Source organism: Acidobacteriota bacterium, assembly GCA_003225175.1.
Lineage (GTDB): Bacteria > Acidobacteriota > Terriglobia > Terriglobales > Acidobacteriaceae > Gp1-AA112.
In genome coordinates this window covers 131280-188774 of record QIBA01000034.1, presented here as the reverse complement: position 1 = coordinate 188774, position 57495 = coordinate 131280, and the positions used below count along the sequence as shown (strand labels likewise).

The 57495-nt window shown below is 54.2% G+C and carries 57 protein-coding genes and 1 tRNA gene; 30 read left to right on the top strand and 28 right to left on the bottom strand.

Going from position 1 to position 57495, the window contains the following annotated elements:
• Positions 1-68: 68 nt before the first annotated feature.
• Positions 69-716, top strand: coding sequence for a hypothetical protein (locus tag DMG62_06125; GenBank protein ID PYY24017.1), 648 nt, complete (start codon positions 69-71; stop codon positions 714-716).
• Positions 717-940: 224 nt separating this feature from the next.
• Here DMG62_06125 and DMG62_06120 read toward each other — a convergent pair whose 3' ends face one another.
• A complete protein-coding gene (locus DMG62_06120; GenBank protein ID PYY24016.1) occupies positions 941-1261 on the bottom strand; it encodes a hypothetical protein in 321 nt (106 codons plus the stop codon).
• A gap of 7 nt (positions 1262-1268) precedes the next feature.
• Between DMG62_06120 and DMG62_06115 the strand changes: the two genes are divergently transcribed.
• The 4 genes from DMG62_06115 to DMG62_06100 all read left to right on the top strand — a co-directional run bounded on the left by DMG62_06115 (position 1269) and on the right by DMG62_06100 (position 6553).
• Positions 1269-1991, top strand: coding sequence for a hypothetical protein (locus DMG62_06115; GenBank protein PYY24015.1), 723 nt, complete (start codon positions 1269-1271; stop codon positions 1989-1991).
• Between the two features lie 176 nt (positions 1992-2167).
• A complete protein-coding gene (locus DMG62_06110; protein PYY24014.1) occupies positions 2168-3343 on the top strand; it encodes a hypothetical protein in 1176 nt (391 codons plus the stop codon).
• Between the two features lie 33 nt (positions 3344-3376).
• Entirely contained in the window at positions 3377-4432 is a 1056-nt protein-coding gene (locus DMG62_06105; GenBank protein ID PYY24013.1) for a D-alanine--D-alanine ligase, read from the top strand.
• 207 nt (positions 4433-4639) lie between these two features.
• Positions 4640-6553, top strand: a complete 1914-nt coding sequence (locus tag DMG62_06100; protein PYY24012.1) for a hypothetical protein — start codon at positions 4640-4642, stop codon at positions 6551-6553.
• On the opposite strand, the gene DMG62_06095 is transcribed toward DMG62_06100, so the two are convergent.
• The 10 genes from DMG62_06095 to DMG62_06050 all read right to left on the bottom strand — a co-directional run bounded on the left by DMG62_06095 (position 6550) and on the right by DMG62_06050 (position 18215).
• Positions 6550-6867 (bottom strand): hypothetical protein, encoded by a 318-nt coding sequence (locus DMG62_06095; protein PYY24011.1) that lies wholly within the window; start codon positions 6865-6867, stop codon positions 6550-6552. The genes DMG62_06100 and DMG62_06095 overlap by 4 nt on opposite strands.
• A 70-nt stretch (positions 6868-6937) precedes the next feature.
• On the bottom strand, positions 6938-8143 hold the full coding sequence (locus DMG62_06090; GenBank protein PYY24033.1) for a hypothetical protein: 1206 nt from the start codon (positions 8141-8143) through the stop codon (positions 6938-6940).
• A gap of 99 nt (positions 8144-8242) precedes the next feature.
• A complete protein-coding gene (locus DMG62_06085; GenBank protein PYY24010.1) occupies positions 8243-8521 on the bottom strand; it encodes a hypothetical protein in 279 nt (92 codons plus the stop codon).
• A gap of 12 nt (positions 8522-8533) precedes the next feature.
• On the bottom strand, positions 8534-8893 hold the full coding sequence (locus DMG62_06080; protein PYY24009.1) for a hypothetical protein: 360 nt from the start codon (positions 8891-8893) through the stop codon (positions 8534-8536).
• Complete coding sequence (locus tag DMG62_06075; protein PYY24008.1) at positions 8893-10944, bottom strand: cytochrome C biogenesis protein; 2052 nt, start codon at positions 10942-10944, stop codon at positions 8893-8895. The genes DMG62_06080 and DMG62_06075 overlap by 1 nt, the downstream gene beginning before the upstream one ends.
• A gap of 119 nt (positions 10945-11063) precedes the next feature.
• Positions 11064-11534 carry a response regulator gene (locus DMG62_06070; GenBank protein ID PYY24007.1) on the bottom strand — a complete coding sequence of 157 codons (471 nt, stop codon included), beginning with the start codon at positions 11532-11534 and terminating at the stop codon, positions 11064-11066.
• Positions 11491-11802 (bottom strand): hypothetical protein, encoded by a 312-nt coding sequence (locus DMG62_06065; protein PYY24006.1) that lies wholly within the window; start codon positions 11800-11802, stop codon positions 11491-11493. The genes DMG62_06070 and DMG62_06065 overlap by 44 nt, the downstream gene beginning before the upstream one ends.
• Before the next feature lie 231 nt (positions 11803-12033).
• Positions 12034-15372: an error-prone DNA polymerase gene (locus DMG62_06060; protein ID PYY24005.1), complete on the bottom strand. Its 3339-nt coding sequence runs from the start codon at positions 15370-15372 to the stop codon at positions 12034-12036.
• Between the two features lie 232 nt (positions 15373-15604).
• Positions 15605-17161, bottom strand: coding sequence for a hypothetical protein (locus DMG62_06055; protein ID PYY24004.1), 1557 nt, complete (start codon positions 17159-17161; stop codon positions 15605-15607).
• Between the two features lie 55 nt (positions 17162-17216).
• Complete coding sequence (locus DMG62_06050; GenBank protein PYY24003.1) at positions 17217-18215, bottom strand: hypothetical protein; 999 nt, start codon at positions 18213-18215, stop codon at positions 17217-17219.
• A gap of 274 nt (positions 18216-18489) precedes the next feature.
• On the opposite strand from DMG62_06050, the gene DMG62_06045 reads away from it, so the two are divergent.
• A complete protein-coding gene (locus DMG62_06045) occupies positions 18490-18897 on the top strand; it encodes a hypothetical protein (GenBank protein ID PYY24002.1) in 408 nt (135 codons plus the stop codon).
• A 21-nt stretch (positions 18898-18918) separates the two neighbouring features.
• On the opposite strand, the gene DMG62_06040 is transcribed toward DMG62_06045, so the two are convergent.
• From DMG62_06040 to DMG62_06025, 4 genes are all read right to left on the bottom strand, one after another.
• Positions 18919-19293 carry a hypothetical protein gene (locus DMG62_06040; GenBank protein PYY24001.1) on the bottom strand — a complete coding sequence of 125 codons (375 nt, stop codon included), beginning with the start codon at positions 19291-19293 and terminating at the stop codon, positions 18919-18921.
• A 345-nt stretch (positions 19294-19638) separates the two neighbouring features.
• Positions 19639-20460, bottom strand: coding sequence for a DNA-binding response regulator (locus DMG62_06035; protein ID PYY24000.1), 822 nt, complete (start codon positions 20458-20460; stop codon positions 19639-19641).
• Positions 20403-21599, bottom strand: coding sequence for a hypothetical protein (locus tag DMG62_06030; protein PYY23999.1), 1197 nt, complete (start codon positions 21597-21599; stop codon positions 20403-20405). The genes DMG62_06035 and DMG62_06030 overlap by 58 nt, the downstream gene beginning before the upstream one ends.
• A gap of 90 nt (positions 21600-21689) precedes the next feature.
• Entirely contained in the window at positions 21690-21896 is a 207-nt protein-coding gene (locus DMG62_06025; protein ID PYY23998.1) for a hypothetical protein, read from the bottom strand.
• A 399-nt stretch (positions 21897-22295) separates the two neighbouring features.
• Between DMG62_06025 and DMG62_06020 the strand changes: the two genes are divergently transcribed.
• Both DMG62_06020 and cydB read left to right on the top strand, forming a co-directional pair.
• Positions 22296-23687: a cytochrome ubiquinol oxidase subunit I gene (locus DMG62_06020; protein PYY23997.1), complete on the top strand. Its 1392-nt coding sequence runs from the start codon at positions 22296-22298 to the stop codon at positions 23685-23687.
• Between the two features lie 2 nt (positions 23688-23689).
• The gene (gene cydB, locus DMG62_06015) at positions 23690-24736 is read left to right on the top strand and encodes a cytochrome d ubiquinol oxidase subunit II (protein ID PYY23996.1); all 1047 of its coding nucleotides are present in this window, start codon (positions 23690-23692) and stop codon (positions 24734-24736) included.
• A 12-nt stretch (positions 24737-24748) separates the two neighbouring features.
• Here the strand turns inward: cydB and DMG62_06010 are convergent, their stop codons facing one another.
• Together DMG62_06010 and DMG62_06005 are read right to left on the bottom strand one after the other, a co-directional pair.
• Positions 24749-26755: a peptidase M1 gene (locus DMG62_06010; GenBank protein ID PYY23995.1), complete on the bottom strand. Its 2007-nt coding sequence runs from the start codon at positions 26753-26755 to the stop codon at positions 24749-24751.
• Positions 26756-26932: 177 nt separating this feature from the next.
• Complete coding sequence (locus DMG62_06005) at positions 26933-28111, bottom strand: lipid-A-disaccharide synthase (GenBank protein ID PYY23994.1); 1179 nt, start codon at positions 28109-28111, stop codon at positions 26933-26935.
• Here DMG62_06005 and DMG62_06000 point away from each other — a divergent pair.
• Complete coding sequence (locus DMG62_06000) at positions 28101-28289, top strand: hypothetical protein (protein ID PYY23993.1); 189 nt, start codon at positions 28101-28103, stop codon at positions 28287-28289. The genes DMG62_06005 and DMG62_06000 overlap by 11 nt on opposite strands.
• 34 nt (positions 28290-28323) lie before the next feature.
• On the opposite strand, the gene DMG62_05995 is transcribed toward DMG62_06000, so the two are convergent.
• On the bottom strand, positions 28324-29835 hold the full coding sequence (locus DMG62_05995; GenBank protein PYY23992.1) for an alpha-galactosidase: 1512 nt from the start codon (positions 29833-29835) through the stop codon (positions 28324-28326).
• A gap of 86 nt (positions 29836-29921) precedes the next feature.
• On the opposite strand from DMG62_05995, the gene DMG62_05990 reads away from it, so the two are divergent.
• Entirely contained in the window at positions 29922-30113 is a 192-nt protein-coding gene (locus tag DMG62_05990; protein ID PYY23991.1) for a hypothetical protein, read from the top strand.
• Positions 30114-30129: 16 nt separating this feature from the next.
• Here the strand turns inward: DMG62_05990 and DMG62_05985 are convergent, their stop codons facing one another.
• Entirely contained in the window at positions 30130-31647 is a 1518-nt protein-coding gene (locus tag DMG62_05985; GenBank protein PYY23990.1) for a hypothetical protein, read from the bottom strand.
• A 380-nt stretch (positions 31648-32027) separates the two neighbouring features.
• On the opposite strand from DMG62_05985, the gene DMG62_05980 reads away from it, so the two are divergent.
• Together DMG62_05980 and DMG62_05975 are read left to right on the top strand one after the other, a co-directional pair.
• Entirely contained in the window at positions 32028-32471 is a 444-nt protein-coding gene (locus tag DMG62_05980) for a hypothetical protein (protein PYY23989.1), read from the top strand.
• Positions 32472-32745: 274 nt separating this feature from the next.
• On the top strand, positions 32746-33510 hold the full coding sequence (locus tag DMG62_05975; protein PYY23988.1) for a hypothetical protein: 765 nt from the start codon (positions 32746-32748) through the stop codon (positions 33508-33510).
• A gap of 177 nt (positions 33511-33687) precedes the next feature.
• On the opposite strand, the gene DMG62_05970 is transcribed toward DMG62_05975, so the two are convergent.
• Complete coding sequence (locus DMG62_05970; protein ID PYY23987.1) at positions 33688-34647, bottom strand: hypothetical protein; 960 nt, start codon at positions 34645-34647, stop codon at positions 33688-33690.
• A gap of 10 nt (positions 34648-34657) precedes the next feature.
• Between DMG62_05970 and DMG62_05965 the strand changes: the two genes are divergently transcribed.
• From DMG62_05965 to DMG62_05935, 7 genes are all read left to right on the top strand, one after another.
• Positions 34658-34942: a hypothetical protein gene (locus DMG62_05965; protein PYY23986.1), complete on the top strand. Its 285-nt coding sequence runs from the start codon at positions 34658-34660 to the stop codon at positions 34940-34942.
• A gap of 323 nt (positions 34943-35265) precedes the next feature.
• Positions 35266-35592 (top strand): hypothetical protein, encoded by a 327-nt coding sequence (locus tag DMG62_05960; protein PYY23985.1) that lies wholly within the window; start codon positions 35266-35268, stop codon positions 35590-35592.
• Positions 35593-35685: 93 nt separating this feature from the next.
• Positions 35686-36195: a hypothetical protein gene (locus DMG62_05955; protein PYY23984.1), complete on the top strand. Its 510-nt coding sequence runs from the start codon at positions 35686-35688 to the stop codon at positions 36193-36195.
• Positions 36196-36330: 135 nt separating this feature from the next.
• Positions 36331-36600, top strand: coding sequence for a hypothetical protein (locus tag DMG62_05950; GenBank protein PYY23983.1), 270 nt, complete (start codon positions 36331-36333; stop codon positions 36598-36600).
• Complete coding sequence (locus tag DMG62_05945) at positions 36584-36895, top strand: hypothetical protein (GenBank protein ID PYY23982.1); 312 nt, start codon at positions 36584-36586, stop codon at positions 36893-36895. Before DMG62_05950 ends, DMG62_05945 begins: the two co-directional genes overlap by 17 nt.
• A 60-nt stretch (positions 36896-36955) precedes the next feature.
• Entirely contained in the window at positions 36956-37252 is a 297-nt protein-coding gene (locus DMG62_05940; GenBank protein ID PYY23981.1) for a hypothetical protein, read from the top strand.
• A 136-nt stretch (positions 37253-37388) separates the two neighbouring features.
• Positions 37389-37970, top strand: a complete 582-nt coding sequence (locus DMG62_05935; protein ID PYY23980.1) for a hypothetical protein — start codon at positions 37389-37391, stop codon at positions 37968-37970.
• A gap of 65 nt (positions 37971-38035) precedes the next feature.
• On the opposite strand, the gene DMG62_05930 is transcribed toward DMG62_05935, so the two are convergent.
• From DMG62_05930 to DMG62_05920, 3 genes are all read right to left on the bottom strand, one after another.
• Positions 38036-38377 carry a hypothetical protein gene (locus tag DMG62_05930; GenBank protein PYY23979.1) on the bottom strand — a complete coding sequence of 114 codons (342 nt, stop codon included), beginning with the start codon at positions 38375-38377 and terminating at the stop codon, positions 38036-38038.
• A gap of 18 nt (positions 38378-38395) precedes the next feature.
• On the bottom strand, positions 38396-38851 hold the full coding sequence (locus DMG62_05925) for a hypothetical protein (GenBank protein ID PYY23978.1): 456 nt from the start codon (positions 38849-38851) through the stop codon (positions 38396-38398).
• A gap of 437 nt (positions 38852-39288) precedes the next feature.
• Positions 39289-40707: a hypothetical protein gene (locus DMG62_05920; GenBank protein ID PYY23977.1), complete on the bottom strand. Its 1419-nt coding sequence runs from the start codon at positions 40705-40707 to the stop codon at positions 39289-39291.
• Between the two features lie 74 nt (positions 40708-40781).
• On the opposite strand from DMG62_05920, the gene DMG62_05915 reads away from it, so the two are divergent.
• Positions 40782-42272, top strand: a complete 1491-nt coding sequence (locus tag DMG62_05915) for a hypothetical protein (protein ID PYY23976.1) — start codon at positions 40782-40784, stop codon at positions 42270-42272.
• A 60-nt stretch (positions 42273-42332) separates the two neighbouring features.
• Here the strand turns inward: DMG62_05915 and DMG62_05910 are convergent, their stop codons facing one another.
• Positions 42333-42533: a hypothetical protein gene (locus DMG62_05910; GenBank protein PYY23975.1), complete on the bottom strand. Its 201-nt coding sequence runs from the start codon at positions 42531-42533 to the stop codon at positions 42333-42335.
• 42 nt (positions 42534-42575) lie between these two features.
• On the opposite strand from DMG62_05910, the gene DMG62_05905 reads away from it, so the two are divergent.
• From DMG62_05905 to DMG62_05895, 3 genes are all read left to right on the top strand, one after another.
• A complete protein-coding gene (locus tag DMG62_05905; protein PYY23974.1) occupies positions 42576-43025 on the top strand; it encodes an NIPSNAP family protein in 450 nt (149 codons plus the stop codon).
• A gap of 151 nt (positions 43026-43176) precedes the next feature.
• On the top strand, positions 43177-43926 hold the full coding sequence (locus tag DMG62_05900; GenBank protein PYY23973.1) for a hypothetical protein: 750 nt from the start codon (positions 43177-43179) through the stop codon (positions 43924-43926).
• Positions 43926-44792 carry a hypothetical protein gene (locus DMG62_05895; GenBank protein ID PYY23972.1) on the top strand — a complete coding sequence of 289 codons (867 nt, stop codon included), beginning with the start codon at positions 43926-43928 and terminating at the stop codon, positions 44790-44792. The genes DMG62_05900 and DMG62_05895 overlap by 1 nt, the downstream gene beginning before the upstream one ends.
• Positions 44793-44993: 201 nt before the next feature.
• Here DMG62_05895 and DMG62_05890 read toward each other — a convergent pair whose 3' ends face one another.
• A complete protein-coding gene (locus DMG62_05890) occupies positions 44994-45746 on the bottom strand; it encodes a hypothetical protein (protein ID PYY23971.1) in 753 nt (250 codons plus the stop codon).
• Between the two features lie 157 nt (positions 45747-45903).
• On the opposite strand from DMG62_05890, the gene DMG62_05885 reads away from it, so the two are divergent.
• Both DMG62_05885 and DMG62_05880 read left to right on the top strand, forming a co-directional pair.
• Positions 45904-48477 carry an alpha-glucosidase gene (locus tag DMG62_05885; GenBank protein ID PYY23970.1) on the top strand — a complete coding sequence of 858 codons (2574 nt, stop codon included), beginning with the start codon at positions 45904-45906 and terminating at the stop codon, positions 48475-48477.
• A gap of 165 nt (positions 48478-48642) precedes the next feature.
• Positions 48643-49431, top strand: coding sequence for a hypothetical protein (locus DMG62_05880; protein ID PYY23969.1), 789 nt, complete (start codon positions 48643-48645; stop codon positions 49429-49431).
• 763 nt (positions 49432-50194) lie between these two features.
• On the opposite strand, the gene DMG62_05875 is transcribed toward DMG62_05880, so the two are convergent.
• Positions 50195-50269, bottom strand: a tRNA-Val gene (locus DMG62_05875).
• Positions 50270-50534: 265 nt separating this feature from the next.
• Between DMG62_05875 and DMG62_05870 the strand changes: the two genes are divergently transcribed.
• The 4 genes from DMG62_05870 (at position 50535) to DMG62_05855 (ending at position 53241) form a co-directional block, all read left to right on the top strand.
• Positions 50535-51095 (top strand): DNA-3-methyladenine glycosylase I, encoded by a 561-nt coding sequence (locus tag DMG62_05870; protein PYY24032.1) that lies wholly within the window; start codon positions 50535-50537, stop codon positions 51093-51095.
• A gap of 197 nt (positions 51096-51292) precedes the next feature.
• Positions 51293-52081 carry an RNA polymerase subunit sigma-24 gene (locus DMG62_05865; protein PYY23968.1) on the top strand — a complete coding sequence of 263 codons (789 nt, stop codon included), beginning with the start codon at positions 51293-51295 and terminating at the stop codon, positions 52079-52081.
• A gap of 29 nt (positions 52082-52110) precedes the next feature.
• The gene (locus DMG62_05860; GenBank protein ID PYY23967.1) at positions 52111-52605 is read left to right on the top strand and encodes a hypothetical protein; all 495 of its coding nucleotides are present in this window, start codon (positions 52111-52113) and stop codon (positions 52603-52605) included.
• 36 nt (positions 52606-52641) lie between these two features.
• Entirely contained in the window at positions 52642-53241 is a 600-nt protein-coding gene (locus DMG62_05855; GenBank protein PYY23966.1) for a hypothetical protein, read from the top strand.
• Between the two features lie 154 nt (positions 53242-53395).
• Here the strand turns inward: DMG62_05855 and DMG62_05850 are convergent, their stop codons facing one another.
• Together DMG62_05850 and DMG62_05845 are read right to left on the bottom strand one after the other, a co-directional pair.
• Entirely contained in the window at positions 53396-54313 is a 918-nt protein-coding gene (locus DMG62_05850) for a proline dehydrogenase (GenBank protein ID PYY23965.1), read from the bottom strand.
• 149 nt (positions 54314-54462) lie between these two features.
• On the bottom strand, positions 54463-55482 hold the full coding sequence (locus DMG62_05845; GenBank protein ID PYY23964.1) for a YVTN family beta-propeller domain-containing protein: 1020 nt from the start codon (positions 55480-55482) through the stop codon (positions 54463-54465).
• Positions 55483-56012: 530 nt separating this feature from the next.
• Between DMG62_05845 and DMG62_05840 the strand changes: the two genes are divergently transcribed.
• On the top strand, positions 56013-57416 hold the full coding sequence (locus tag DMG62_05840; GenBank protein ID PYY23963.1) for a TolC family protein: 1404 nt from the start codon (positions 56013-56015) through the stop codon (positions 57414-57416).
• The last annotated feature ends 79 nt before the right edge of the window (positions 57417-57495 follow it).

The following is a 57495-nucleotide window of genomic DNA, read 5'->3' as shown; positions in this document are numbered from 1 at the left end:
GTTGCACAGGTTGGATAATATGGTCGAGAGCAACGGCTTGGTGGTCCGCCGGGTCAGGCGAGCGCTCGATGTTTAGTAAGTCGCAAACCCGCGAGGTCGGAGCCGGGATCCCGTCTCGGGCTTTGACCTTTTCCCTCGCGGTGCACGTTGCAGTTCTGGCCTGGCTCTGCTGGCAGCCGGAACCTATGCTGATCCAGCGGGTTTCGATTATGGCTGGTGACAACGGCAGCTCCCTCGGCGTGGTTTATTTGCCAACCGATTCATCTCTTCGTCTTCCAGTTAATGAGGAATCGAACAGCCTGAAGTACGCAGTGGCGCGCAAGCGGTCGTTCAAGCGCCGGCCTGCGGCTCCGCATCAGAGCGACGAACATCCTACCGACGCCAAGGTGCAGGCTCCCTCCATGGGATCTCCCAACGGAGAGGCAATCAGGGGATCGTTGCTAGGCTGGAGTGCGCGTCCTGCTTTCCCGTTAAGCTTCCCAGATCCGCATGTGCAGGCTTCGGAACTTCCTCCCGGTGTGAGTGGCGACGTGATCGTGGAAGTTACGATTGACGATGCGGGAAATATCACCAGCAAGAAAATTCTGCAGTCGATCGGTTATGGGATCGACGAGAAAGTGCTCGCTGTTCTCGAGAATTGGCGGTTCACGCCGGCAACGATCCTCGGCCGACCCGTTGCTTCGCGCCAGGATGTTCATTTCCACTTTCCCGGCTGAGGATTTGTCAATTTGCTCCTCCACAGCCTGAACAAAACAGCTTCTGACGCAATTTGCTGCCGACGTGTCTAAGGGCGAAGCCTGCTCCCTTACGACGAATCCTAAGAACGACCTAAGTCTCACGCTCTATACATCCAGAGTAGATGCCTCCCTAGATTGCCTTCTAGTCCGGTAATCCCGGCAGGAGTCATCATGCGTTGTTCCTTCTTGGCAGGCAAGAAATCCTATAGTCGCGGCGCGTCCTTGTTTGCGTTGTCCGCACTGATCGTGACGTTAATCGCCGGCTGCGGAGGGACTGGAGCCCAAACGCCTGCCACCTCCACCTCTGCCACTCCCAGCCAGACATCGACGCCGGGATCGCCTGCCCCAACGCCGACGCCCACTCCTATCCCAATACCGACGCCAACGCCAACACCCACACCGACGCCAACGCCAACACCTACTCCCACGCCTACGCCAACACCGACGCCGACGCCCGCACCAGTGCACGGCCCAGTGGTTTTGGTGCTTGAGGAGAACCATGGTTTCTCAAGCGTGATCGGCAATTCCGCGATGCCCTATCTCAATGGCTTGGCGCAGCAATATGGATTGGCGACGCAGTATTACGCCGTAGTTCATCCGTCCATCGGCAACTACTTCATGCTGACCACGGGACAAGAGCTTAGGAATCTCACCAACAACGATGATGGCTTCACCGGTACCGTTAGCGATGACAACTTGGTGCGGCACTTGATAGCTGCGGGCAAGACGTGGAAGTCGTATGCCGAGGATCTACCCTACGCCGGCTACACCGGATCAGATTCGGGTGCGTACTCCGAGCACCACAATCCTTTCTCTTATTTCTCTGATGTGCGCTGCAACTGCCCACAGCAGCAGAACCTGGTTGCCTTCTCCCAGTTCCAAGCAGACTTGGGTACAGGAAAGCTGCCTGACTTCTCGTTCGTGATTCCTAACATGAACGACGATGCGCATAACGGCAGCCTCGCGACAGCGGATGGTTGGCTGCAGCAGAACATCGGTCCCTTGCTTTCGAGCTCTCAGTTCCAAAGTGGAGGACTGCTGATCGTAGTATTCGATGAAGCGGAAGAATCAGATGGAACATATGGCGGTGGTCGAGTAGCTATGGTGATGGTCGGTCCCAACGTAAAAAATGTTCAGAGCTCCACGTTCTATCAACACGAAAACCTTCTGAAGGCAATTGCCAATTATCTCGGAATCGACGGCAACGTCGGAGCTGCGTCGACTGCGAGTCCAATGAGCGAATTCTTAAAATAGGAACAAAGGCCCTGAGTCAGTCGTTCAGTTACACTCGGCTAGTCCATCCATAAGATCAAATCCAAACAAGTAAAACGGCAGGTTGCGGCCAGCGCGAGATCTATCGCGAATCAAGGTTCTTACACTCGATCGAGCATCGAGTTGAATTGACGTGCTAACCTGCACGCTAGACCACCGTGCCAGTATTTGAAAAAGCGCCGCCGGAAGTGCAGGAGATTCTGGGCAAGCCCATCCGTGAGCTTGGGCTGAAGCTGGAGGGATCTCCATTGGAGCGTTTCGTGAACCAGCTCTATCAAGAGCTGGAGGCTAAAGGGCTCAAGAAATTCCGGCCGCTCTGCTATCTGACGGACGAGTGGGGATGTCCGTCGGGAGAGCCGGTCATCGGCATTCCCTTTTACCTGGCCGATCCCAAGCTGTCGCGTCTCGAAAAGGAGATGAACGATCTGGAAGACTCGCGGCAGATCATGATGTACCTGCGCCATGAGGCTGGGCACGCGATCAATTACGCCTATGCGTTATACAAAACGCCGGAGTGGAAAGAGCTGTTTGGCCCGTTTCGGCGTCCTTACCGTGAGCAGTATCGTCCCGTGCCTTTCTCGCGAAATTTTGTTCGACACATGGAGGGTTGGTACGCACAGAAGCATCCTGACGAAGACTTTGCTGAGACATTTGCTGTCTGGCTGACGCCGCGTTCGCGATGGCGTGAACGCTATAAGAATTGGCCGGCGATGCAGAAGTTGCGCTACGTCGATCGTATGGCTCACCGGGTCGCGGACATGGATCCCGTGCGTAAGCAAGGCGACACCGACATCACCGTCGAAGAGATGGAGACGACAGTCGCTGAGTTCTATGAAAGGGCGATGAGCGAACAGCCTTCTTCCGGAGATTTGGCCCTCGATACTGATTTGGAAGACATCTTTAATGTCTCTCCACGAAAGCGCAAAGGTGTACGGCCGGCCGAAGATTTGCTTCGTGAGAATCGTCAATCGCTGGTTCAGAAGCTCACGTATTGGAGCGGCGTGCAACGTCCATTAGTGAAAAAACTAGTCGAATCGATAGAAAATCGTGTTGCTGAGCTGCAGTTGAAGGCAGAAATACAAAGAGAAAAAGAATACCTAACCGAGATCACAGTTTACGCCACGGCATTGGCGATGAATTATGTAGCGCGCGGGAAATTTGTCCCAACTGCGGAAAAAACTAAAAGAGGAAACAGGGAACCGGGAACTGTGGACAGAAGGCGAGGGGAAAGGAGACAGGGAACTGCGATCAGCGATCCGCAAACGGGCCGAGCCTACGCGGACGAAAATCGCGACGGCGATAAGCAAAGATCGAAAGACGCTACCATCCCGTAACGATCCCATCACTCGCTGCGTCCAAATCGTTCTATGGCTGAAAAACTCAAAATAGCGATCCTGTACGACACTTGGGGCGAGGAAGAAACAGAAGTACAGCCCGAGCCGAAACGCAAATCGCGCAAGCGGACTCGCCGTCGTCGCGAGAAGCACGATCGTGAGGAGATTTTCGAGGCGCTGGAGAAACTGGGCCACGAGCCCAGTTACATTGCCCTCGATGGTACGGATAAAACACTTTCCGCTCTGGGCAAGAGTGATGCCGATTTATTCTTTAATCTCACAGAGTCTTACGCCGGAGATGACACGAAAGAGATGCACGTCGCTGCGTATCTCGATCTGCTCGGGCGCATGTACACCGGAGCAGGTCCGCAGGCGCTATATCTGGCTCAGGACAAATCGCTGGCAAAGAAGCTCTTCAAGTTTCACGAAATCCGGAGTCCGTATTTCGCTACTTGCTATCGCGGGCGCCTTGATCATGCAGAAGATGTCAACTTTCCCCTAATAGTGAAGCCAACATCGGAAGACGGATCAATTGGTATCGACCAGAACTCGGTGGTTAATTCCGTAAAGGAGTTGATGGAGCGGATTCACTACATACAAGAAGAGTTCGACTCACCTGCGTTGATCGAGGAGTACATCGAAGGTCGCGAAATCTACGCTGCCGTGATCGGAAACGAGAATGCCGAAGCGCTCCCATTGATCGAGCTTGATCTCTCCAAGCTTCCAGAAGGCATGCCGAAGGTTGCCGGAACGGAAGTGAAGTGGGAGAAGGACAGCGAGGCGTACAAGGTCACAAAGTCGGCTCCGGCAGAAGATCTCGAGGAAGATGTAATAGAACGACTTTCCAAAACTGCCCTCGCTACCTATCACACACTCCAACTCCGTGATTACGGCCGCATTGACATGCGGCTCACGTCCAAAGGAGAGGTGTACGTTATTGAGGCCAATCCGAATCCATGGCTTTCCAGCAACTCTGAATTCTTTATGGCAGCCAAGAAATCCGGCAGATCATACACGGAAATGGTCGCGGAAATCGTGGAGTTCGCTCGCGCGGATCGACGGCGACGTGACCGTGTCCGGATTGGTTAAAGTCCCACTCAAGTTCCCTGTCAAATGCAACGCCCCGATGCGGCTAATCCCGTCCAGGTTGCCGTTAATCGATACTCATGCCGTACCAAGCCCTTTGCCTTAATCGGCAACCTCTAACAGAGCTGCTGCTTCCAAGGCTCTGAAAGGGAGTTGCTCTTGTTGAAACGGTTGATCCTCGCTCGCACACTTTGTCTATTGTTGGCAACAATGTCTGCTGTGCTCATGTCTGGCTGCATGGGCATGAAGGATTCCGGAGGATCTCAGTCGCCCTCCCCATTGCCCAGTCCCGGAACAGGAAATAATGGGGGCGGGAATAGCGCGCCGCCGGCGAATATTACTGTGCTGAACCACATCGTGTTCATGTTCCAGGAGAATCGCTCGTTCGATCACTATTTCGCCCACTTGAACAGCTACCGCAAGACAAGTGGATGGGGAGGTGCGAACGATGTCGACACGCTGGACGCTCTTTCGTCGCTGCCGACGAATCCCGCAGATGCCGACGCTCCCTTGAGCTGGAGCAGCACGAATGCGGTTTCGGTCACTATCAACGGCGCTCCAGCCGGCGGTACAAGTGGAAAAATGAAGGTTTCGCCTGCAACACCAACCTTATATACGGCGACCTCGACATCTTCCACGGGCGTTACTGCGGAAGCCTCGGTCGTTGTCGGAACCACTCCCAAAGGGGGATCGAGCATTCTTGTGGGCGCAAGTCCAATGAAGATTGCGCCAGGCGGCACCGCACTCCTGACCTGGACTACACCAGATGATTCCAATGTGACGATCACACCTGCGCCTGATCCGCTGCACACACAAGCCTATGGACCGAATGCAAGTGCCACGGTGAAGGCTCCCAGCACTCCGGGATCGGTTACGTACAATTTCAGCTCAAGCAGTGGCCTGAGTGCTTCGATTACTCTGACCGTTGCAGCTCCAGTGGCGGGCGACCCTAGCGTCACAATCACTCACAATAATCAAGGACACGTTAGCGTCGGAAGCGCTGCGACTGTGCAATCCTTCAGGTTGAATGACCAGTGCGTTGAGGACTTTAGTCCGGACTGGTTGGAGAGCCACGGCGCTTACAATCGCGATGATCCCGCTTCCAACACGTGGTTGGGCAATGGTTTTGTCCACATCACCGCCGGATTTTCCCAATTCGCCAACTCGCAAGACGATCATCATCACTACTTCGATGTCCGTGGCGCGCGGAATATGGGGTACTACGACGAGAGCACCCTTCCGTTTTACTATTCCACGGCATCGCAATTTGCTACCTCTGATCGCTTCTTCTCGCCGATTCCATCGAATTCACCGCCGAATCGTTTTGCCGAACTGGCTGCAACAAGTGCAGGATACGCACATCAACCCCCGCAGTTGGACGTGAAAAACATATTCCAACTTCTCGACAACGCAGGTATTTCGTGGAAAGTGTATTACTCCGACGTAAGTAAGTCGGGAGTCCCATTGACGACTCTGACTAATTTCGTTTGGGGGGCACAACACACTGATGCCAAACACCTCGCACCGGTAGACTGCACGAATGCGAGCACGCCATGCGCGGGCGGGCAAACCGATTACTTCACCGATCTCAAAAGCGGAAACTTTCCATCAGTCGCGTTGATTGAACCTGGCTTCGAGAGCGGACGTGACGAGCATCCCGGAAATCCGGTGCAGCTGGGCGCCGTCTATGACATGAAACTAATCCAGGCGTTTATGTCGAGTCCGATTTGGAAAGACGGAGTCTTCTTTCTTACTTACGACGAAGCTGGCGGCTTCTACGATCACGTGCAGCCGATGACGGCGGTACAGCCCGACGGCATTGCGCCCAAGGATCTCCTATCGAAGGATCCGGCGGGAGACTTCACGCGAACTGGATTCCGTATTCCGCTGATGGTCGTTTCCCCTTATGTGAAACCGCATTTTGTGTCTCATCAGCCATCGGACACGACTTCCATTCTGAAATTCATCGAGCAACGCTTCAACCTGCCGAATCTGACGAAGCGCGATGCAGCTCAGCCCGATCTAGACTTTTTCGACTTTACTAAGGCCGCGTGGGCAACGCCTCCAACGCTGCCAAACCAGCCAGCGGATGCCCCGTGCGCTGCATACGCCAAGAACCCTTAGTGAGCCAATCTAGCGGTAGAGATGCAGAATCCCGGCGTCTCTGCCGTGATTTCGCACCGCCAGTTTTGCCGATCCCCAAATGCAAAGGACTCAGCATTGAGATCCCCCGAAATTCCCCCGGGGATCCCCTCGGATATCCCGCAAGCAAGACTTCCCAAGATCTCGGGATCTTCGAGCCGAACCGCTGCCGCCGAAGAATATCTCGCTGCTGAGCAATCGAGTATGACCTCACCCGCAGGTCCAGTGATTCCCAAATTGGAATTGCCGCGCATCTCCCGATGATGGCGCAGGTGGCCGGAATAGGCAAGCTTCATCCGTTGCTCTAAAGAGAAAACGCCGACTCTGTTTCTGCAAACCAGCATTGTCAGGAAGATGATTTAAGGCTCAAGCCTTGGATCGAGCAATCGCACGTTTGATGGTTAGATCGAGAGCGGCCTTGGCTTGCTGGTAGTCTGCGTCGGAGATCTTGCCTTGAAGCCTCTCGGTTTCGAGCTGAAATAGCTCTTCTTTCATTGCTTCAAGAAGCGATCCTCGTGCCGGACTGCCAGCACTCTTTACCGAAGGCGCGTTTGTGATGGCAGCAGCAGCTTGCGTTCGCGGCCTTTGGTTCATTATTACAATCGCTCCCACCACAAGCGCCGCGCCTAATCCACCGATAATCCACCAGCGATAGGCATGTAAAGGATCAGGTGTCTCCTCGGGACGTCCCAATCCGCCGCCGGGACGATTATCCGGTGCGCCTCCACCTGCGGCCTGTCCCTCTGCAGCTTCGTTGTCTTGAGCATCGGGCGGAATTTGACCGGTTCCCGAAATGGCAAACGCCAGCTGCTTACGAAGGGGAACGTTGTGCGCAACGAAGATGTTCATGCCCTTTTCTTCGCCGCTGCTAGCGAAGTCGGAGCTCGCAGCGTTGAACTGCATGCTTTTTGGAAGCATCACGACCACATCTTCCATGGGCGTGAACACTTCCGGCTTGAAAGAAAAGCTTCCAGAATAAGGAAGGTGATAACTGACTTGGAACTTTGTTTCGCCTGGACGGATTGGAAAGACGAAGCCGTATCGGTTCTTTTCGCCCGTCGGAACTGGAGGGGAATTGACAGGCATGCCGCCCGGACCAGCAGCCAATGAGCTGTCCACAATTGCACCTTCGGGAAGCATGAATTCAAAACTGTGCTCGCTCATCTGAGTTCGCGGCGGCTTGGAATTATTTTGCAATACGAACAGCTGGGTAATCGTCATCTGCCCGCTATCGGCTTGCAGGCGCATGATGTTCGCTCGCCCGGCGACGCCCCCTACTTGCTTGGCTGCGTCGTAAACATCTATCTGCACGCTCGTGGTACCGGCAGGAGCTGGCTTGAAATAATTCACGCCTTCGTGAGTGACGCGAACAAGATGCGGTCCCTCATCCTCAGGGCCAGGCAGCGTGAACTTACCTTGATTGTCCGCTTTCGTGCGCGCAGCTTCCTGCATCCCTCCGCTCAACTTGAGCAACACGACATCATCACCAGGTGATGCCTTATCAACGGTCTTATTCGTGACCGTCCCCGTGATGTTTATGGCAAAGGACGATGGCGCCACGATGAACAGCATGGTGCAGAATAGGAGCAAACATGAGCGCACGAGGGGCGAAGTCATTGATTGATGAGTAGTTTTCACGTAGTACTGATATGCGACCAAGAGCAAATCGCATTAAATAGCCTGCACAGATTGCTGCAGCGCGTTGATCTCTGCGAGAACCTCTGCGGCTTCAGCTTCCAATGAGTTGCGCAACGATTCGTAATCTTCAGCCGGGTATTTTCCTGAGTTAAAGTCAAAATTCAAGTCGCGAAGATTCTCGTAAATCACTTCTTTGCGTTCTTCCAAATAGACCAGCCGCGGCTTATCTGTCGCTCGTTCGAATGCGACACCTGGAGCAAACACATACGCGAATAGGGCGATTGCGAACAGAATGCAGAGTCCGACGATCAAAGCGACGTCTCCCTACGTGCCTTTTCGCGGGCCAGCCAGAAAGACGGCGAAGGGCATAATCCAAGCCACTCTGTCGAACCCACGCATCGTGGGCGCAGCCAGCACTGTAGTTCCGTACTCCTTCACGAAAGTCTGCAGGATATTCTCGTCATTGCTTTCCTGCTGAATAGCCGCTGAAAGTTGCTCGCGCATGCGATCGGAATATGTGCAGCCGACGTGATTGCATTCGAGCAGTATCTGGTTACAGCCGCAGACGCACATCATGCGATGTCCCAAATCATTGAAGCGCGCACGGTCTCCAGTGGCCCCGAGCAGCAAGACGGAGAACGTGATCAGGAGAAGTGACGTGGAGATGCGACGAAACAGCTTCATTAGTCACCTGCCTCGACCGGTTCAGAGCTGACGGGCAGGGCCACAGTCGATGGTCGCACTTGTTGCAGGGAAGGAACCGTAGCGGCTGAAATTGGCGGAATCATTGCCACGACAGTGCCGAAGATCAACACCCAGACCCCCGCCCAAATCCACATCACTAATGGATTGATGAATGCCTTAATGATTGGCTTGTCCGTATCGAGGTTCTTGCCGGCGTAGATAACGTAGAGATCTTCGATGGGCGTCGAATGATTGGCAACGATGGTGTCGGGCTGCTGGCTTGCCTTGAAGAACTTCCTCGCTGGGAACATCTGCCCGATCGGCTTCCCATTTTTGTATACATTCAGGATGGCATACGAGATCTGGTAATTGGGGTTCTCTTCTTCTGTACTGGTGTCGCAGACTAATGTATAAGGGCCAATCTGCATCTGCTCGTGGAAGCCGAGCTCTTGCTCCTTTTGCTGATTGAAGGCAGCGCCAGAAAGCCCGACCACGATTACTACTACGCCGAAATGGACGATATATCCGCCATATCGGCGCGTGTTTCGCCGTGTGAGTGTCAGCATTGACGCGAGAAGATTTTGTCCGGTATGTCGGGCGATCACGCGTCCACCACGCACAAACTCTGACACGATCGTGGTTGTGACCAGCGCACCCAACGAAATTGCCATCAACGAGTAGAAGTGAGCTGCGTCTTGCCACGGCCGCACACCGAAAACCATCAACAGAATTGCTGTCGTGACCGTGGCGATTACCGGAATGGTGAAGTTGCGCTTCAGGCTTGCCCAGGAGGTGCTCCGCCAGGCCAGCAAAGGCCCGACTCCGGTCAGCAACAGTAGGAACATTGCGATCGGAACGTTTACGCGATTAAAAAATGGCGGCCCGACTGTAACCTTATGCCCCTGAATCCATTCCGAGAGTACCGGGAAGAGCGTTCCCCAAAGAATCGCAAAACATGAAGCCAACAAAACAAGATTCTGAAACAGGAAACTGGATTCCCGAGAAAGCAACGATTCCAGCCGATGTTCACTGCGGAGATGATCGCGGTTCCTAATATAAAAGTAGAGGCACACGACAAAGACAATAGCCAGAAACCACATGAACCATTCGCCAATCGAGGACTGGGCAAACGCATGCACTGAACTGACAACTCCGCTGCGCGTCAAGAACGTTCCCAGAATGGAAAGCATGAACGTGGAGAAGATTAGCCATACATTCCACGTCTTCAGCATCCCCCGTTTCTCCTGCATCATTACCGAGTGCAGGAAGGCGGTTCCGGTGAGCCAGGGAAAAAAAGAAGCGTTCTCGACTGGATCCCATCCCCAATAACCTCCCCAACCGAGTACCGAGTACGCCCAATGCGCGCCGAGGAAAATGCCGCAGGTTAGGAAGCACCACGTGACCATGGTCCAACGGCGGGTGATGTGAATCCACTTCTCGCCGGGATACTTCATGATCAGAGCGCCGAGTGCAAAGGCGAAAGGCACCGCGAATCCTACGTATCCCAGGTAGAGCATCGGAGGATGGATCACCATCTCCGGATACTGGAGCAGGGGATTAAGTCCATTTCCATCTGGCGGAATGTTTCCTGCTACCAGCGAAAAGGGTCTGGCGGCGAAGTTCAGCAGTGACAAGAAGAAAAGCTGAACTGCTGCAAGAATTGTGGAAGCGTAGGCTGTGAGCTTGACGTCCACCTTGTGGCGCAAACGCAGCACCAAGCCATAAGTACTGAGCAGAAACGCCCAGAAAAGCAGTGAACCTTCCTGGCCGGACCAAAGCGCAGCGAACTTATAAGGAAGAGGAAGATCGCGATTCGTGTGATGCAGGATGTATGCGACCGAGAAGTCGTTGTTGAGCGCCGCCCACACCAGCGCAAAGCCTGCTCCGGCGACCGCCACCCAGATTGCAATCCCTGCCCTTCGAGTGGTCTCAGCCAATCTGTCGCTGGGCATCCCGATAGCTTGCTGACGGAGCGCAATAGCTCCGAATACCATGCAATATGCGCTCAGAAGCAGAGCAAGCAGGAGGGCGAAGCTGCCAAACAGGGGCATAGTGGGAAAGCGGAACTACTTTATGAGGAATGTTCCTGAAGTGATTCTAGCTGCTTTTACAACGATTTCGCTCATCTAATCGGCCAACTCCCGGTGTGAAAACCTGGATGTGACTAGTGTCACCGATGCTCGGAAGAATCCACCGCCGATTGCACCAGTTTGATCAATTCCGCTGGTGGGCACGGCTTTTGGCGGAATAAGACATCCATTCCATCGTATTCCTGTTCTGCTTCGGCCAGTCCGCTAATAACGATGACTGGAACGTCAGGATTTACTTCGCGGACGAGCCGGACAAATTCCGAGCCAGTGGCTTTCGGCATGACGTGGTCGGTGACTATGACACCGATGTTCTGCGCGTCGGAAAGGCTGCGGAGGAGGGCAAGGGCGCTATCGGCACTTGTAGCTACCTGTACCTCAAGTCCGGCCTGGCTCAGCACCATTTGCCGAGCCGAAAGCTGAACAGGATTGTCATCCACCAGGAGAACAGTTTTGTTCAACGCGCTCTTACCCTTTCGCGGTGCTTCTGAAATCAAAGATGATTGGTGTTTACCTTCGGCCTCGCAGTTCAGCCTCTGCGCGGAACCAGTCATCGACATGGGCTCCATGCTTTCCGCCGCGCTGCATGTACAGCTCATAAGCGCGCTGGCGAATCCTGTCTTCGCTCACGCTGGCGTAGACACTCGTGTCGGTTACGCGTGAGGATAGTGGAACTTCCGCTTTAGCGGCATTGCTGTCAGCAGCCGAGCTCATTTGCAGAGCAGAGCTGGGGATTTTCTTCTGCGAAACCGTGGTGTTGCCGTTGCTTCCGGCATCGCCATTCGCATTAGCCGTTTTGTTGGAACTTTTTGCTCTAGCCATGGGTACTTCTCCAAATTCATTCAGGGGAATTGTTTGCTTGTTGAGCGCTCAAGATTGAGTATGGCGAAGCGACCTCCGCGAATCACTCAACAACGCTTTAATTTTAACAAGCAGAAGTGTGGAAAGGGAGTCTAAAGATCGTTTTCGAGAAAGTGTTTCAGGAGCGGCCTTCAGAGAAGATCGTATCCGGTGCAACTCTCTTGGAACTAAGGTCTTCTCGAAAGGCTTTTCTTAGTGAAAGTCATGCGACCGAGTCACTGCGTCAGTGATCTCTAACCGACTTACGCGCAAGGCTTTTACAGAAATGACGTTCTCCACGTTCTGGAGAATGCCCTCGATTAAAAGAAAACGCTCATGGATGACCAGTAAACGATTTTGATCGTACAGATCAGGCATGATGATTGCGTTGGAGATGCCGGTTTCGTCCTCAAGACTAAGAAATATAAAGCCATTGGCAGTGCCGGGACGCTGTCGCGCAATCACGCAGCCTGCGATTCGGGTGAATTGCCCGTGCTTTAAACGGCAAAGATCGATCGCTCGCACCACGCGCATGCGATTCATCTCTTCGCGGCGATAAAGCATGGGATGTGCTCCGACTGTTAGGCCAGTTCCGTGGTAATCGGCGATGAGCCGCTCTTCGGAGGTCATTTGCGTCAGTGGCGAAGGCGAATCGGGCTCTGCGATATCCGCTAATAGAGATCCTTCCCTCCATGCTGCTTTCTCGACTTGCCACAGTGCGTCGCGCCGGTGGAATTTCGGATTAGGGAAGGGCACGGCTTTAGCCGCGCCGAAATCGATCCCTTCATTAGCGGCTAAAGCCGAATTAATTTCTGAGCTCTTATCGGCACGGCTGAAGCCGGCACCCTTCCCTAAGTCTGCTTGAAAACGTTGGTGACTCGGTGAGAAAGGCCCACCAAGGCCGTTCAAAGCTCCAATCTGCGCCAGCATGTTCAATTCATTCCGACGCAACTCTGGGACACGTCGCGCTAGATTGTCCACGGAGAAAAATATTTTGCGATTGCGCTCACTCACTAAAGCCAGAGCTGTTTCTTCGCGCAAGCCGCGAACATAGCGCAGGCCCATGCGCATAGAAATTCTGCAGTCTGGACGATTATGCGGAGCCTCATCGCCGCATTCGCATTCGAGGGTGCAGGGCCAATACGAGCGGGTGACATCGACCGGACGAACTCTCAATCCGTGGCGCTGTGCGTCTTTCACAATCGTTGCCGGATGATAAAAACCCATAGGCTGATTGTTTAGAAGTGCAGCCGTGAATGCCGCCAGATAGTGACACTTTAAATATGCGCTTGCATATGCAAGCAATGCGAAGCTGGCGGCATGCGATTCGGGAAATCCGTAGAGCGCGAACGAGACGATCGATTGCACAATCTCATCTTGCGCCTGCTGACGAATTCCGTTTTTGGTCATGCCGCTGCGCAAGCGAGTTTCGATCGCCGCCATCTTCGCCTGAGAACGTTTATTGCCCATGGCGCGGCGCAGTTCTTCGGCTTCGCCTCCGCTGAAATCAGCGACCACCATCGCCATGCGCAGCAGTTGTTCCTGGAATAGCGGAACGCCCAAAGTTCGTTTCAACACCGGCTCTAATGACGGATGAGCGTAGTTGACAGGCTCAAGACCCTGCCGGCGTTTCAAAAAAGGATTCATCATCTTGCCCACAATGGGTCCGGGGCGGATGATCGCGACCTGAATCACGATGTCGTAGAAGCATTTCGGACGATTGCGCGGAAGAGCCGACATTTGCGCGCGGCTCTCTACCTGAAAGAGTCCAACTGTGTCCGCCTGCTGAAGTCCCTCATAGACCTGAGGATCATCTTGCGGAAGCTGTGCCAGCTCAACTTTGTCGCCGTAATGTTGCGGGATCAGTTCAATGCAATCTTCGAGCACTGCCATCATACCCAGTCCCAGCAGATCAATTTTCACCAGTCCGAGGTCAGCGCAATCTTCCTTGTCCCACTGCACCACCACGCGCCCGGGCATGCTGGCTGGTTCGAGCGGCACTACAGAGCTGAGTTGTCCCTGGCAGACGACCATGCCGCCGGAGTGCTGGCCAAGATGGCGCGGCAGGTCCTGCACACGCAGAGCCAGATCGAGGAATTTCGAAATGCGCGGATGATGTAAATCGAATCCGGCATGACGGAATTGCTGCTCCATTGTGTCGGTGGGTCCTTTCCACTCCCACGAACCAACCAACGCGGAGAGGCGATCCAGAATCTCGACATCGAAGCCCAGCGACTTACCTATTTCGCGGGCGGCCGAGCGTCCGCGATAGGTGATAACGTTCGCCGTCATAGCGGCTCCATGCGCGCCGTATTGCGCATAAACGTGCTGAATGACGCGCTCGCGCTGATCGCCGCTGGGCAAGTCGAGGTCGATGTCCGGCAACTCGCCTCGTTCTTCGGAGAGGAAGCGCTCAAAAAGTAATTCCATGCCAATCGGATCGACCGCGGTAATTCCGAGCGCATAACAAACCGCACTGTTGGCCGCCGATCCGCGGCCTTGCACCAGAATGTTTTCTCTATCGCAGAAGCGAACGATGTCCCACACGATGAGGAAATAACCGGCAAGATTGAGTTTTTCGATGAGGTTCAGTTCACGATCGATCTGTTCCCGGGCACGCTCGCGCAGATCCCGCCGCTTTTGGCCATAACGCCTGCGCATGCCTTCGCGCGTTCGATCGCGCAAAAACGAGATCATCGTCTCGCCTTCTGGAATTGGATACTGTGGGAATTCGTAGCCAAGATCCTTCAGCGTGAACTTCAGGCGACCTGAGAGTTCGACAGTGTTACTGATAGCTTCAGGCAGATCAGCGAAGAGCTGTTCCATTTCGGCAGGCGTGCGAATGAAGCGCTCTGAGTTGATCGAGAGCAGGTGTCCTGCATTTTCCAATTGCCGGTGATGACGAATGCAGGTGAAGACATCGAGAATCTCGCGCTCTGCAGCCGTCGCATAAGAAACGCCATTCGTCGCAAGAATTGGAAGGCGCAGCTTGCGCGCGATCGCCACAGCAACCTGATTGCGTGCCTCTTCGCGGCGGTCGAAATGTCTTTGCAGCTCGAGGTATATGTTCTGTGGACCGAAAATGCGCATCATACGCTCCACCGTGCGCACTCCTTCGTCGTATCCGCCGCGTATGAGCGCCTCGGATAGCGGGCCATCGTCGCCGCCGGTGAGACAGATAAGACCAGTCGCATGCTCTTCCAATTCTTCGATCCGAGCTGCGCTTTCTTCTTTTTTGGCGCGCAATTTTGTGCGAGTAATGAGCTTGCAGAGGTTCTGATATCCCTCACGTGATTCAACCAGCAAGGGATAGCGAGCCGGACCAGCTTCGCCGAAGAGAGTGTCATCGACTGTGACTTCTGCGCCGATATGAGCTCCAAGCTTGAATTTCTGAGCTGCAAGATGGAACCGCGCTGCTCCGTAAACTCCATTGCGATCGAGAAGCGCCATCGCCGGCATGCCGTAGTCAGCACAGACAGCAATCAGAGCTTCGGGCAGGGAAGCGCCTTCGAGGAAACTGAAGGCTGAGCGGGAATGGAGTTCTACGTACATCTTTTAGGCCCGATTTTCACCACGGAACACGGAGTTACGGAGAAAGGCAAAATCTGGATTGAACACGGAGAACACCGAGGTAGAAGAGGATTGTCCTGACTGAAACAGCGAGCAATTAAACGTACAGATCACCTAGTAATATGGCAAAACTGCACTCCCTCTGCGTCTTCGTGTCCTCCGTTTTCAAAACTTTTTTACTTCCTCATGACTCCATCGTGAAATTGCTTCATCATTAGTCAAATGTCCCTTCGAGATACCACTTCGCCGAACTTAGATCGCGGTACATACGCACCAGCATTGGTGTAGATTGCTCGGCGCGAAGCTGGACATCCCATTCGTCGCGCGTCCAGGGCTCCGGAGTCCACCAGCCGCCGTTATTGCGCCATGGACCTGCGGCTGCGGTTACTCGATGTGATTTTCCACGGAAGATTACTAGCGCAGGGACTTCATTCTGCATTCGTACTTTTGCCGCGAGTGGTGGACGAAAAATGCGCAACGTTGTCCGCTGCGTGCGTGGTCGATCATTTTTCTTTGCGGCCTTCGCATAAGGGCGAAATGCGCACATGCGAAAGTCACTTGGGGCGTGAGTATCGAGCAATTCGGCAGAGCCTACGCGGTCATCACCGGCAATGCCGCGAATGCGTGCGAGCGTGAGTTCGAGCCGTTCCGGCGCTGGGCCGCGTGGAAGAAATAATCCCGATTGTGCGAAACGAGGAGGCGCAGGCTCCGCTGCCAGAAAAATTTTCTTCACTGGACCGCCTGGTGGATGCGCGGCCAGATCGAGCTGCAACAACTTCAGGAATGTCCGGCTATCTTGCATTGGGACAGGGAACTTGAGACTGCGCTGATACGTGCTTTTGCTCTGTTCCTGTTCTTCAATGGATTGATCTTCATGCCCAGTCAGCTCCAGCCTTAGCCGCAATTCACTAGCAGCGAGCGATCGTGCCGCAAGACGCGCACACATTTGCTCGAGCAGGCGATTCAAAATAAACGCGAGTGGTTCGAGCAGTTCAACTGCGTCTTCAAGCTCAATCGATTCTTCGAAGTTGATGGTTGGCTCAGCTGGGACAAGCGTGCGCTGAGTTCGTCCTTGCGCGAGCTTCTGCAGACGCAAGCCTTCCTGTCCCAGCCTCTGGGTAAGCGCGATCTCTGGCAATGCGGCGAGTGCCGCAAAATCGCGAATGCCCCATCGCACGAATGTCTCGAGCATCTTCGCAGGAGGCTCGAGCAGTTGAATTGGCAATGAGCCGAGGCGCTTGGCTTCAGTGCCAGGTTCAATAATGGTGATTCCAGCGAAGCCGCGCGCGGCATACATTGCCGAATCAGGATTGCCGGCAATGGCAGTATTGGCTTCAAGTCCCATTTTGGAAACATGCGAACTGATGCGACGGGTAATTTTGGCGGGCATCCCGAAAAGACGTTCCAGGCCAGTGATATCAAGAATCACGATGTCATTTGCTTTGGCTTTGTTGCCAAAATTTACACTGTATCGCGAGGTGTCTTCCACGCGCGGCGAGAAAGCATAAATGCAATCAAGCAGAGCACTATAGGCTGCCTCTTCTTGAGCAATCGATCGGCGGCAGAGACGAATATCGGGACATACTTCCGCTTGCAGCTTCGTCATCCCAATCTCAATTCCGAGCGCATGTGCCTGCTGATTGGCAGCAATGATCGTGAGCAGCGGGGGAGTGCCGTCGAGTACAGCCATCGGTTGCTCTCGCAGTTCAGGTGCGCTGCGTGCAATGGCTTGCACAGGAAACTCAGGAACGTAAATGCAGGCAAACAACATGGCGATTCAGGAAAGGCACGGTTTGAGCCGCGTACAAGCAAAGAATCAAACGTTCCTATTGCACGCGCAGAGCACAAGCAGGCATTGGAATCTCAGCTGCGACTTCGGCAACAACGAGTTCGGAGCGCACCGACAATTTCTTCGAGCTACGGATGCCTCGTGATCTTGCCACTTGAAAATGCGCGTGCGTCGTATTCAGTAGACGTGCTCGCGGGATTATCCAACGTTGTGGCATTTCAAATGAAGATGTCATCGGCTTGTTGAAGGGTATTGCTACTCCCTCAGCAGTTACACGAAAAGCCACCTCATTGTTCACAGAATCGCCGCCGAAATGTGCGCCGATAATGGTCTCTTCTGCGTCAGCAGCTTCGCTCCATGCAGCTTGTTGAGGAGCAAAATCCAGGACAAGGGAAGCACAGCTTTTCGCGCTGGGCTGTTGTTCAACAACAACGAATGCGGTGGATGTGTTTTCAACCGCACGGCGAAAACGAAACCAGGTGGTAAGCGGAATTCGTCTGGCTGCCTGAATAGAGATGTCGGCGAGATCCAGAATCACAAGTCCAAAGCCGCCAGCTTGCAAAAGCAAATCGGTAATTTTTAAAGTTTGTTCAATTTGGGAATAATCTTTGAACGAGTCAGACGATGTAGCTCCGGACGAATGGAATGGCTTACTCGAATTCTTCTTCTCCGTGCTTCCATCGGGGAAAGGCAAATGCAAACCGCACCTGATCCACAGCAGTCGTGACAGATCTACTCCGGCAGCGGCTGCCGATTGTGGATCGAACGCATCGCTGGCATCCAGCAGAGCACAGATTTCATCGCGACGTATACATTCCGCAAGCAGAGCCATCAACACACTGCTTCGCCCAGAGCACGCGGGGCCGCAGATTTCAGTTAAGCAGCCCACTGGCACACCCGCGGTAAGAGAATCAATCGCCATGATCGTAGTGGGGATCATCTCGGGCAATGATTGCTGCGGAGGAGTGAGTGCTCGAGGAATGCGATGTTGCAGAATGGTTTCCAAATGTGTTCGCAGTTCGGAGGTGTTATTCATTGGAAGTAGGCAGAGAAGGTTTTACTGTATTCGCTTTATATTCGCCTAATGGAGTTGATTTTCCTCCGCGTTAAAGGCGTTGTCAAGAGGCTTGGAACCTTGCGCTTCTGGCTCTAAGCAGGGACCAGTAATTTATGCAAACCTGTGGAATCAGCCGCTTAGAAGGTTTCCATTACGTCAACTTACGCCGAACTCTTTCACATAAAAACTTAACGGAAATTCTGTTGACTCTCTGAAACAGCGGCAGTAATGTTCGTTCAGCTACCCCTAGAACATGTCCATCAAACGGATTCTCGCCTACGGCGAGGACGCCCATGTTATCTCTACACGCGCCATGATTTTGCAGCGTGCGGGATACGACGTCGCTCACACCACTCGCGCTGACGAACTCGTTCCGCTGCTGCGCGGAATATTTTTTGACATGCTCCTGATTGGAGATTCGCTACGCACACTGCAAAACGTCCGTCTTGTGCAGAGGTTAAGGGAGCAATTTCCTACGCTTGCTATTGTGATGGTGCAAGATGAAAAAGACGAACGCGATCCATGGTCAACCGCTTTTGTAAGCAGCGGCCCGGAACACATCGTGAATGCAGTCCGATCGTTTCTTGAAGAGAATCACAACGCTGTTAGGAAGACATCCAAGATCCAGCCGAAGGTTATGCACAGCGCAGCTGGTCTCTAGAATTGCCTCAAAAGCACAAACTCATAACGAGAGCTCCAGCGTCATTTTTCTGTAGGCCAGCATGATGTCTCCCTTTGTAATCATGCCCAGCAACCTTTTCTCATCGCGCCGTGAGACAACAGGGAGATTAGCCAGATGAAGTTCGCGCATGCGTTCCACGACTTCATGCATGGTCTGATCGGGGAATGCATATTTCAGATCGCGCGAATAAATGGCATCTACCTGAACTTCTGCTCGCTCGCTTCTATCGATCTTCGTAATATCAGACATGCTGACGATTCCGGAAAGCTCGCCGTCGTCGTCCAGCACTGGCATTGCGAACACCTCGCGCGAAAGCATGATCTCCTGCACCGCTTCGACCGTGTCGTGGGGGGAGGCTGCCGGAATTTCGTTCATGACCTGCGACACGCGTACACCCGAGAGAAGATGCAATGGAGAACCATGATTCTCTCGTTGTTTACGGAATTGAAGAAAGAGAAGGCGGATTTGAAGGAGCAGGATCAGGCTACTCAGCGCCAGAAAAAGCAGGGCGTAGGTGTTGGTTTGCAAGGTCGAGACTCCCAGCGATTCCGATTGGGGGCTCAGGTCCCGCTTGAGTGTCGGTTATACCTCATTTAGGAAATAGTTGAAATTGAAAAAATTTATGCAGGTTATAGGACTGTAGGAATGATTCAACAACGAAATCCCTGATCGAATAGCGATCAGGGATTCATCAGTGAATCGATGCGATTGAGTCTGAGTTTATTGGGTATAACTCAGTGCCGACAGTGCGCTACGAAACCGTTGGCGATAATTACGGCTCATCGTGAGTTCTTTTCCATCCACCAGCTTCACCATGTAGTCACCATGGGGCAAGGGACGAAACTCACGCAAGCATTCGATATTGATAATCGTGCAGCGATGAATTCGGACGAACTGCCTAGAATCGAGCTTACGCTCGAGTTCGTTCATAGTAGATCGCATACGGTGTATCTGGGCTCCACAATGAACCTGAACGTAGTTTGCCGCTGAGGTAAACGAGTCCACGAGTTGCACTTTCTGAAAGAAGATGCGGTCGCCATTGCGAAGAGCCAACCGCTCCAGGTACTTTGGTAATTCCTGGTTTGGCGCCACAGCCGTCGAGTGTCTGGCAGCGCTGGGCAAATCGATCCTGCTGCGCTCCATCTGAACCCGGAGCTTGGCCCGTTCTACAGCCTGCAATAGGCGCTTGTCGTGGAAAGGCTTCACGACGTAGTCGGCGGCGTGAGCATCGAACGCCCGCGCAGCGAACCGCTCCAATGCGCTGATGAAGACTACTGCAGGGATTTTTTCCCGACTTGATTCAACCACCTGAAAACCGGGTACTTCGGGTAGCTGGACATCTACGAAGAGCATGTCGGGCGCGTGCTCAGCAATGGCAGCGAGAGCCTCTTTGCCATCGGAACATTCGCTAACAATCTCAATCGAATCATCATCGCCGAGAACGCGGCTTATTGCCTCGCGGGCGGCAGGCTGATCGTCCGCGATTAACGCACGGAATCTCGATTGAGCGTATGCAGCGGCATATATGGAGTCTGTTGCCATAACGTCTTGAACACCTCATTGTCAATGGTTCGTGGTTGCTGTTTCGCTGCCAGGGCAGCATCCGGTACGTGGCGAAGTTGAATTGGCGTGCGGGAATCAGCAGAAGGATGTTGCGCAATCCAGGCTTGGGAGTCCGATTGCGCCTTACTTATTTGGTGTTCGTCCAGTTCTATTGCGAGTTGGGTGAATTTGTCGTGAAAAAGTTGCGGAATGGGAACGCCAGAGGCCTCCGCAGAGAGATACCAGGCAAATGCAGCCGTTGCATCGATGACCCCTGCGCAACCTGTTAAGGCACACAGTGCGAGATTGAGATAACTCTGTCCATTTCCCTGTGCGGCTGCCACTGAAAACAATCTCATGGCCTCGCGTTTATCTTGTTTGACGGCTCTGCCATGAAGATACAATCTGCCCAGATTGTTTTGTGCGGGGGCGAAGCCCTTATTTGCCGCTTTGCTGTAAAGCTCAGCTGCTTTGCCCAAATTGGCTTTCACTCCATCACCGTTTTCGTAAGAGATTCCCAGCAAAAAATTCGCCAGAGGGAAATCGTGACGAGCACCGCGCTTTAGCCATTTGATTCCCAATTCAGTATCGCGCGGCACGACGTCACCACTCAGATACATCAAACCAAGTTTTACCTGAGAAATCTCCAAACCAGCCGTTGCAGAACGCATCATCAAGTCGAGCGCGTGTTCAGGATCTTTATGACCTCCCCAGCCGTTAAGGTAGGCCACTGCGAGATCGTGCTGCGCGACCGAATATCCCGATGCAGCGGCTCGCTGGAACCAGCGGATTGCTTCCGATTCGTTGCGTTCCACACCATTGCCTTGGAAGTAGAGCACACCGAGATTCGTCTGGGAGTCCGGTTCGCCCTGGTCTCCGGCTTTGCGAAACCAACGTGCTGCTTCCTGGTAATTCACCTGACCGGCTCGCCCCGAAGCATATGCTTTCGCTACCTGCACCTGTGCAGTTAGATCGCCATTCTCAGCTTTCGCGAGCAGCTTGCTGAATTGCGGTTCCCCAATCGGCTTCACGACTGTTGCGGCGAGATGAGATATAGATGCTGAGATCGCGAGAGTGATGAAAAAGTATCGTAAAAAAAATGAAGCGAAGCGTGTTTGACTGATACTCATGCCTGACATCACTGCACCACCTTGAAACAGAAAGAGGCTGCCGGATCCGGAATGAATCAGGATCGCGACAGCCTCCGATGTGTTCGGTCAGCTATTTCGCTAGCTGAATTTAATCTTGTGCCTTGAAACCTCTACCAATACGGGAATGCCATCCTGAATTTTCAGCCGTTCAATCTCTCCGTGTCCCATCTGCTGGCAATAGCGCACGAACGCCAGCCATGCGGGATGCAGTGATGCTTCCGTCTCGCCCAGGTTTGAAGTCGATCCCTTGCGGTGCGACTCCGGCGTGTTATCGCGATCACTCATCCAGACCCCGTCTGGTTAGCTGTTTGTACCTTTGACGGCATGCCTCGGTGACGGTTAGCAGCCCGTCAATCAATTTACATTTCGAATGTCACTCATCAATACGGCCTCGGATGACTGCTAGTTCCATGAGATTCACAATTGCGAAAACTACCTGGGATAAGTTTTTGCAATGTACTTTCTTGTTCATTTCCGAACAAAACTTGTGCGAATCCGGACAGGAAGATGCGATCCTGAGCGCGCTGGCAATTGATCTAAGTGTGGCTCGTGAGCGAGGGCTGCCGACTTATTGATTGTCAACTGCGTTGAATCGTTCACAGCATTCGACTGCGTGCTTGCCAGAGCCGCCGCGAACTGGGCACAACTCGGATCTTTACGATTCCGGGACGGGGGTGCCGTTCCATGTACACTTGTGCCGCGGAGGCAAGAGTCGTGGACACCGCGTACTTCGTGCATCGCCTTCACTTCGGCTTTCTGATCACATTCCATTATCTTTTTCCCCAACTGACCATGGGATTGGCGCCGCTGATCGTAATCCTCAAGACTATTGCTCTGCGCACCGAAAGCCCTGCATATGACAACGCCGCTCGCTTCTGCATGAGGATCTTCGGTATCAACTTTGTTCTAGGTGTCGTCACCGGAATCCCTATGGAATTCCAGTTTGGGACGAATTGGGCGCGATTTTCCCACATGACCGGTGGCGTAATCGGACAAGCGCTGGTGATGGAGGGCGTTTTCTCCTTCTTTCTGGAATCAGCATTTCTCGGGCTTTTCCTGTTCGGAGAAAAGCGGCTCAGTCGGGTTGCGCACTGGTGGACTGGGTTCATGGTTTTCGTAGGCTCGTGGTTATCTGGTTTCTTCATCATTGTTACCGACGCTTGGATGCAACATCCTGTCGCCTACACACGTTTGGCCGACGGCTCGTACCAGGTGAGTAGCTTTTCCGGTCTGCTTCTGAATCCATGGGCGCTCTTGCAATACGCGCACAATATGAGCGGCGCAGTGATTACGGGCACCTTCGTTATGTCTGCTATGGGTGCGTTTTACCTGCTCAACCGTCGCTTCGAGGAGTACGGCCGGATCTTTCTTCGCGTCGGAGTAATTGGCGGGTTCATTTGCTCTGTTCTGCAGATCTTTCCAACGGGAGATCTTCACGGGCGGTATCTGGCCAAGCACCAACCCATCACCACGGCGGCCATGGAAGGGCTCTTTCAGACTGAAAAAGGCGCACCGATGGTCCTGATGGGACAACCGGACGTTGAACGTCAACGCATCGACAATCCTCTTGTAGTGAACAAAGTTCTCAGCTTTCTGGTGTACGGAACCACGGAAGCGCAGGTGCAGGGATTAAATGCTTTTCCCCGCGAAGACTGGCCGACGAACATTCCTTTGCTGTACTTCGCGTATCACATCATGGCTGGACTGGGAACAATTTTCATCGCGGTAATGAGTCTTGCGGTTCTTCTTCTCTGGCGTAACAAACTCTTCGAGACGCGCTGGCTGCTGTGGATAATCATGTTGTGCCTGCCATTTCCTTATGTTGCAAATACGGCGGGATGGCTGACTGCGGAGGTCGGTCGTCAACCGTGGTTGGTGTATGGACTCATGCGGACTGCAGTGGGCTACTCCGCGAATGTTTCCGCCGGAAATGGCTTATTCACACTGCTCGGATTCATGGGATTGTATGCGCTTCTGGCGATCCTTTTTCTCTTCATCGTTCATCGTCAAATTGAGCATGGTCCAAATATTCATCCCAATGTGGAACCTCAACCGATCACCGTGGCTGGAGATTAATTATGGAGACGGTCTGGTTCCTTCTGGTCGCGTTCATGCTAGCTATGTACGTCGTGCTTGACGGATTTGATCTTGGCGCAGGTATTGCTCATTTCTTCGTGGCGCGCACGAACGAGGAGCGCAGGATGGTGTTGCAGGCTATCGGACCAGTATGGGACGGCAATGAGGTCTGGCTGCTTGCGGGCGGCGGGACTCTGTTCTTCGCCTTTCCACTTCTGTATGCCTCAAGCTTCAGCGGCTTCTATTTACCGCTCAACATGGTGCTCTGGCTACTAGTCCTGCGCGGAATCGGGATCGAGTTGCGCATGCATCTCGACAATGTTCTTTGGCGTGACTTCTTCGACGGATTGTTTGCTATCGGAAGTCTTCTCCTCGCAGTATTTTTCGGAGCAGCTCTGGGCAACGTAGTTCGAGGCGTGCCGCTTAATGCGGATCATTATTTCTTTGAGCCGTTGTGGACGAATTTCCTGCCGAGCGCGAACCCCGGTGTGCTCGATTGGTACACAGTGTTGACCGGAGCCGTCGCTCTGGTGGCGCTCACAATTCACGGAACCAACTATGTCGCCGTGAAGACGGATGGAGATCTCGCTGGTCGTTGCCAAGCTACCGCGCGCAGACTGTGGCCTGTGCTTCTCATTCTGACCATCGCGAGTTGTCTCGCGACGCTAATCGTCCGGCCACGCGTGCTGAGGAATTACCTGGAACATCCAATCGGCTTTCTCATTCCTGTTGTTGTTGCTGCCAGCTTGATTATGATGTTCACTGCTCGCCGAACCGGCAATGATCGTCGCGCGTTTTCTGCCTCATGTGCATATCTGGCGAGCATGCTTGGAGGCGCTGCTTTTGCCTTGTATCCAGTGCTGCTGCCATCCAGCAATCCTGGCACGGAAGACATCACGATCCACAACGCTGCTGCAGGTTCCTACTCGCTCACCTACGGCCTGATCTGGTGGTCGGTCGGCATGATCATCGCCATTGGATACTTCGCGATGGTCTACCGCATGTTCCGAGGCAAAGTCAGCCTGCGCTCCAGCGAGCACGGCTACTAAAGGCCGCGCTTACTATCCAACAGCCTCACGTTCTCGCTTGTACGGCTGATTCAGATATCTACGCGCTTCATCAAGAGCGCCTTGAGTGTTGTCGTTCGTCTGGAGTGCCTGACGGTATTCATTCGTGGCGCGTTCTCGCTGATCGGTGATATCGAAGATCTTGCCCAATTGAATGTGGCTCCAGACCTCGGTCCATTTTGGTTCTCCGTCGCCGCTCAACGCTTCACGATAGGCGTTCGCAGCAGATTGGTAATTCTTTTGGAGAAAGAAGACCTCGGCAACGCGATAGTGCGCAAGGGAGCTGTTGTGATTTGCATCTAGCGCCTTCTGATATTCCTTCAGCGCTTCCGCCAGATCTCCTTGAGCTACGAGTTGCTGCCCGCGCAATATCGCGACGCGCACACGCAGATCCGGTGAGTTCTTCAGCACCCAATTATTAGGATCAAGAATAATGCGACGGGGCTTACCGAAAGTTTCCACCGAATACGTAGACTCGGTTCCAACTACATCGATACGCTTCATCTCACTCTTGCCGTCGGTATCGACCCGAACCTCCAGAGGCATGCGGAAGAGATCAAGGTCCTGATTGATCTGTCCGACGATGCGGAAGCCTTTGTTATTCCCCAAGCGATACGTCGTGTACTTATTCTTGAACTCAGGAGCGCCGGTGCCGTCGAGCCACTGCGTGAAGAATGCTCCTAGTTTCTGGCCGGCATTTTGCTCCGACAGTTCGCGGAACTGATCTGTGCTGACCGACTTACCCGCATACTGCTGGGCAAGCGACTTCATGGTGCGGTCGTAGTTGGCATCGCCCAGTTGCCAGCGCAGCATGTGAAAGATCATGCCCCCTTTGTCGGTTACGAGAGACTGAAACTCGGGCGAGAACGGATCCAGTTTAGCAACTCCCGAAAGGGGAATATTGTCATAGGCCAATGCGCCGACAGCCATATCTTTGCAGGCCTCTTCGAAGCCGGCTTCGCCGGCTGCGTCCTGCACGTAACGGACTTCGCTGTCCCGAGCGGCGCCTTCGGTAATCCAGAAGTCGTCCTTGGCCGCGGGGCTGACTGACGCTCCCCACCACTGGTGCGCGAGCGTATTTGCCAGCAGGCGATAGTTGACCTTATCGCTGATTGCTTTCGAGGTAATCCCTGCAAGCTGTGGCGTCCAGGCGGCGGGGACAGTGTCATCGGGAAGTTCCACGATGCTCATGTTCGCGGTCGAGATCGGGCCATAGATGCTGGAGAAGAAGGCCAATTCCTTCGCTGCCGTCTCCGCGTAACTCCGAGCGAGATCTTTATGGTTAGGCTTGAAGTAGATCTTCAGGTTGCTGTCTGAAGTCTCGACAAAAGTTCCCGCGATGATGGTGCCGGGAAAACTCGGAGTATCCCAAACGAAGGTGACTGTCTTGTTCCCGCCTGCTGCGGGGCGCGACGGAGGCAGCTTCGGTGAACTGCCGATTACAGAGAAGAAAGCTGGAGCCGTAACGTTGATCGTTGCCGTGAAGCGGTTCGTGTTGTATCCAACCATCGGGAACCATCGTGCGGGATAGAGCAAATACGTCGTGTCTGGTCCAATTGAGGCCAGCTTCAGTCCCTCGACCGGGCTGTCATCGGCTTTGTCGAGCACGCCTTCGTAGTCGAACGTGAGCGTTTGCGACTGGGCTTTGCTCAGACCTTCGGGCAGAGAAACGCGAATCGTGTAGTCCTGGGTCACGCGCTCGGTCGGCATAGTTTTGCCCGCTTCGTTGGTCACGCGAGTCACGCGGAGCGCATTGTTCAGCTCGAAGACGGCAGTGCTGATGTTATCCAGCGCCGTGAATTTGACTTTTGCTTTTGCGGTGAGATGGTGGGTTTTCGGCGTCAGGTCGGCATCGATTAAGTAATCGTTGACCTGAATACGAGACCTCTCGGCAGCGCTGAGAGGTGCACTGATTGCCAGAATGCAGGCTCCTAAAACCAGCAGCCGAGTGAAGCAAGGGGGAACGCGCGCTGGAGCGAGCGTCCGTCGAAACAGACTCATTGATACTCCAGAGTAGCTACTCTTCTTACGATGCGATTGGGAATCCGGATAGATGCAGATACCGACCTTTCAAACCTCGAGGCGGGGTCTCACACGAAAGACTACCTTTATTTTATTAAACGAACGAGGCGTATAAATAGTTTAAGCCAAGCGCCGGTTTAGCCCTTCCAATCTGCGTCAGGTCGCCTTTTGCTTAACAGGTTGCGAGTTTAAGAGCGTCCTACCGATTGCCTCGGCCGCGCGCACAATGGCGGTCTTGCCACGCGCATCTGCGGCGTTTCTCAGCTCCTTACGCACGCCTTCGAGATTTCGAACCATCTCGGCCCGAGGATCGCCCTCGACAAGCAGTCGCCGAATCTGCCGCACTACGTTCTCAGGCCTGAAGTTCGACTGAATCAGCTCTGGAACGATCTCGCGTCCGGCGATCAGGTTCACCATGCCAAAGTTCTTGACCTTCACGAGACGTCGCCCGATTGCATAGCTCAGGCCGCTCACGCGATAAACGACGATGAACGGTGTGCCAATAAGCGCCGCCTCCACTGTCGCCGTACCGCTAGCAACGACGGCGGCTCGAGAGTGCAGAAGCGCAGCGCAGGGGTCATCAACAAGATGAACCCGTGCTCCGCCGGTCTGTTGCGCCATCCAGTCCCGCGAAAGAGTGCTCGCCACCGGAACGAGGTATTCGTACTCCGGTCCTAGCTCGCCTGCGGCTTGCAACATCACGGGCAGGTTCAGCAGGATTTCTTTCTTCCGGCTTCCCGGCAGCAGCGCGATCCACTTCTTACCCCCCTCGATCCCAAATCTTCGAGCAAACTCTTCCCGAGCGATTTGCGGAAGTGGCAAATCTGCCAGCGGATGTCCAACGTATTCGGCATCCACCCGCCGCTCACGGTAGTAGCTCTCCTCGAATGGAAAGATCACCAGCATGCGGTCGACGAACTTTTTCACGCGCCAAATGCGCCGCTGCTTCCACGCCCAAAGCTGCGGCGAGACGAAATAGACGACGGGTACTCCCATTGTATGCAGCTTTTCAGCGAGTCTCAGATTGAAGTCCGGAAAGTCGATGAGCACGGCCACATCCGGTTTGCGTGAGCGTGCAACGGAGACCATGCGGAAGAACTCGCGATAGATCGTCGCAACATGCTTCATCACTTCGGTAATGCCAACGGCCGCAACCTTTCCGGAATCGATAATCGTCTCACAGCCAGCAGCGCGCATCTTCTCGCCGCCAACGCCGAAGAACTGCGTCTCAGTTCCCAGAAGCTTCCGCAACTCCGGGATGAGCATGGCGCCGTAGTTCTCGCCTGAGGCCTCACCGGCAGAGATGAGCACACGGCGCGCCGTGGTGGCGCTCACAGATGTGCCTGAAATCGCGATGTCACTGGAATTAGTGATGAATCTGTTTCCCGAAGAAGAAATTCTATTGTTTCTGTATGCTTTGCTGTTTACCGGGCATGAGGAGCTACTTTCCAAGCCTCGCCTGAAAGAAGCTGTCAATCACTCGGTCTCTCGATTGCGCGGCTGGCGAGCTTGATCGGAATCTAGAGACGCTTTCTTGCCTGTTACTGCTATTTCTGTGATGTTCGCAACATCACCACGCCATGGCCTGGCACCGTGGTTGAATAGTCTGAACCGCTAATCTTTACGTCAGAGTGCGACCAAAGCTCCCGTGCTTTGGCTGGCTTGCCTGCGATTCCGATGTCGGACCACTTTATGGTCATCTTGGCATCCTCTTTTGCACGATTGAAAAGCGCCACGGCATAGGCGCCGCCGGCTAGAGGACGAGCCCAGATCTCCTGGTCGCCTGATTTGGAAATGCGCGTTGCCTGTTTTCCGTCGCGATCCTGGTCGATAGCGATGACTTCTTTGTTGATGAGGATCTCGTGAATCGCAGGACTCATATCACGCAGATCATTGCCGGCGATGAGCGGTGCGGCAAGCATCGACCAGAGGCTCAGGTGAGTTCGATACTCGGTTTCGGTCATGCCGCCATTTCCGATTTCCAGCATGTCTGGGTCATTCCAGTGTCCTGGAGCTGCAAATGGTGCCAGTTGATCTTGATTGAAAGCGATTTTCGTCATTGAGTCCCAAGCGTCCCGGATGTCGCCAGTTGTGCGCCACAGATTTCCGCCGACATCAGGGCCCCACTTCCACACCTCATTCAGTCCGTACTGGCACAAGCTATAGACGATGGGCCGCCCACTAGCCTGCAAGGCATCGCCCATCTTTTGATAAATCGGCTGCATCTCCTGTTCGGTATAAATGTTTCGCGCACCGCACCAGTCATATTTCAGGTAATCGATGCCCCAGGCGGCGAACGTCTTGGCGTCCTGTTCCTCATGGCCGTAGCTGCCTTCATATCCTGCGCAGGTGTTCGGCCCGGGGGAAGAATAGATTCCCAATTTAAGGCCCTTACTGTGGACATAATCGGCCAGAGCCTTCATATCTGGAAACTTCTTGTTTGTGGTGATATTGCCGTTGGCGTCGCGCTTCTCGCCCTCCCACGTGTCATCGATATTGATGTACACGTAGCCGGCTTCTTTCATGCCGTTGCTAGCCATGGCATCAGCGATCTTGCGCACGGTAGCATCGTCAACGCGTCCTGCGAATTTGTTCCAACTGTTCCATCCCATCGGCGGAGTTTTGGCTAAGCTGTTATATGGAACCTTGTGAAGTGGAGGAGGCTCAATACGGGCCGGAATCGCTCCTTCGCCCTCAGGGACTTTGTGCGCGACAAGCTCCGTAAGGGGCGCGTCCGGGCGACGGCGCGTAGTCATATGCAGTTCATCGCCGACCAGCTTGCCTTCGTAGATCACACGGCGCAGAGTCTTGCCATCCTGCAGCGTTCCCGTGACGGTAAACGATTCGGAAGTTCCAGTGCTTTCGGTAAGGGTGTAATAGAACTGTGTTACCCGGATATGACCAGTGATCTTGGAGTCCTGCTGTTTCAAGTCAAAGTAAGCTTTGCGTTGGGTGCCATCCGGTAGCGGAGTCGCCGCGAGCCAATTACCGGTCAGGTTTGCGGCCAGACAGGATGTCGTGCTCAATGCAACAATTGCGAGGATGCGAAGAAGCCTCATTGCAGTGGGAGTTCCTCCTGGAACGTCGCCAGTACTTTCTCACATGAACGCATATTTTGATCACTGAAACAAGGCTGTCCTATAAAATGCGTTGTTTCGCATCGCAGCTCACAAGGCCGAATCACTTCGAAATGACTCACGGCTGGGCGGATCCTCTGGAACGAGTCATCGGCCGCTTTTGGGCTAAGTGCGTTCATGCGACTCTCGGCGTTCATAGTGTTTGGATCGACGTGCACACCATGTGGGACGGAATTGCTGCTTTGGTGCATGGGTTGTGATCAAAAGGATGGATCGTCAAGTAGAAGCGACGACATCCTGTTCGGCATTCAGGCGAAGACAATGTTTTGGGCCGCTCGCAGGAGCTTCAGCGATGTAGTCGATGAAGGCTCTCACAGCGGCTACGCCATCCCGATAGCCTTGCTCTACGGCAGGACGAACAATTCTGCCGTCGAAGTCGAGCAACGTCGCCGCCAAGGGCATAGCCGGCCGAATTTTAAACGCTTTGAGATAGCGGTAAGAATGCTCTCCGATTTCCAAGACTAGCTGCTCCGGACGCGTGCCCACTCTGGCCGCGTAGGTCTCGCAAATCTGATTCACACTCTCCAGCACCCGCAAATCGGATTTCACATTCCGCGACATCAGAATGTCGAATGCGCGCATGCCGACATCCAGAAAGGTTCTGATCTTCGGGACTACTTCTTTCTCGGCTTCAACGGCGATCAGGAATAACACGTCTGCCCCGAGTCGTATTGCTGGGATGATGGGTTGTTTGGCCACCAGTCCTCCATCGGACCAGAGTCCACCATGCATCTTCACCGGCTCATAGGCCATCGGAAATGCCGACGACGCAATTACTGCCTTCATCATGTCGTGCGCATACTCAAAGTGAGTCCGAACGAACTCAGCGTCCGCGCCGGGATCATTCTGTAATTCTTCAACCTTCTTGTTAGCGAAGAACTTTTCGCGTCCGGTGTAGAGCTCGGCAGCGGTCATTACCACACGCATTGGAGAGCGACGAAGCCGGCGCAGATGAATCCGGTCGCGCAAGAAGCGGGAACGCTCGTAATTTTGAAACAAACCTGAATCGAGCGGCGAGCGCAAAATCTTTTGACTCAGGCGGCTCACGCGATTCCGCAGTATCGACCACGAGAGCGCGCCCACCAGCAAGGCAACTCCCAACCACAGATCGTTCCGAGGTGTAAGCCAAAAAACCGACGCAGCCCTGAACTCCACGTGGGTCGAGACCAGCAGCCAGCATATGAACCCCAGCACAACCGTGTTTGCTATCAGCGACCAGGTGAGCTTCTTCTTGTTTGGCGCCCAACGTTGGCCGCGCATGGGGTGAAGCAACACATAAAAGAGGTAGGAGAACTCTGTATAGGAGAAAAGGACAATGCTGCCCGCCACTCCGAGCAGCAGCCACGTTAGCAGAGGATTGTCTTGATGAAAGAAAATGCCAAGGCCATGCAGCAGAACACCTGCGGCGTTCCCGAATCCGGCCGTAGCCGCGATGAGTCCGGCGAGAACGATGATGTATCGCGACCAATCGATGCCCACAGTAGCGGGGGTGAGTTGCAGCCATCCTTCGACCAGCGGCTCTGCGTTTCCCAGGTACCCGCGGCCGTGTCCGGCATAGGAAGCTGCGTTGATCGCTCCAATCGAAGTGGATGTGAGAATGTGAGTGGGAAGGCGCGCATCCTGTAGAGCTAGCAGCACGCCGGCTTCATACGCGCCACGGGCACCCCCGCCCGACAGGACCACCGCTATGCGTCCGGTGAAGTTCCTCCACAGTGTGCCAGGGTTCTGTGGCAGGCTGGCCCGAAACTCTTTGCGCTCGTCTTCGAGCAGGTTTGGAGATTGGGAACGGAGGTCGATGAGCGAAGGATACCGCGTTTTCGTGATCGAGGTGTGAATTACTAGGGTACTTGGATATTCTGTTCGCCTACCCAGCAGGAGTTCGGTTTCGAGTCAGCTCAGAATGTTACACTGCGCTCTTTGACATGCCCCGACGCTTAGCGGTTCGAGGGTTGCTGATCCTCACAGCACTATTCTCGATGTCGTGCAATGACCCTGCACGCCCAAGAAAACGCATAGGAAAGTCGACGAATCCTGCTGCCCTCTGCGCGTGTAAGCCGACTCACATCACAAAAGATGACTGGCGCATAGAGTTCAAGAATGGGTCCCTGCCATCGATGGAGCCTGCGGAAAGCAGTGTCGAAACAATACTCCACTGGCCGGAAGGACTCGAGCCCGGCCCGCGTAGCGCACGGACCGGAAAGGAACTTGTTCTCTATCGGATTCCCAGAGCTTATCTGCAAACAGTTTTCTTTCGCAGCAGTGACTGCGATTTGCATTTGGAAATCTCCGAAACTCCAAACAAGAGCGCACCTCGCATGATCGTCGAGACTCCGGGCACGATGGAATATTGCGAGCCAAGAGCCTCTCTCTTTGTCGATCTAAAGCGAAGAGGAATTACAGTGACTGATGTGAATCAGGAGCTGTCACAGCCTGGCCAAGTGGAGGTCGTCGGAGTCGCTTTTAGAGATCAGGCGCATCCCGTCTGGTTCGCTCGAGGCAGCGAGAGGGTCACCACACTCTGGGAGCTGCACCCGGCTGTCGTTAAGACTCTACCTTGACGCAATAAGCTATTGGGCTTCTGTCATCAAGACGCCTGGCCGATCACGTCAGAGGAGTGCTCAAAGGTAATCACTCACTGGATTTCAGAGTGTAAGCCAAGGGGCTAACCTGTTTCGGATGCTGGAACAGAGGTCTTGGTTTTGTGGAAGCTAGGATCGTGAGATCGCGACTATCAGGGTGTATTTCGACCATTCTGGCCTGACCTCTCGGAACTGCTCTGGATGCATCCAACCTCCCGCCACTCTGAATTTTCGAGTGAAGGAGACCCTTGGTATGAATTCGGCAGTGAAGAAGATCTTGTCGGTTTTGGGCGCCCTCATCCTGGTGAGCGCCATTGCTCTGGCGCAGACAGACGCGTCCACTGGCAACTCCAGCAAGTCAAAGAAGAAGCACACAGCGCAGGCAAGTAGCAGCACTGCACAAAATAGTTCAACGTCCTATACCAGTCCAAGCAACAGCTCATCCACACCGACATCGACGGATACCGCAAGTCAGTCCAGCAGTGCTCTGCCGCAGAGCGATTCAACCGCGGCATCCTCGGCGAATTCTTCCATGGTGAAGGCCGGGAACAGCGGATTTGATGATACGTCATCCCAAAATGGAACTAATGCTGCCTCCGCTACTCAGTCAAGCCAGTCGTCCCAAACTCCAACTACTTACGGAAGCGGCACTTCGAGCCAGAGCTCAGTTGCCCCGATGGGCTCGCAGTCGTCCTCCTCAAATGCCATCAGCAACGGTCCAGTCGCAGAGACGGTTAGTGATTCCAGTGCAATGATTGGGTGGTCGACTAGCAGTGCTGCCAGCAACACCGGAGTAAAGTACGGAATAAACCGCGTCAATCTTTCCCAAACGGCGCAGGGCAGTGATGGCAGCGATGGCAAGAATCACCACGCCAAACTGGATGGACTCTCGCCCAGCACTCGCTACTATTTTCAGGTGACGGAGAACGGTCAGCCAGTCGGTGGGGTGGGAACTTTCCGAACGACCGCCGTGGGCGAACAACCAGTACAGAGCAAAGCGGTCATTCCGCAGAAGTAGATAAAGATGGCTGTACTAAAACTAAAAGCCTCGCTTTTGTAAGCGAGGCTTTTGTTGAAGTCCCGGCAGCCCTCCCCCAAGTTCTGCCTGAACAGCAGAATGGACTTTATGCGTTTTTTCGATCTATTACACGCGGGGCTTTGCCCAATTACCCAACTAAGGTTTGTACTTAGATTCCTACAACGGTCTTGCGCCCAGGGCGTACGCGTTCAAGCGCATGAACCAGCCTGCCTCGGCCGAATACCACGTCCAGGGAAATCCGTTTTTTACGTATTTGGTCTCGATCGACTGAATGTACGTCGCAACGCGGGTGGTGTCACCCATGATGATGGCTGCGTCTCCCACCAGAATCCACGGAAAGGGATCCTGAGCGTTGTACGACAGCGACGGCCAGCCCGGCCAAGCATTGTTCACACTCGTATAGGCTTGCTGAGAACGCGAATCCGCTGCTGCGATTACTCCTTCCAAGACGGGGAAGAGCTGGCTCGTGGCGTCCGGATACCACTTTCCCATGTTGGGAGCCACCAGGTTGCCGGCATTGTCTTTATACATTGCCCATGCGCCATTGCTCCACAGGCTCTCAATACCTTGAAGCATGTGATCGGCAGCTGCATTGTAGTAAGTGGCTTTATTCGCATCGCCGAGCGCATTTTGGAATATCGCGGCAAGGTCACGCAGTCCGCGATAAGCCTCGCAGTTGTCCATTAAGTACTTGATCTGGTAGTCAGGCTTGGCCCAAGTGAGGCCATCATTCTGCTGGGTCTGGATCAAGACTCCCCCAATGGAATCCAACTGCGACGCGATGCTCTTTACGTAATTTTGAGCAGCAGCATCGCCCGTCTGGTAAAAAGTCCAGGCGAGCGTAAGGAAAGTGGCGGCATACGAGTCGGTCGAGTCGGCGTACACCCTTGAGGTCTCGACTCCATTGTTGTAGTCGTAATCATAAGTTGTGCCGTAGAGTCCCCATTTGTCTGGCCAGTTTAAGTGATTGATATACCACTGCATCCACCGCTGGACTGTCCCGTAGCCGGCAGGATCATGCGTCAGGCCAATCGCGGCCAGATTGCTGTAGTACGGGTTGATCTGCGACGCCCCATAAAGGATTGCTCCGCTCGCAGCGACGGAACTTGATCTCATCCATTGACCCGTGGCACTTAAGTTTGCCCGAAATGAAGAGTCCGGGGTCGGACTCGGAGCGGGGGTTGGAGTCGGCATGGGGGTTGGAGTCGGCGTGGGGGTTGGGGTTGGAGTCGGAGTGGGAGTGGGAGTCGCCGAAGGAGTTGAACCGCTTCCCGAACCCACGGACGTGGAAGGTATTGTGGATACCAGCGATGACTTCATGCCAGCACCGCCTCCGCAGCCTGCAATTCCTAACATCCCGAATAAAATCGCGAAGAACCAGCCTTCCGCCTTGCGAGAAAACCGCAAATGAGCCTCCAAGTCGGGGTTCCGACGTGAGGCTCAGATTACGTTCTGCTTAGGTTAATTTTGATCGACCGAAGCCCTTACACTAGGCCTCAATACCTACGTAGATCGTTGAAAACTAAAGCGCAACACAGATTAAGGCACGGAACACCTAGGCATGGCCTGACGCTTAAGGAGTCCCAAAATGCCGGCAGAGTTGCACGCCGAAAATGACAGGTATATCCGGAAGTAACAGCCCTCAAATTACCTATGAAACCTCGACGGGTAGTCGCGATTGAGGCCTAATAGAGAGGCTCGCTTGAAAAAAATCCCGTCCCGGAGTCAAGCTGGATGTCCTTGGGCCCATCCCTCGCGCAGATGCGCAGAGACAATCGCGTAACCGTTGTCCTTCCTGTGAAGATCTCGCCGCACGATGAGCCTACAAAGGTTCGGGCCGCATGTACTTGCGAAGTCTCTGGACGAGGTGCCAAGCTCATGAAGATCGACGGGGTCAGCGAGGGCGACATTCTCTGGATCGCACGCCATACACGGCGCGCGAAATTCAAGGTGGTTTGGATCGGCAAATCAGGATCTGAACAGGACGGCCAGATCGGCGTCGAAAGCCTCGAGCCCGAAAAGTTCATCTGGGATGATGATCTTCGCGGCAAGCTCGCCTAAACAGAAGTCATTCACATCTGATCACCTCCGGCTCCGCATCCCGGGTCTGTCGATTCGTCCGGTTGGGTAGAATGATCTGCGCTCCAAGCCGCCATGACTGAGTACCAACAACACCTCGACAGCTACACTGAGGGCAACGATCCCCTCGCTATGCAGGAGCAAGCGCCGATCATTCTGATGAATCTAATTAAAGGCGCAGCAGACACCGAGCTGCGCGCGCGTCCGGCTCCGGGAAAATGGTCAATAGGAGAAATCCTCGTGCACCTCGCCGACGATGAAATCGCGACCGCCTGGCGCTACCGCCAGATGATCGAGCACTGCGGTTGTGATCTCGCCTCATTCGATCAGGATCAGTGGGCCCGACTTGGGGACTACGCATCGTGGAATCCCAGTGAGGCGCTTGAATTATTCCGACTACTGCGTGCTGCCAACTTACGCATGCTGGCGAAGCTCAACTCGGAAGACTGGCAAAAGTATGGAATCCACGCCGAGCGGGGCAAGATCACTGTTGCCGATCTCGCGCGACACATGGCTGGCCACGACATTAATCATATCGATCAGGTGCGGCGCATTCTAGGTCGCGCCGAGGCAGCGGCTTCTTAATCGCCAACGCAAGCAAGGTTTAGCTTCAGGTACCAAAGGTCGATGTCATCAACTTCCCTTTAGGAATCGTTCCCCGGCAGTAACCTTCTTTCCCGCAGATTCCTGCCCTATCATTCCACTACCTGGAATGACTTCATGAAGAAACTCAAAGTCCTGGTCTCGCTGGTTAACAACGAGAACGAATATCAACGCGAGCAAGCCCGCGCGGTGACACAAATGGCGGAGCGCCTGAGCATTGAAGGAACTATCATTTTCGCTGACGGCGACGCCATCAACCAAAGCCAGCAACTGCTCGACGCGATTCAATCCCCGCCTGAAGCGCGACCTGACGCGATCATCTGCCATCCTGTGGCACAGCACAGGACTATCTCAAGTCGCGCGTACAGCAGTGTCACATGGAATTGAGTGGGCTGTCGTCAACAGGGACGTCGATTACCTGACGGAGCTGCGCGTGAATGGGAAAGTCCCAACCTTCTGCATCACCATCGATCAGGAGGGAAGTCGGCGCATCCAGGCTCGCCAAATCGCCAGTCTTCTGCCTCAAGGCGGAATGATTCTCTATATCCAAGGGTCGTCGGGAGCTTTCTCGGCAGAACAGCGGACGATTGGCATAGAACGCGCGAGGCCGGCAAACGTTCAGCTACGAATGTTGCGTGGACGCTTCACCGAAGAAAGCGGATATCACGCTGTAAAGTTATGACTGCGGCTAGCAACGTCAAAGCAGACGCATCTTGATCTCGTCTGCTCGCAGAACGACGATATGGCGCTCGGCGCAAAGAAGGCGTTCGCAGAAGAAGGCGGAAGATGGGCTCATCTTGCCTTCATAGGTTGCGATGCCAGTGGCAACGCCGGCCAAGAGCGAGTGAGGAGAGGAATTCTAATCGCGTCAATTGCGCTTCCTGTAACGACCGAACTTGCGCTCGACAGGTTTGTGCGTGCCTACGAAACGAGAGTCTCCCCGCAAGAAGTTACGGTGTTAAAACCCGAATCGTTTCCGCCAGAAAAGCAGCTCCTGGCTTTGTCGCCTGCCAAAGAATTTGCGGCGAGATCGATCTAATCGCGATTCCCAGCAGTTGCCCTGCCAATGGCTCCGACCGGCTCACAGGATTCTCGAGAGAACAAGTTACCGGCGTGTACGAGCGTAATGTTGCTTGCCAGCGGCATTGCTGAGAACCTGACTAATACCTACCCAAGTGCGTCTGGTCAAGGACTCTATGAAATCTCTGGCGGTGCTACTTTTTTTGTGTGCTTCTGGCGTTGCTCAGAATGCAATCACGTCGCCCGCCTGTCCGGTAGTAGTCTCCGTGGCCGGCACCGACGTTCGATTGCAGAGCGGCGATCACATCGTTCTCTGGTTCACGAATCAATCAAGCAAGATCGTCTCTGGAACTCAGTTCCGGCTGTTCGTGCTGGATAGCGCCGGAGCCAAGTACCGAGCCGCCGATATCTACTACTCCGCCTGGGAAACCACACCCGGTTCTGGCGGGCTCGTAGTTAAGCCGACAAAGGATCAGGAGAAGTACTTTGGTTCGAGGTGGCGAAACATGCGCGGAGTAGAAGTCCAGGTAAGCCGAGTGCTCTTTTCCGACGGCACGCAATGGCAGTCCGCCGGCAACGCATGCGATCGTGTCTTCATGAACGCCAATTTCGTACACGACATGAGGCGATGGAACAAGGAAGTACGCGCAGACTGGAATCGAATACATCCCGACGATGCAGTGCCATCCAGCTCCCTAGCTTCATGGCTAGATCCCAAAAATGACGGCTGGCGATAAGAAAGAGAGCTAAGTAGGGAAGTAAAGGACCGCCGCATTTCCTGCGCGATTTTTTCTTTGCAGCTCTACGATGGCTTCGGCGCAGCCTGTGCAGCAGTCTTGTCGCCCATCTCCCGACTGAGCCGCGCAAGTTCAGCCTTCTGCCGATCCTTCAGGAGCACGAATTCGAAGCCGTGATAAAAGGCGCGGCTGTACCGCACCGCGGCGTACACCTTGAGTGACGGCGAGAGCTCCATCTGTACCACCTCGCCGGAGCGCAACTGCTCCGACATCTGTGCTCCCATGCCGCCTTCTCCAAACTGCTGCCAACGGCCGCGAATACCGACCCTCATCTCTTCGTAAAGCCGATATGCGGTGAGAGGCTTGTCGAGGGGATAGCGGGGATATCGTCGCTTCATTTCATGCATACGGAGCACGCTCCACGCTCATAAAATTTTGTCACGCAAATACCAGGCAGCGGCAGCCATAAGCCCAGTTAACGCCGCCCATGCCCACGCCTGAAGACGGGAGTTCGAGTCGGCAAATCCTCCGTTCGCACGCTGCATTCCAGGAAAGTTTGCGCCGAACGCACCTACTGCAGATTCCCGGCACAGACCTGAAATCACCACTGGCCCGACGGCCCAGTTCCAAATCACGCAAGCCGCGATTTCATCTCGCGAAGGATAGGAAATGCGAACCTTCTGTCCGACCAGCAGATCCCTCCGCCAATGCCGGATCGCAAATCCCCCATCACTAGCGTTCACGAGAACGGCTTGGAATTCGCCGCCTCCGTCCTGTTGCTCAACCCGAACGGTTACTCCCGCCGGCTGATTCAGCCGGGGGTCCCGGCGCCGATCCACTTGCTCAGCGGCAATTTGTTGCAGTTCTTCTGGATTCACCATGGCCGACGACACTACCAACGTAGAGCACTTATCGCAGGGAAGCAACGAACGAAAGTGTAAGAACCGACAGGGGCGGCTATCCTGAAGAAAACGTGACTCTTACGTGCATGACTATCCCGACGACTGGGTGTATGTGAGAGCCGTCTGAAGGCGGCATCAGAATCGGAGCAAGCCTGGCCCAAGACCGCTGTCAAGAGTGTTGCTGATGGAGGCGGGACCAAATGGTGTTTTTTGAAGCCGTCATCTGAGTCGGCATCTTTAAAGCCTCTCATCCTGAGGCCTTCTTCTGCAAAACCACGGTGGCGGGACCTGAGTGAACATTGGGGACGTCAGACTCTTTTTCCCCGACGGCCGAAGGCAGAAGTCGACGCCATCGTGGCCTCACAATAAAAACTGAAAATTCCAAGGCGGAGCATCGGGCCTCAGAATGACAATCTTTAGAGTCTTAGACCCCCGATGACACTCTTAAATAACCAAAGCTCAGAGTCGCCAAATCCGGGGGCTCCCAGGATGTCTCCTTTGGTACCTTGGTTAAATGGCGACCAGCTCCAGAATGGAATAGGGCCCATAGTTTCTACCACCCGCTTTAATCGAAGGAAACATTTTGCAGCCAATTCGGCATACTCTTCTTCAGTCCGCTCCTTGCCGCCAGGAAGAACCATCATTGCTATGTCGAGCTCCTTGGAGAGGTGTGGTCCTGGCGTGGACGGAACCACAGTTTCGATGAGCAGCACCCTGGCGTGCGGCGGCATATCGCGACGAATCGCGGACAGGATTTTGATGGAGTCCGCATCGCGCCAGTCGTGGATGATATTCATCAGCAAGTAGGCATCAGCCCTAGGCATGCAGTCGGAGAAAAAATCGCCGCTGACCACTTCCAGCTTCTCGCCTCTTTCCGGCACTACCTCCGCCACAACGTGCGGCTGATCGAAAAGAATTCCCTGAGTCGTCGGCGAGGTCCTGAGAATGGCACGCAGCAGGTGTCCGCGTCCGCCGGCGATGTCGCTAATAGTCGCGAATTGGGAGAAATCGTACACCGGCAAGATCGCCGCAATGTCGCGGTGTGATTTCGAGCTCATCGCCGCGTCGAAAATGTGACATTCCTCTGAATGCTCCGCGAGATAGGTGAATACACCGCCTGCGTGCCGTTTTGCGAATGCGGATTCGCCGGTGCGCAACGAATGTTCCAGTTCTTCGAACGCGCTCCAGAAGACCGGCAAACCCAGCATGCGCACATAGTCACGCAGAGAGGCAGGATGGTCCGACCGCAGGAAGCGTGATGCCTCATTGTGATGCCAGGCATTGTCTTTCCATTCGAAGATCCCGACTGAGGCCAGCAGACGCAGCACTCGATGCAGCGCATCCGGGCGGATTCCGCTGGCTTTCGCCAGAGATTCAGTGGATTGCGGCAAGTCGCCGATGTGATCAGCCACTCCCAATTCGGCAACCACGTGCACGCACCGCGATGTCCAGTATGCGGTGGTGAGCTGCATTACTTGGATGTTGGCGAAGCTCTGGGACGCCGCGGGCATGGATGGGACGGTGCTGGCGGTCATGGGAATCTCCTGACAGAACAGCGAATTCCAAATCCTCATTCGCTTGTCTTTTGTGGTGAGCAGTTCTGGCAACATTCTACGCGGGAAACGCTGTCCCGCAACCGTGCCACGCCCAGTGCCGTTTGGCTCAATGAACGCTGAGCATAGAGTCATGAGAACCAAGAGTGTCGTCGTGCAGGCGAGAGAACAAACCAGTCCGCCTTCACTGCAACCGGCACCCGAGTTGGCATGACCAATACAAGACTCTTCCGCTCTCAACTCGCGATGGCTGGACTCTCCAATGAAACACCAGGTGACCATAGTCACTTGAAAGCAGACTGTCGGCTCAGTACAGTTCTACAGCCACGCAGACGCTCAATTACCCGCATCGGAGCATGGTTGTGCAACCTGCAAATGAACTGCTCGACCTCAGTCTGGTCCATCGCTTCTATGTGGCAATATTGGAAAGCAGCCTGGGCTATCTAGTCCCTGTTCCACAGGGAGTCGTTCAAGCGCAATCCAAAAGTGATGAAAACGACGTGCTCTCCACCTCTCTTCGGTGGCTCGGCATGCTGGATTTAGCCGTCTCTCCTTCCATGCTCCGCGATCAGCTTCATGCAACCCAGCATTGTGATAGCGCCGAGGCTTTATTGCGTTATTTTGTCAGGAAATGCTCGCTGAACGATCTTGACCGAGACAAAGCAGATTGTGTGCTGGGCTTTCTGTGTCGGCGGCCGGAGGCGGGATTGTCTGATGTACTCAAGAAACTGCCCGTTCGCCCCGATTACCTCGGCCATGCGACCCACGCATTCGGGACTGAGATTGATCGCGTATTGGCAGGGATGCAGCCGGGCGAGCTGCCTGCCGAGCACGCGCAATTGATGCGGGAATACGAGTTTTTTTTGCAAGAGCTAATCGACTTGCGCACCTTCGATCAGCTCATGGACAGCGGCATCCTGGGCCGCATACACAACCTGAAGAAATCGTTTGGGACGTCTTTTTATCATCCGGGAGTCCTTACCGTGACTGGAGCCTTTAACGGGATTTTCGGGAAACGATTCGACGATCTTTTCTTTGAAGCGACCAGGCAAATCAAGAGCTTTGCAGAACGCGCACAGCAAGAGGGCACGAGTATCATGAGCCGAGTGGACGGAGAGGTCAGGGTCAAACACCTCACCGAACTGCAAGATGAGCAGATTCTCGGTAAGGAATATGGTCGGGCTCGCGAGGATTTCGAGAGGGTCTCAACCTTCAAGAAAGCTGTGGATAAACGCAGCGCCACTCTGCCGACGGCAGTTCGCTCAAGTGTTGTTCCCGAAACATCTGCCGCATCAATGTCCGCAAGTTCCAAACGCGATGTCGGTGATCGATCTATTGAAGCAGTAACGGGGGCTTTCACATCCGTACAGGCGAGTGAAGAGGAATCCAAGTTCAGGCAAACATGCGAGCAAATCCGTATTTTCGTACAGGCCGCTGATCCCAAAGTCTGCTTTACCGTACCGCTTCCAAAGATGAACGTTTCTTTAAGTGCCCCGGAAGCCGATGCTTTTCGCAGTGCATATGGCTATGAGAAGAGTTTTCGTGCGAGCTACGCGGATGCCCTAGTGAGTCTGGTTACAGCGAAAGTACGAATCTGCACTGAGTTGCTGGAGTTCAAGCACAGGAGAGGCTCGGCATATGCCTGGAAGCCGCATGCCGACTCGCTGATGTACCTCATGAAGATGTTCGAGCGATTGCAGCATCAAGCTAAAGAAATCATTGCCGCAGCCCAGCTCCGTGGATTGACCGATAAAGCGGATGTAGTTAACACAACCCTCGCTAAGGTGCATTCTGAACTTCAGGTCGCAACCAAGAGCTTGCAAACTTTGGATGCCGTCCGCGCGTGAGATGGAGCGGAACTTGCCAACGTATCTTGTGCGTATTCCTCGCCGTGGACTGGCTTGGACTTATCCTCCACCTGCTTCGTAATGCTTTTTTGGGAATTTATTAAATCCGCGATCGCAGAGGCCTTTCGCCAAGATCTGCTCCGAGCCATCAGGGCAGACACAAGCTGTTCCCATCTCGGCCAATCGCCAGCCGGCGATCGCGGGTCGGCTACATCGAACAGCAAACGTGAGCGCGTATGTCGCGAGCTGGCTGGCCGCCATGGTTAACCGCAGTTGGCGGCATTGCCTCAGCCGTCTGCTAGAATGCGTGCCGTGAAACGACGAACATTGCTCCAGGCGCTTCCTGCGGCGGCACTTCTTCCCGGATCGCTTTGGGCCACTTCGCAACAAGACAACACGAATCCGAAGCAAGCGTCGACCATGGTTTACGAACTCCGGGTCTATCACGCGACCCCTGGAAAATTGGGAGAATTGCTGGCGCGCTTCCGCGATCACACGATCAAGCTTTTTGACCGGCATGGAATCAAGAGTGTCGCTTACTGGACACCTGTAGATGAGCCATTGAAAGGCAATACCCTGGTCTACATCCTGCAACATCCCAGCCGCGAAGAGGCAGCCGCCAACTGGAAATCCTTCCAGGAGGATGCGGAGTGGAAGAGTGTTAAGGAAAAATCCGAAGTGAACGGCAAACTGACCGAAAAAATTGATTCCACCTTTCTCGCCCTGACCGACTTCTCCCCGCTTTTGCGCTAAATGGTCACGGGGCTGCCTGCTTGTTGCTAGATAGTGCTCTTGGCTGATTGGCGCAGAGGCAATGACCAATTCCCTGCACCCGTGATGAGGAGAAAAATCAAACCAAGCACCATGCGCGAGCATGGGATTCTGAACCGCGTGCTGCTGGCCTATGACGAAATCATTCGGGCGCATTCGTTCCAGGCAGGATTTCCCTCCACAAGCCGTCACCGATGGCGCGACCATCATCCGGAAGTTCATTGAGGAGTACCACGAGAAGGTTGAGGAGGACCATCTCTTCCCACGCTTCCGCAAGGCTGGCAAGCTCGTGTCTCTGGTGGATACACTTCTGAAACAGCACCAGGCCGGCCGACGAATCACTGAGCGCGTACTTGTCACAGCCCTGGTTTCGAATTGCTCGCCCATCGCGTCGTACTCGTGCGGCGAGACGATCTTGTGCAGCTCGGGAAAAAGGACCGTGTCCTCACGCGCCTCGTGCGGCGCATACATGCGGTTGAAAGCTTCCAGGTCGGTGAGGCGATTGCGGTCGTCCTGCGTCTTCAGGTCCTCGTTGGTTGAAACCTCTTCCTCTTCGTCCTTCTTTTGCTCAGCCAGCAGCGAGGTTGCACTGCCTAGCACTCCGATGCTTCCCAGAAGAGGAAGCGCTCGAACAAACTCCCGGCGTGTCTGGTCGGCACAAGATTTCGTAATCGCGCATTGCGTCCTCCAACGAAAAATTATGCCAATTGCTCCTGACGGTCTATTGTCCCACCTGATACCTGAGCACAGACAAATTGGAAAGATAGGCGTATCTCGCATTTCGTGTCCCCAATCTGCGATTGGTGTGCTGGAGCACTGCGTATTGAAACGCCCACTGCGACTTCCTTCGGAGTCAGGTACTCTTGAGTCCGTTTTTGCTTAATGTCTGGGATTGGTGCCACGATGGGAATAAGGTTGCTATCGATTCTGCTGCTTGCATTTTTCATTTCACACGAAGCAGTCAGCATTCAGTCAGCAGTCAGCGACACCAAAGAGAAAACTTTGCCATCGTTGGTTGGAATCGCGCACGTCGCGTTTCGAGTGAGCGATGTTGCGAAATCGCGCGCGTTCTATCAGAAGCTGGGATTCGAGCAGTCGTTCGAGTTCAATGATCTGGGCAACCCGCCCGTTTCCTACATAAAAGTGAACGACCATCAATTCATTGAGCTCTATCAGCGCAAAGATGATTCACAGCCGATTGGATTAATGCACCTCTGTTATGAAACCAACGACATTGAGGCGTTGCAGAAGGAATATGTCGAACGAGGGGTCAAGGCACCGGAACCCAAGAAAGCACGCGCCGGCAACATGCTCTTCATCATTCATGATCCAGCAGATCAGGTGCTGGAGTTCACTCAGTACATGCCAGGATCCCTTCATTATCAGGATCGTGGGAAACATCTCGGCGCAGCTCAAGGAATCATGCATATCGAGAGTGTCCTGGTCGGAGTCCAGGATCTCGCGAAATCGCGCGCTCTCTATGCGACCAAGCTGGGTTTCGAGGACTCAGGTGGACAAGGCGTGATAACTCTGCGACTGCCAGGGAGCTCCGGTCAACAGATAGGACTGGAATCAAATAATCCACTTCCGATGCCTCGGATTGCTTTTTCCGTAACAAATGCCGGACGCATTGTGAATGATCTGCGTCAGCGCGGAGTAGTCTTTGACCAGGAATCTAGCGTCTCCGATCCAGATGGTGCCATCGTGATGTTTACGGAAAGAAAAGAACAGAAGAACGCGAGGCATTAGTGCACCACGTCGTCAGGAGATCGGCGTAGAGATTGGTGCTGCTTGGGTTCATCCGCCTTCTGCTGCTGAGTTGCCGGAATGCAATTCGGCGAATGCCAGTCCGGCTCGCGAGCAACTTCCTTCTTGTAAGTTCCCTACCAGAGTCGTTCTTGCTCATTGAGCGGACATTCTTAAGAATGGCTCGCGAACGAGAAGGCGGTTTCAGCATGCGAAAAATCGTGTGATTTGAACCCAATACTTGCGGACCACATCCTCAGTCCTAAGATGACCGCCACTTGCGAGCAATTTAAGCTTGATCCCCGAGCGCAAGGCAAAACGCTCTACCGATCTCCACGGAATGTACGGATCGTCCTTGGCGTGGAAGATCATGATCTTGAAAGGCGTGAGTTCGTGAATATGATGCGTTGGATTGAAGAATCTGCCGTTTCCTAATTTGGCCCAGTTCTTCTCCGAAAGGCGATAGCCATTGCCAAATGCGTCGCGAATGTATGCCGCATAGCTTGGATTCGATGTTTCTTTCTTTTGCTCCTGAGGGAGGATGTTCCAGTTGACAACAGGACAGTTCGCAATCACCTTGCTCACGCGCGGCTCAAGGGATGCAAGGATTGCGGCGGTTCCACCGAAGCTTCCGCCGATGACGTAAATCTCTTGTGGTGAAAGTGCGAAGGTCTTGCCAAAGGCGGCTTCACGAATTTTCTTGGGCAGTTCGTTAATGATGTCGCTCACATCTTTGTCTGGAGAATTTTCAAGAAAGCGGCCGCCGCTCTCCCAAGCTCCTCGCCAGCGCGGATAGATTACCCAGTACCCTTTTTGGGAAAGAAATTGCGCGAGTGCTTGTTTTCGCGGAACCGAAGGCATTCCGTCGCAGAGGATGATTAGCTTCTGACGTTTGATATGGCGAGCAGGCGGCAGGAACTCAGCGACGATTTCCTTGCTGAAGGTGGTTCGATACATCTATTCGAAGAGGTATAGGCGGATCCTCGCAGCCATTATTGCGGTGGGGCGTTGTCGATCCTTATCTGCTCATTCAATTCGATCTATTCTCGTCGCCGACCTCGATTGACATGCTCCCCCTCCATGCCCTACCTTCGCCTGTTTGTCCCAATCCAATATGACTCGATCGATTGCAGCATTCCTGCTTGCTTGCGCTCCATTTCTGCTCTCTCAAACCTCCTCTCTCAATGTAAGCGGCGCTCCACAGGCGCGTCAGACGGAACGTCCATTGCAACCAGCTGCTCCTCCGGTCGTATTGGGCGCGGTGAGTGCGTCCCATCAGCTGCCGAATGGTGTCGAAGTAGCCAGCGAAAACGGACGTTTGCAGATCACTGTCCTGCAAGATGACGTGATTCGCGTTCGCGCAACTCGCGGTTCGGAGTTTCCGCAGAAGTATTCTTATGCTGTGCTGCCGGTTCCTGCAGGTGCGCAGGCTGCAACGGCCAAGGCGCAGGTGCGAGAGGCTGCTGATCGGATTGAGCTAACTACGCAAGCTTTGCAGATTCAGGTCGATCGTCGCAATTCAAGCGTTAGCTTTCTCGCGGCAGACGGCACTCTGATCTCACGCGACGCGGCTGGTATCACGTGGCAAGGCGAGGCATTCACCGTCACCAAGTCAATGCCGCAAGACGAGCACTACTTTGGACTAGGCGACAAGGCGGGCCCACTCGATCATCGCAATCAGGCGTTCACGATGTGGAACACCGACGCCTACGCGTGGCAGGAGTCCACCGATCCTCTTTATAAGACCTTGGGATTTCTGCTCGCTGTACGTAAGGGAACGAGCTACGGAATTGTTCTCGACAATACTTACCGGCAGCACTGGGATTTAGGCAAAGCGTCGGCAGACGAGTACTCGTTTGGGGCCGATGGCGGCGAGGTTGACTATTACTTCATTTATGGGCCTCGTCCGAAGCAGGTGGTGAGCACGTTTACCGCGCTGGTGGGTCGTGCACCGCTGCCTCCGCTGTGGAGCCTGGGATTCCAGCAATGCCGATACAGCTACTTTCCCGAAAAGCGCGTGCGCGAGGTGGTGGAGACCTTTAAGCAGAAAAAAATCCCACTCGATGTGATTTATCTCGATATTGATTATCAACGCGAGAATCGCGTCTTCACCGTCGATCAACAGAGATTCCCGAATTTCACAGGGATGATTGCAGAATTTGCAAAACAAGGTGTGCACACGATTGCGATTACGGATCTCCACATCAAGCAGGAGCCGGGATATGCTCCGTACGATTCCGGCAAAGCCATCGATGCTTTTATTAAGAATCCAGACGGAACCGAATACGCCGGCAGAGTCTGGCCGGGCATTAGCGTATTTCCTGATTTCGCGCGCAAGTCTGTCCGCGACTGGTGGGGCGGTCTTTACAAAGACTTTGTGAAGGATGGCGTCGCCGGTTTCTGGAACGATATGAACGAACCTTCCGTCTTCGCTGTTTCAACCAAGACCATACCTGTCGACTCTGTAGATCGCGTGGAAGAGCCTGGACGGCCCGTTCGTGAGACAACACAGCGTGAGATCCACAACCTGCTCGGCATGCTGAATTCGCAGGGAACTTATGAAGGTTTGCTGAAACTTCGTCCAAACGAGCGGCCCTTTGTGCTCACGCGCGCTACTTATATCGGCGGACAGCGGTACGCTGCTACCTGGACCGGGGACAATTCAAGCACCTGGAATCACATGCGCATTTCGGTTCCAATGCTTCAGAATCTGGGGATCAGCGGGTTTCCCATGGTGGGAGCCGATATCGGCGGATACAAAGGAAGTCCGGAAGCCGATCTGCTGACGAAGTGGCTGGAGCTCGGCGCCTTCAATCCGATCGATCGCGATCATACAGAAAAGGGAACTGCCGACCAGGAGCCGTGGGTTCACGGTCCGCAGCACGAAGCCATTCGCAAGCGCTATATAGAAGAGCGGTACCGGCTGCTTCTCTATATATACACAAGTATGGAACAAGCCACGCGCGACGGTATTCCGCTGATGCGTCCGATGTTCCTTGAATATTCCGATCAGGAGCCTCTGATCACAGAAGGTGCCTGGGCAAATAATCAGTACATGTTCGGCCACGATCTACTTGTCGCGCCGGAGCCATACGAATTTCTGCAGGATTTCCGAGTCATGCTGCCAAGCGGGAACCTCTGGTACGACTACTGGACAGGTAAGATGCTTCAGCCGGGCGATCTCACAGTCAAACCGGCGCTCGACATTCTGCATGTCTATGTTCGGGGCGGTGCGATCATCCCGCGCCAGCCTTTGGTTCAGAGCACAACGGAAAAACCGCAAGGTCCACTGGAACTCCGCATCTACCCAGACCGCACCTGCCAGGGGTCGTTATATATGGATGATGGCGTCAGTTTCGATTACACGCAGGGGAAATATCTGCGCGTCGATTACACGTGCGAGGGGTACCAGGACGCTCTGCGCCTGAACATTTCGCCGCAGCAAGGTACGTTCACTCCCTGGTTCAATCAGATTCAGGCGGTCATATACGGCGTGAAGCGCCAGCCTGCCACCATCACTCTGGACGGTAAGGCCGTAAACCCAGCATCGTTTGATGCCTCTGCGCAGACACTCACGTTGCGCTTTCCCAGTTCAGCTCGCGGTGCTGAACTGAGACTGAGTTGCGGAACCACGGAGCAGAAGAGCCAAGTATGTTTCACTATGACGCAGGGTGCTTCTTCGAAGTAATGGCTCTGCGAACGCAGGGCGCGATTCCCTTTCGGAGATAATCGAAAGCGGCAGCCGTTTGTCTCTGTTGCTCTTCCCATACTGCTCTTCGCCTGCGGGAACCGCTAACAAAGCTAGTTCGTACACGTCTTGAGAAACGATGAGAGGTCGAAAATGAGACTACGAATGATTGGCCACATAGGAATTTCAGTTCTGGCTATCATCTTGGGCGCAACCGGGTGGGCACAGGACCAAGGCACCGACAACGGCCGAGAGTTTCACTGGACGGGAAAGCTGTCGCCGGATCAAGTAGTCATGATCAAGAACATCAATGGGGACATCGAGGCTACGGGTTCGGCAAATGGCGATCAGGTAGAGGTAAGCGCCGTAAAGAGCGGCGAGAATGCGCAAGACGTCAAAATTCAAGTAGTCAAGCTTAACGATGGTGTGATGATCTGCGCGCTATATCCTGGATTCTTCAGCTCCGACAACTGCGAGTCGAACTCGCATTTCGGCGGCAGCCACAACAACGCGAAGGTTGACTTCACTATTCACATGCCTCGCAACCTTCGCTTCGTGGGCAAGAATGTGAACGGGGGCGTTCGTGCAGAGTCCATGGGACGATATGTTGAAGGCGATAGCGTAAATGGCAGCATTAACATTTCGACGCTAAGTTGGGCATCGGCCAAGAGTGTCAATGGATCGATTCAAGCGAAGATTGGAAGAGCCGACTGGTCAGGTGATCTGGAATTTAAGACGGTGAACGGAAGCGTCAAGCTGGAGCTGCCCTCGAATCTGAACACGGAGCTGGACTTCAAAAGCGTGAACGGGCGTCTGGAATCCGACTTCCCCCTGACGATGCAGGGCAGCATCGGAAAACATTCGGTCCACGGCACGATTGGCAATGGTGGCGGGCGGTCGTTGGATATCAAGACGGTCAACGGTGGTGGCGAGCTTCGCAAAGAGGCGATTTGAGGCTCCTTTGCAGCCATCAATAGGCGCAGTATTACGCTCCGTTGCCGAGTCTTCCCGCATTGCGAGAACGCTTTTCCCGACACTGGAACGCCGCAGCATATGCTCACACCCTTGGCATCTGGAGAAAGGGATGCTGCTGCCAGCGTGAGGTGCCCGCCAAATTCACTGCTAATTCGCTGATCAGAGGACTAACAGTGAATTAACAGTGAATTTATCAGCGAAAATAACAGCGAATTTCTTCGGCTGCGTGAAACCCGCATAAACACTGGAGATGCCTGCGAGAGCAGTGAATTAACAGTGAAGCAACAGGGAAATCCGCTGCCGGCCTGGTATCGCTCTGCGCCTCCGAGCCATTCCCAACGAGTTCCATTTTCAAGCCTCACTCTTACTCTGCTATCACGAAAACAAGAGTGAGACAAGGTCCAGATTCAAATCAGACCTGCTATCGATCGCTGACGGGACCGAGATTCGTATCATCTCCAGCAATTCTCTGTTTCTGCATCAGCAGCATGCCACTCCGCTGGGCGGCTTCCTGCACCAGGAAGCCCATCTTAGGATGCGTGGACTCCATGTCCACCGGGAGCCCTTGCTTCAGCGGGACGTTGTACTCTGCCGTCTTCCAAATCGAGCTTCCACGCGTGAAGGGGACACACCACGCTGTTACCCGATACGATCCCGTCACTTAGGGGAGAGGCCGACAGGATGCAATATTCGCAAAGCATTCCAGCGATACAAAGGCTAGATAAGCTGCAAGAAAGAGAAATGGTGGGCGCTATAGGATTCGAACCTATGACTTCCACCGTGTGAAGATGGCACTCTACCGCTGAGTTAAGCGCCCGAAAGATCGCGGTAGGATCAGGATAAAGGCGGCGATAGGCGATAGGCAATAGGCGAAGGGAACAGTACCGGCTGGGGTAGCCGTTGGGTGAATGAGAGAAATATCAGATCCCTCGGCACGCCCGAGACAGTATGTCAGATGGCTGCGAAGCTGAATAGCGAGGGCAGGATGAACACGATCATCACCACGAAGCAGGATGAACACGATCATCACCAAGAAAAGGACAAAGATCACTAGCAAGAAGACAAAGATCACTAGCAAGAAAATGACAGAACTGACACGGTGTGGTTGGGCTAAGAGTGAGTTGATGATTCGGTATCACGACTTGGAATGGGGTGTGCCTTTGCACGATGACGCTCGCTTGTTTGAGTTTTTGTGTCTGGAGGGAGCACAAGCGGGCCTCAGTTGGGAGACCATTCTGAGGAAGCGGGAGAACTATCTTCGGGCCTTTGAGGGGTTTCGACCGGAAACAGTGGCGCGGTACACGGCGAAGAAAGTCACAGCGCTGATGGCCGATTCGGGAATTGTGCGTAATCGCATGAAGATTGCTTCGGTCATTCAGAACGCTCAAGTGGTTCTGGCGGTGCAGAAGGAGTTTGGGAGCTTCGATCGATATATCTGGCAGTTTGCGCCGCAGAAGCGCGCTAGAGCGCCGCAGGCTATGGGGGATCTCCCGGCGCGCACGGAGGATTCTGATCGCATGAGTAAAGAGCTGCGCAAGCGTGGGTTTGGGTTTGTGGGTTCTACGATCTGCTACGCGTTCATGCAAGCTGTGGGGATTGTGAATGATCACAGCGCGAGATGCTTTCGTCGAAAGCAACTCTGAAGGCGACCGGGTGAGATCAGAAGTGGCGACGGCAGCTGCTGGGCGCTCAACGCACACGCCTCAGCCGTCTGGATTCACCCGCAGCTACCGCCGGCGGGCGGTACTGCGGCCGGGTTCACAAAGCGTTACAATTAGCTGCCCTCGCGTCGGGGATATGCGTCTAATTTGGCTGAGCCTCGCTGAGGTGCTCTCTTACCATGCCGTTTTCGGACGAGCCAATCCGTCCTAAGTCACGTGAATCCAGTGGTTTACCTTCCTCTGATCCAACGCAACTTTCGTCGCCTGAAAGGGTTAAAAGGGGTGTGGGTACGATAGCTCTCAATCCGGAGGGGTATCGAGGCGTTGCCGGCACCGTTTCTGGCTCGAATGGTGGGCCAAGTCATGTTGCTACGGGGGCTGCTTCTCGTCCACTGAGCGAGATGTCGGACGCTGAAGTCATGCTGCTCGCCGGGACTGGCGACGACTCGGCATTTGGATATCTGGTAGAGAAGTTTCGTCGTCCGATCATTAGTTTTATGTATCGGATGACGCACAATCAAGCGATCGCCGAGGAGTTGGCGCAGGAAGTCTTCCTGAGGGTGTATCGGTCGCGCAGCTCGTATCAAGCTGAGGCGAAGTTCAGTACCTGGCTGTACCGGATCGCGACGAACCTGGCGGTGAATCATGCTCGGGATACGCGGTCTGAGCGTACGGCCCCGACAGTGAACTTGGACGAGCCTGATCTTGAAACGGGAACTACACCGGACGTGGCGGACGCCAAGCCGACGATTGAGGCGGACATCCTTCGCGAAGAACGCATGGCGGCGATCCGCAAGCATGTGATGGCATTGCCGGAGCGGCAGCGGGTGGCCGTCCTGATGCATAAGTACCAGGGACTCGATTACAAGGAGATCGGCAAAGTTCTGAAGTTGAGCGAGTCGGCGACGAAGTCGCTGCTGTTCCGCGCTTATGAGACGCTGCGCGAGCGGTTGAAAGAGTTTGTGTAAATGTTTTACTTCCGGGAAAGGCTGCAATCATGTTGTGCACAGAGTTAAAAGACGAAATCTTCGAGGCTGCGCTTTCAGGGGCGGCTCCGGGTGAGAGCGTAAAGGCGCACATGTCCGCATGTGCCGCCTGTGAACGTGAATTTGAGAGCCTGCGTTCCACTATGAATGTGCTCGATACGTGGACAGCGCCTGAGCCGTCGCCATACTTTGACGTGCGGCTCCAGGCACGTCTCCGCGAGCTGAAGCAGCAACCGCAGGGACTCATTGCGCAATGGCTGGAGAAGGTTGGTGTTCATCATCTGAGCTGGAAGCCGGTTGCGGCTAGCGTCTTTGCGCTGGTGATGGCGGTGGGCGTGTATGTCGAATTCCCCGGTTTGGGCGGTCGAAAACATCCAGTTGTGCAGGCGGCTTGCCCGGTTGTAGATTTGCAGGCGCTTGATAAGAATCAGCAGATTCTGAGCGAGCTTCAGGACCTGGATGAGGATAGCTCGAACGACAACTCGCAGGCTCCGATCAGCGAGTAAGAACATCGGGCAGAAGAATACAGACGGAATTCCAAAATGAAATTTCTGCGCCAATCCGCTACAGTCGTGTTGCTGGCTGGCGCTCTTTGCCTGCCGGGGATCGCGGCGCCGCAGAAATCAAATCAGAATCGCGCTCGCAATGAGCATGATCGGGAGCGCATGCCTGCGGGCCGAGTTCAGAATAATGCTCCCAGACCGGGAAAGTGGCTCAGCGAGCATTTGAATCTCTCGCCGGAGCAGCGGCAGAAGGAACTATCGAACGATCCGGAATTCAAGCAGCTCAATCCGCAACAGCAGCAGCACCTGCAGCAAAGGCTGAATCAGTTCAATAACCTGCCTCCTGAGCAGCAGAAGCGCACCGTAAAACGCATGCAGATCTTTGAGGCTTTACCGCAGGAGCGTCAGGATCTGCTGCGGAATTCGCTGCAGCAATTGCGACAGCTTCCCGACGATCGTCGTCGCACGGTGCGGCGCGCATGGCTTGGGCTGCGGCAGATGCCACCTGATCAGCAGGAGCAGACGATGAACTCCGATCGCTTCCGCTCGACGTTCAACGATCAGGAGCGTGCAACCCTCAAGGGATTACTCGATTCAGGATTCAATCCCGAAGACAGCAACGCGGGCGGGCCGAGGTAAAGGGCAGCAAAAAGGCAGCGATTAGCGTAAAGGCAGCAATTAGCGATTAGCAATTAGCAATAAGCTAAGAACAAAAGCAAACGCCGGGTGACATAGCCCCGGCGTTTTTGTTTTTGCTAATCGCTAATTGCTAATTGCTGCCTTTACGCTGCCTTTACCGCAGCAGGTTCCTCGCTACAAACAGCGCATTGGCGGGACGTTCCGCAAGACGTCGCATGAAGTATGGGTACCACTCCGTTCCGAATGGGATGTAGACGCGCATGCGCCAGCCCTGCTTGACCAGCTCACGTTGTAAATCGCGACGTATTCCATAAAGCATCTGGAATTCGAACGCTGTCGCGGGGACTGTCTCTGCTTGCGCGAAGGCGATCGTCGCCTTGATCATTTTTTCATCGTGCGTGGCAATGCCCTGATAGATCCCACTCTTCAACAGCAGTTTCATGAGTTTGACGTAATTCGCGTCGACGTCAGACTTTTCGGGGAAGGCAATCTCCGGGGGCTCCTTGTAGGCGCCTTTGCAGAGTCGAATCCGAATACCCTGCGAGATCAGGCTCTGAACGTCGGATTCGCTGCGACGAAGATAAGCCTGGATCACAGCTCCCAGGGCTCCGCGATTTCCATTTTGGGCATGAATCTGCTGGACTAAATCCAGTGTGCGCTGCGTGTAGGGAGACCCCTCCATGTCTACACGAACAAAATTGCGCTTCTCACGCGCATGTTGTACCAGGCGCTGCACGATGCCAACGGCAAGCTGCCGATCGACATCGAAGCCCATGTGTGTGAGCTTCAGACTGACATTTGCATTGAGCCGTCGTTCGTCAATGCGGTCGAGCAGTTCGTGATAAAGCTGCGCGCTTTGTCGAGCCTCATCCGGATTGGTGACGTTCTCGCCGAGGTTATCGAGGCTCACGCTCATGCCGTGAGCATTTGTCTCCTGCGTGGCTTTTAACGCTTCTTCGATCGTCGTACCGGCTACAAAACGTCCGGAAACGCGGTGCCCAATCGAAGAACTTTCCGCCCAATGCCGCAGGGAACGATTTTCAGAAAGAGCAATAAAGGCTGCTCTTAACATTGGGGTCCTGATGGTGGGATTTTCATGTGCGTGGGCAAACATTTGGTTCTACCACAAGCTATTTCACCTGTCATGCTTGGTGGTAGGAGATCAAAACGAAAGCCCCGCTATAAGCGGGGCTGAGCAGGAATGGGGCTAGAGTTTCTATCCTACTTGCCGTACACCAGCACTACGAAGGAATCGGGCACCATCTTTGCACGCGGCCTTGGTTGTCCTGCCGCTGCTTCCGGAGCTTTCTCGAAATCGGCTGTAACCGTGATGAGATTGTGTGTCTTCTCGTCAATTGCCATTGTGCGTGCACGCGGCCTGGTGGGCACAGTGGCTGCAACATCGAAGGAAGCTGGCGAATTTTCCTTCACGATCGTGATATTGCCGCTTTGACCGTTGGAGCTATAGGCTTGCTTAAGTACTTTGTCGAAGGCCGCCGCGTCCGTGCCTTTCCCAATCGGAACCGTCTTTACCACTTTGCCGCTATTGCCGTCGAGCACGGCCATCATCTCGTTATCGCATGAGGCGAAAAGCAGTTCGTGGTCGGCGTCGATTGCGAGCCCGCTGGGCGAGTCGCACGGCTTAAGCGACCAGTGATTCAGGACTTTGAGGTCCTTTGCATCCAGCTCTACCATCTCGGACTTGTCTTCTAAATTAGCGAAGACTTTGCCTTTGCCGTCTGACACTGCGAATTCCGGCTTGCCGCCTAGATCTATGGTTCCCGCAACACTGTTGTCTTTGATTTCTATGACGGTTGCGTTGTTGCTGCGCCCATTGAAGGCGAAGACTCTTTTCGTTGCCGGATCAAAAAGAATCGCGTCCGGATTAGTGCCTGCTTGCACCTTGCCGGTCGACTTCAGCGAATCCAGATCGAACACTACCACGGAGTTATCGCGCCCGTCGCTGATGTAGCCCTGCTTATTGGTTTTGTCCAGGACGATGCCGTGCACCCCTTTCAAATCGGGAATGTCGCCTTCAAGTGTTCCTGTATCAATGTTGAGAACCTGCACATGCGTGCCGCGCGATATATAGAGCCGGCGCGAGGACGCATCCATCGTGAGGTAATCCCAGCCCGTATCGCCCGACAGTTTGTACTCGTGAATTTGATGGTATCCGCCGGCTTGAGAAGCTTGCGCCATCGCGTATGCACAGGAAAGCGCCAGGCCAAATAGCAGGAACATGGTGGTTCTAATCCGAAATCGCATAGTCTCCCTCAGCTGAGAATGACACAGTAGATGACCAACAAAACTATACGGCAGAGGAGCGAGCAGCGGCATGCTCATTCCAAAAATACAACCAGAGGGTGTCAAGATGAAAATCTGTTGATAATCGTGTGTTCGGATCTCAGCGAGTTGCGCCCAGTCGCGTTCAGTGTGTGGCGAGAACTCGCTGATGATCCTCGATCAATCCCATCATCGGCTATTTATCGTTTGCCGCAAGCCGACCAAGCTCGTCGTTCTAGATACAGCCTGGGATACAGCGGGCCATTCTGATGGCATGGCTTTCGATTCAGCTCACAAACGCATCTATGTACCTGGAGCTGAGGGATATAGCCGTGTACCAGTGGAAGGATCCTGACCAATATGAGATCACCGTCAAGGTGCCGACGGCCCCCGGGGCGAAGACACGTGTTCTTGGTTCCGGAACTGAACCGGTTGTACTTGGCGGCGTCACCGGGCGAAGATAGATACGGTTGCTCGCGTGTTAGCGTTTGAGACTCTGCCATAATTTTCGTCCTGGAGGAATCGTGATCGAGCAGCGTTCGTGGAAGTTGAGAGCAGGCATTTGTGCGATAGTCCCACTACTCTGTGCCTGCGCTGGTGCGCAGCAGAGCGGCAGTCCACCCGTAGTTCAGAGCCAGCCTGCCGCGATCGATTCGAATGCGCCTGTCGTGATTACGCTTCTGGATGCATTGCGGCGAGCGCGCAACCTCGACACGACTTATCGCACCGCCCTGACCGCGGCTGGAATTGCGCACGAAGAGCACGTACAGGCGCGCGCTGGGCTCCTGCCTAGTGTGACCTACAACAATGAGTATCTGTATACCCAGGGGAACGGTACTTCCACGCCCAGGTACATCGCCAACAACGCGGTTCATGAGTATGTCAGTCAGGCGAATGCTCACGAGCAATTGAGTGTTGGACAATTTGCCGATCTCAGTCGAACTACTGCTGCAGAGGCGGCAGCACGAGCCAACGCTGAAGTCGCTACGCGCGGGCTGGTCGCAACTGTTGTGAAGACGTACTATGCCGAGATTGTAGCCCGCCGCAAGTACGCTAATGCACAACTTGCAGCCGACGAAGCTCAGCGCTTCTTTGATCTAAGCCAAAAGCTGGAGCAGGGAGGCGAGGTTGCCCATTCCGACGTAATCAAGGCCCAGCTACAAGCCAACGATGCTAAACGCGCGCTTCGCGAAGCCGAACTCGAAATGAACCGCAGCCACATCGAACTGGCGCTGCTCGTCTTCCCAGATTTTAACCAGAATTACTCAACCGTCGATGATTTGCGTCTGCCCCCGCCCTTACCCCCGATGCAAGAAGTGGAGCAACAAGCGAAGAGCAGGAATCCACAGCTTTATTCAGCCATGCAGGCACTACGTGCGGCGGGATATGAAGTGCGCGTATCGCAAGCCGCATACTTGCCCACACTATCGCTGGACTACTTCTACGGAATCGATGCTCCGCAGTTCGCCGTGCACACGCTCACGCCGGAAGGTCCGATCCGCAATCTCGGGTATTCGGCAATTGCAGCCCTAAACCTTCCAATTTGGAACTGGGGAGCTACGCGCAGCAAGGTGAAGCAAAGCGAACTTCGGCGCGAGCAGGCGCAAATAGAGTTATCGGCTGCGCAACGCAAGCTCCTCGGCGATCTGAAGACCTTCTATGCGGAAGCCGAAGCCGCGAAAATCGAACTCGACGTGCTGCAACAATCTGCTGACTTGGCTGCCGAGAGCGTGCGACTTACGAACCTGCGATATCGCGGCGGCGAAGCCACGGCGCTGGAAGTTGTTGACGCGCAGAATTCGTTAGTTACGGCCCGCAACAATTATGATGACGGCCAAGCTCGATACCGATTGGCGATCGCTAATCTGCAGACCTTGACGGGCGTCTTCTAATTTAATGGCAACTCGACTCATTGTGCGTTCAACCCGATGGTTCGCGGTCCTGGTCCTTCTACCGCTCGCGGCGTGTTCA

Bases quoted from the DNA above. Each gene is read 5' to 3' on its own strand.
- DMG62_05920 (PYY23977.1), bottom strand. From the start codon at position 40,707: ATGGTCACCTGGTGTTTCATTGGAGAGTCCAGCCATCGCGAGTTGAGA.
- DMG62_06090 (PYY24033.1), bottom strand. From the start codon at position 8,143: ATGCTGTTCATCGTGGCGCCATCGTCCTTTGCCATAAACATCACGGGG.
- DMG62_05940 (PYY23981.1), top strand. From the start codon at position 36,956: ATGGCGCTCGGCGCAAAGAAGGCGTTCGCAGAAGAAGGCGGAAGATGG.
- DMG62_05865 (PYY23968.1), top strand. From the start codon at position 51,293: ATGCCGTTTTCGGACGAGCCAATCCGTCCTAAGTCACGTGAATCCAGT.
- DMG62_05915 (PYY23976.1), top strand. From the start codon at position 40,782: ATGGTTGTGCAACCTGCAAATGAACTGCTCGACCTCAGTCTGGTCCAT.
- DMG62_06080 (PYY24009.1), bottom strand. From the start codon at position 8,893: ATGAAGCTGTTTCGTCGCATCTCCACGTCACTTCTCCTGATCACGTTC.
- DMG62_05975 (PYY23988.1), top strand. From the start codon at position 32,746: ATGAATTCGGCAGTGAAGAAGATCTTGTCGGTTTTGGGCGCCCTCATC.
- DMG62_06095 (PYY24011.1), bottom strand. From the start codon at position 6,867: ATGAAGCTTGCCTATTCCGGCCACCTGCGCCATCATCGGGAGATGCGC.
- DMG62_06055 (PYY24004.1), bottom strand. From the start codon at position 17,161: ATGTTGTTTGCCTGCATTTACGTTCCTGAGTTTCCTGTGCAAGCCATT.
- DMG62_05895 (PYY23972.1), top strand. From the start codon at position 43,926: ATGTCTGGGATTGGTGCCACGATGGGAATAAGGTTGCTATCGATTCTG.
- DMG62_06040 (PYY24001.1), bottom strand. From the start codon at position 19,293: ATGAACGAAATTCCGGCAGCCTCCCCCCACGACACGGTCGAAGCGGTG.
- DMG62_06025 (PYY23998.1), bottom strand. From the start codon at position 21,896: ATGAGTGATCGCGATAACACGCCGGAGTCGCACCGCAAGGGATCGACT.
- DMG62_06115 (PYY24015.1), top strand. From the start codon at position 1,269: ATGCCCTATCTCAATGGCTTGGCGCAGCAATATGGATTGGCGACGCAG.
- DMG62_05990 (PYY23991.1), top strand. From the start codon at position 29,922: ATGCGTTGTTTCGCATCGCAGCTCACAAGGCCGAATCACTTCGAAATG.
- DMG62_05930 (PYY23979.1), bottom strand. From the start codon at position 38,377: ATGCATGAAATGAAGCGACGATATCCCCGCTATCCCCTCGACAAGCCT.
- DMG62_05885 (PYY23970.1), top strand. From the start codon at position 45,904: ATGACTCGATCGATTGCAGCATTCCTGCTTGCTTGCGCTCCATTTCTG.
- DMG62_05855 (PYY23966.1), top strand. From the start codon at position 52,642: ATGAAATTTCTGCGCCAATCCGCTACAGTCGTGTTGCTGGCTGGCGCT.
- DMG62_06065 (PYY24006.1), bottom strand. From the start codon at position 11,802: ATGGCTAGAGCAAAAAGTTCCAACAAAACGGCTAATGCGAATGGCGAT.
- DMG62_05850 (PYY23965.1), bottom strand. From the start codon at position 54,313: ATGTTAAGAGCAGCCTTTATTGCTCTTTCTGAAAATCGTTCCCTGCGG.
- DMG62_05870 (PYY24032.1), top strand. From the start codon at position 50,535: ATGACAGAACTGACACGGTGTGGTTGGGCTAAGAGTGAGTTGATGATT.
- DMG62_06125 (PYY24017.1), top strand. From the start codon at position 69: ATGTTTAGTAAGTCGCAAACCCGCGAGGTCGGAGCCGGGATCCCGTCT.
- DMG62_05925 (PYY23978.1), bottom strand. From the start codon at position 38,851: ATGGTGAATCCAGAAGAACTGCAACAAATTGCCGCTGAGCAAGTGGAT.
- DMG62_06100 (PYY24012.1), top strand. From the start codon at position 4,640: ATGTCTGCTGTGCTCATGTCTGGCTGCATGGGCATGAAGGATTCCGGA.
- DMG62_06045 (PYY24002.1), top strand. From the start codon at position 18,490: ATGTCCATCAAACGGATTCTCGCCTACGGCGAGGACGCCCATGTTATC.
- DMG62_05970 (PYY23987.1), bottom strand. From the start codon at position 34,647: ATGAGATCAAGTTCCGTCGCTGCGAGCGGAGCAATCCTTTATGGGGCG.
- DMG62_05960 (PYY23985.1), top strand. From the start codon at position 35,266: ATGTCCTTGGGCCCATCCCTCGCGCAGATGCGCAGAGACAATCGCGTA.
- DMG62_06105 (PYY24013.1), top strand. From the start codon at position 3,377: ATGGCTGAAAAACTCAAAATAGCGATCCTGTACGACACTTGGGGCGAG.
- DMG62_05890 (PYY23971.1), bottom strand. From the start codon at position 45,746: ATGTATCGAACCACCTTCAGCAAGGAAATCGTCGCTGAGTTCCTGCCG.
- DMG62_05880 (PYY23969.1), top strand. From the start codon at position 48,643: ATGATTGGCCACATAGGAATTTCAGTTCTGGCTATCATCTTGGGCGCA.
- DMG62_05900 (PYY23973.1), top strand. From the start codon at position 43,177: ATGACGAAATCATTCGGGCGCATTCGTTCCAGGCAGGATTTCCCTCCA.
- DMG62_06010 (PYY23995.1), bottom strand. From the start codon at position 26,755: ATGAGTCTGTTTCGACGGACGCTCGCTCCAGCGCGCGTTCCCCCTTGC.
- DMG62_06060 (PYY24005.1), bottom strand. From the start codon at position 15,372: ATGTACGTAGAACTCCATTCCCGCTCAGCCTTCAGTTTCCTCGAAGGC.
- DMG62_06075 (PYY24008.1), bottom strand. From the start codon at position 10,944: ATGCCCCTGTTTGGCAGCTTCGCCCTCCTGCTTGCTCTGCTTCTGAGC.
- DMG62_06020 (PYY23997.1), top strand. From the start codon at position 22,296: ATGTACACTTGTGCCGCGGAGGCAAGAGTCGTGGACACCGCGTACTTC.
- DMG62_05980 (PYY23989.1), top strand. From the start codon at position 32,028: ATGGAGCCTGCGGAAAGCAGTGTCGAAACAATACTCCACTGGCCGGAA.
- DMG62_06050 (PYY24003.1), bottom strand. From the start codon at position 18,215: ATGAATAACACCTCCGAACTGCGAACACATTTGGAAACCATTCTGCAA.
- DMG62_05905 (PYY23974.1), top strand. From the start codon at position 42,576: ATGCGTGCCGTGAAACGACGAACATTGCTCCAGGCGCTTCCTGCGGCG.
- DMG62_05910 (PYY23975.1), bottom strand. From the start codon at position 42,533: ATGGCGGCCAGCCAGCTCGCGACATACGCGCTCACGTTTGCTGTTCGA.
- DMG62_05845 (PYY23964.1), bottom strand. From the start codon at position 55,482: ATGTTCCTGCTATTTGGCCTGGCGCTTTCCTGTGCATACGCGATGGCG.
- DMG62_05950 (PYY23983.1), top strand. From the start codon at position 36,331: ATGAAGAAACTCAAAGTCCTGGTCTCGCTGGTTAACAACGAGAACGAA.
- cydB (PYY23996.1), top strand. From the start codon at position 23,690: ATGGAGACGGTCTGGTTCCTTCTGGTCGCGTTCATGCTAGCTATGTAC.
- DMG62_06035 (PYY24000.1), bottom strand. From the start codon at position 20,460: ATGGCAACAGACTCCATATATGCCGCTGCATACGCTCAATCGAGATTC.
- DMG62_05860 (PYY23967.1), top strand. From the start codon at position 52,111: ATGTTGTGCACAGAGTTAAAAGACGAAATCTTCGAGGCTGCGCTTTCA.
- DMG62_05955 (PYY23984.1), top strand. From the start codon at position 35,686: ATGACTGAGTACCAACAACACCTCGACAGCTACACTGAGGGCAACGAT.
- DMG62_06030 (PYY23999.1), bottom strand. From the start codon at position 21,599: ATGTCAGGCATGAGTATCAGTCAAACACGCTTCGCTTCATTTTTTTTA.
- DMG62_06070 (PYY24007.1), bottom strand. From the start codon at position 11,534: ATGACTGGTTCCGCGCAGAGGCTGAACTGCGAGGCCGAAGGTAAACAC.
- DMG62_05995 (PYY23992.1), bottom strand. From the start codon at position 29,835: ATGAGGCTTCTTCGCATCCTCGCAATTGTTGCATTGAGCACGACATCC.